This window comes from Chloroflexota bacterium (genome assembly GCA_038040195.1).
Lineage (GTDB): Bacteria > Chloroflexota > Limnocylindria > QHBO01 > QHBO01 > DASTEQ01.
Genome location: JBBPIR010000009.1, coordinates 1 through 46,007, shown reverse-complemented (window position 1 = coordinate 46,007; position 46,007 = coordinate 1). Strand labels below are relative to the sequence as shown.

Below are 46,007 nucleotides of genomic sequence, written 5' to 3'. Positions count from 1 at the left end.
CCTGAGCAGCCCAAGCCGCCCGACCGACCCTGGGAGCAGCCCAAGCAGCCTGAGCCGCCCAAGCCGCCCGACGAGGAGAAGGTGAAGGAAGAGGGGGCGTGAGCATCGACCTGATCCGCTACATCTCGAAACGATCTTCCTGATCGACGGCGAAGCGGTGCTGCCGGTGACCGCGATCATCCGGGGATGGAGCGCCACAACGAATTAGAGGGGGCACTTGGCCCCCTCTCGGAGTTCTTTCGCGACTTGGCCGCCTAGCGGCAATTGCCATTGGCGTCCTTGGAGCGGCACTCGCTGTCGAACTTGCCGGAGGTCGGCTTGGTCGTGACCTCGTCGTAGGTACTCTTCGGCCAGTTAGAACAGTTCGTGCAGAAGTGCCATACCTTTGAACCGCGCTTGCGTCGCCAGCGTCGCATTCTCGCCTCCTTAGCGATAGTTGCGTTGTGGTCGACTATCGTACTCCCCAGGCTAGTCCCGTCCAGTGGGGCTGCTATCTCCTGGCAAGACCAGAGGTGATCTGCCACGCCGTCGGCTGCGACACTACGTCGGGAGGTGTCGATGGCCCGATCGCGGAAGGGCAGCAGCGCTGGCGCCGGGGACAACCACGCCCGCGACGGCCGCTCGGTCGACAAGACGGCGCGTGATCACCTACGGGCCGCGGTCGGAGGCCTGTTCGTGGGCCTGCCGCTCCTCTGGACGATGGAGATGTGGGAGCACAGCGCCACACAGCCGCCACTGAAACTGCTGTCGCTGTTCGGGCTCGCGTTCGCGATCGTCGTCGGATTCAACGCCGTCAGCGGCTTTCGTCGCGAGCGTACCTGGGTTGGGCTCCTCGTCGAAGCTGTGCAGGGCATGGGGCTCTCGATCGTGGTCGCGGCGGCGATGTTGTACGTGCTAGGTCGCCTTGAGCCCGAGCTCGGCCTGCCGACGTTCGTCGGCCGGATCGGCCTGCTGTCGATCCCGGTCGCGTTCGGGACGGCCCTCGCCGCTACAGTGCTCAGCGAGCCGGAGGAGGGCGGCGGTCGAGAGCCTGTCGGGCCGATAGGCCGGTTGTTCGTGGCGGCGGGCGGCGCACTCTACTTCGCGCTCACCGTGGCCCCCACCGACGAGGTCCGGGTCCTGGGCTCGGAGGCCGACGTCCTACTGCTTCTCCTGGCCATCGTCGCGAGCCTCGTCATCAGCCTCGTCATCGTGTTCGTCGTGGAACTGCCGGGAGGGCGCGGCGGATCGAGATCGGGTTCTCGCGGCCGCGGGCCGATCGACGGACCGGTGGGTGAGACCGTTGCTTCCTATGTGATCGCCCTGCTCGTGTCGCTCGTGCTCATCTTTTCGTTCGGGCTGACTGACGGTCTGGGGCTGCGCGCCATCGCCGGGCACGTGGTGATGCTCGGGACGATGGCATCCTTCGGCTCGGCCGCTGGTCGACTGCTGGTTGGCGGCGAGTCTGCGGAGAGGGAGGAGTCCTCGGCATGAAGCGCAACTGGCTCGAGTGGGCGATCCTCGTCATCAGCGTCGCCGTGGTGGTCGCGCTCGTGGGCTATCTGCTCGTCTCGGGGCTCACGAAAAGCGGGCCGGCCGTGATCCGCGCCGAGGTCACCGCTGCGGAGGGGGCAGACGGACCGGACGGCGGCTGGCTCGTCCCGCTGATCGTGCGCAACGAGGGCGGCAGGGCGGCGGTCTCTATCGTCGTCGAGGGGACCGCGACCGTCGCCGGCAAGGAGGAATCGAGCGAACTCACTGTCGACGTCCTCGCGGCCGACAGCCAGGTCGAATTGGTCCTCGGGTTCAGCGGCCGGCCGGAGGGCGAGGTCCAGGTCCGAATAGTGGGCTTCGAGACGCCCTGAAGCCGTAGGCCACGGCCGGCGCTACATGACGGCCCGGTGCCTGCCGGGTAAACCGGCCGGGCTCATCTCGACGTGCCCCACGACGCCCTCGAGCTCCAGGACGGCCTGCTGTTAGGGGCCGCTCCTGGATGACCTGGATGGTGTTGGGCCGGAATTGAGCACGTAATGAGTTGGTGCCGGAGGAGGGGGTCGAACCCACACGGGATTGCTCCCATCGGTGTTTGAGACCGACGCGTCTGCCTATTCCGCCACTCCGGCCCGCGGGGGATGTGATTATAGGTAGCCGATGTCGGATCCCGACCCGAGTCGCCCGGCCACGCGGACCGGCCCGTTGGCCGAGGAGGCCGCGGTGGTGGCTGCCGCCGCGCGGGGTGATCGGTCCGCCTTCACGCAGCTGATGGAGCACTACCAGGGCGCCTGTTACGGCCTTGCCTGGCGCCTCCTCGGCGACCCGGACCTCGCCGCGGATGCAACCCAGGACGCGTTCATCCACGCCTACGACCACATCCGTGCCTACCGGGGAGGGGTCTTCCGGTCATGGCTGCTGCGGATCACGGCCAATGCCTCGTACGACATCCTGCGCCGGTCGCAGCGGCGCCCGACGACCGCGCTCCCGGAGCCGGCGGAGGGCGAGGCGGATATCGCCGATCCGCGGGCCGTGAACCCGGTCGCGGAATCGGCCCGCGCAGAGCTCTACCGCGCCCTCGACGGGGCGCTCCGCCAGCTGCCCGAGGACCAGCGGGTTGCGGTCGTGCTGTGCGACGTCTACGGGATGGACTATCACGAGGTGGCCGAGTCCATCCAGGCACCCATCGGAACGGTGAAGTCGCGGATCCACCGCGGGCGCCTGCGTCTGCGCGTGCTGCTGGCCGACCAGCGGGAACTGTTCGAGGGTTGAGGGCGTCTGACCGATGTCCATGACTACGCGTGCGCACCCCGATCCCGAGCGCCTGGCCGCCCTGGCGGGCGCTGACCCCGATGCCCTCTCCGACCGCGAGCTGATCGCTCACCTGGCCGATTGCGCGGCCTGCGATGGGCAGGTTCGGGACCTGAGGGTGCTGCGCATTGCCCTGGCCGAGCTCCCGGATCTCGTTCCGTCGCGTCCGCTCCGGCTGCTGCCGCCCGTCGCGGAGCCGCAGGCGGCCGCCGGCTGGCGGATCGCATTCCGACGCGCCTTCGCCCCGCTGGCGGTGGCCGGCATGGTCCTGCTGCTGGTCGGTGGCGTGGGCGCCACCGGGGCGCTCGGGCCGGCCGATGCGGGTGCCTTCCTCCAGCGTCTTCAGTTCGCGGTGCCCGCGGCCCCCGCGGCCCTGGAGGCCGCCACGGGTCAACCCGAAGAGACCGCCGCAGACGCGGGCGTGGCTCCGGACGAGCTGGCGTCGCCGGAGGGCTCGCGGGGCCAGACCGGTGCCATGGCAACCGATACCCCTCGCGCCGCCGACGCGACCGCGGCTCCCACTGAGAGCGTGCTCGAGGTGACCGGGGAGTCGGATACGAGCCGGGACGGCGAGCTGGCGATGGTCGAGGACCGCGTGGGCTGGATCCTGGCCGCGGTGGCCGGGATTGGTCTGCTGGCCCTGGCCCTGGTCCTTCGCCGATCAGCCGCCCCCGTCGACCGCGGATACCCGGGCCGCTAGGCCCGGGTCAGGCGCCGGTCAGGCGCCGATCAGCCGCCCCGCCACGATCGCGGCGGTCAGAATCGCCAGCCCGACGCCGCCGGCGATCACGGCTGCCCACGGCGTCTCCAGGAATCCTTTGGGTGGAGCTTCCTCTCGAGGAGGCCGGGGCCGGACGTGGAGCGTTCCCCGGCGGGCGCTGCGCGGATCGCCGGAGGCCGTGCGCCAGCGCGTCGACACCTGGGCCCGGACCGAGGCGCTGGCCGTGACCGGCTGGCGCCCCCCGCTCCAGTGGCTGCCTCCTGCCGGCGTCCCACTCCAGGGGTGCTCCAGGTCCCAGGCCGCGCGGCGTGCGGGCGAGGAGAGCACCTCCCACGCCTCGTTGATCTCGCGCATCCGTGCCACGGCATCGGCTCCACCGGCGTGGAGGTCAGGATGGTGCGACTTGGCCAGCCGCCGATGCGCCGATGCCACCTGCGACGACGTCGCCTCACGTGGCAGGCCGAGGACCGCATACGGGTCCCGGAGGGCGGGCGGGGGCATCACCGGATTCTAGCGGCCGCCCGCCCCGAAGCAGCGGTCTAGACTCAACTCATGCCGGATCGTCGCCCGATCCTGATGCTGATCGACGGGCCCAGCCTGGTCTACCGGGGCTATTTCGCCCTGCCGCCGCTGACGACCTCGGATGGGACGCTGGTCAATGCCGTGTTCGGCTTCCTCCAGATCGTGCTGCGCGGGATGGCCGATCTGAAGCCGGACTACGCCATGGTCGCTTTCGACCTCGGCAAGCCTGCCTTCCGGTTCGTGGCCTACCCCGACTACAAGGCCGGCCGGCCGTCGATGCCCGACGACCTGCGCAGCCAGTTTCCGATCGTGCGGGAGGTCGTGACTCGGCTCGGGATGCCCATCCTGGAGGTGGAGGGCTACGAGGCCGATGACGTGATCGGTACCCTGACCAAGCACGCCACCGCGGCTGACGTGGACACCGTGATGGTCTCCGGCGATCTCGACGGCCTCCAGCTGGTCGACGACCATGTCCGACTGCTCACCACCCGGATGGGGGTGGCCGCCACCGTGGTCTACGACCCCGCCCAGGTGATGGAGCGCTACGGCCTGCGACCCGACCAGATGCTCGATTACAAGGCCCTCAAGGGCGATACCTCGGACAACCTGCCCGGCGTGCCGGGGGTGGGGGAGAAGACCGCCATCAGCCTGCTCCAGGAGTTCGGCACGCTCGACAGCCTGTACGAGCGCCTGGACGAGGTGAAGGGCAAGCTGCGCGAGCGGCTGGCCGAGCACCGCGACGATGCGTTCACCAGCCGCGAGGTCGGCCGCATCGTGACCGACCTGCCCATCGGCCTCGACCTGGAGGCGGCACACACCGGACGCTACGACCGCCGTGCCATGGCGCAGCGCTTCCGCGAGCTCGAGTTCCGGTCGCTGATCGACCGCCTGCCACCGACGATCGGCGGGCCGGCGGGTCCGGATGACGATGACGGATCGGGTGGGGGCCTCCAGCTGTCGCTCGACCTGCTGGGCGGCAGCCGCCCTGTGCGAGCCGGCGGCCCGGACCCCACGGCCAAGCAGGCGGCGCGCGCGCCGACCGAGGGGCGGGTGGCGCCTGACGCACAGGCCGATCCCAGGGGCGCCGTCGAGCACGCTGACCCGCGGATGGTGGGTGACGAGGCCGATCGCCTGGAGCTCGAGGCATGGCTCGCGGCGCACGGCGACAGGGTTGGGCTGGGCTGGGCGGCGGGCAGCGGCCGGCCGTTCGGGCGCTCGCTGTTGGGCATCGCCATGGCGGGCGCAGATGGGTCGAGCTGGTACCTGCGCTGGGACGGCGACCAGTCGACTCTCCCGCGCTGGTTCACCCGCACCGACCGTCCCCTCATCGGGCACGACCTGAAGCCCCTGGTGACCACGCTCCTGCAACGGGGGATCGAGCTCGCCGGCCCGGCCGTCGACACCTCGGTGGCCGGCTACATGCTGAATCCCGCCCTGCGCGCCCAGTCGGTCGACGACCTGGCGGCCCAACGCTTCGGCGCCGAGCTGCCGGCGCGGGCCGTATCCGGCGAAAGTGGTGCCGAGGAGGTGACCCTTGGCCGGCGAGCCGCGGCCGAGGCCCTCACCGCCCTGCTGGTCGCCCCGACCCTCCTGTCAGAGCTCGACGAGGTGGGTCTGAGCGACCTGTTCCGCGAGGTGGAGATGCCGCTTCTGCCGGTCCTGGCCCGGATGGAGGTCGCCGGCGTCCTCATCGATCGCGAGGCGCTGACGGCCATGGCGGAGGAGTTCGCGGAACACCTGGCCGATCTGGAGGCACGCATCATCGAGGCGGTCGGGCATCCATTCAACATCGGCTCACCGCGCCAGCTGGAGCAGGTGCTGTTCGACGAGCTGGGGCTGCCGTCCACCAAACGGACCAAGACGGCCCGTTCGACTGATGCCTCTGTCCTCGAGGAGCTGCGCAGCCAGCACCCGGTGGTGGGGCAGATCCTGGAGCACCGCCAGCTGGCCAAGCTGAAGTCGACCTACGCCGACACGCTGCCAATCCTGGTGGACGCCGACGGGCGGCTCCACACGACGTATTCCCAGGCCGTGGCGGCGACCGGGCGTCTGTCGAGCACCGACCCCAACCTCCAGAACATCCCGATCCGGACCGCCCTCGGCCGTCGCATCCGGCGCGTGTTCGTGGCGCCTCCCGGGAAGCTCCTCCTCGCCGCCGACTACTCCCAGGTCGAGCTCCGGATCCTGGCCCACGTTTCGGGAGACCCGGGGCTCAAGGCTGCCTTCGCGGCCGGCGAGGACATCCATCGCTCGACCGCGGCCCGCGTGCTGGGCATTCCCCCGGAGGAGGTCACCGCCGCGCAACGATCGATCGCCAAGATGGTGAATTACGGGGTCGCCTACGGGATGAGCGACTTCGGCCTGGCCGATCGGCTCCACATCGACCGCGAGACGGCGCGCGCGTTCATCACCGACTACTTCGCCGCCTACGAGGGCATCCGGCGCTACACGGTCGAGATTCGGATCCTGGCCCGCGACCAGGGGTACGTCTCGACGCTGCTGGGGCGCCGCCGCTACCTGCCCGAGCTGAGCGCCCGCAACAGCGCGCTGCGCGCGGCGGGGGAGCGGATGGCAATCAACATGCCCATCCAGGGCACCGCGGCCGACGGCATCAAGATCGCCATGGTGCGGCTGGACGCCGCCATGCGCGAGCGCGGCATGCGATCCCGGATGCTGCTCCAGGTCCACGACGAGCTCGTGTTCGAGACCGATGCCGACGAGATGGAGTCGCTGGCCAACCTGGCCGCGACCACCATGGAGGCGGCGCTGCCGCTCGACGTGCCGCTCACGGTGGACCTCAAGGTCGGGACCGATTGGGACCGCATGGATCGCCTGCTGCGGACCGATGAGGGTGGGTATCGGCGGGTGGAGATCGCGCCCGCCGATGCGGAGATCGAGGACCCGGTGGTCGCCCTGGTGGATGCCTGAGCTGCCCGAGGTCGAGACCGTGGCTCGCGGCCTCCAGGCCCGGCTTCCGGGGGCGACCATCCGGAGCGCCGCGATCCTGTGGGACCGGACGATCAGCCATCCGCTGCCGGCCGAGCGATTCGCGAACGAGATCGCAGGGGGCGTGGTGCGGCGAGTGGGACGGCGGGCGAAGTCGGTGGTGCTGCACCTGGACGACGGGCGGGTGATGACCGTCGCGTTGCGCATGACCGGCGCCCTGATCGTGGCCGCGCCCGGCGCCGCTCCCGACCCGAACGCCCGCGTCGTCTTCGAGCTGGACGACGGCCGGCAGCTCCGCTTCCGCGACGTCCGCAAGTTCGGCCGCATCGGCCTGTACCCGGGCCGCGGCCGGCGACGCGTGGCCGACGTGTTCGCCCGGCATGGCCCTGAGCCGCTCCCGGCCTCGTTCAGCGCCGCCCGCCTGGCTGTGCGCCTGCGCCGCCGCCGCGCGCGCCTGAAGACCCTGCTCCTGGACCAGTCATTCATCGCCGGGGTGGGCAACATCTACGCCGATGAGGCCCTGTGGCGCGCGCGACTGCACCCGCTGCGCCGTGCCGACACCCTCACCCACGCCGAGGTCCGGCGCCTGCATCGGGCCATCCGCGCCGCCCTGCGTGAGGGGCTGGCGGGCGGGGGCGCGTCGTACCGCGACTACGTGGATCCCGACGGCGAGCCCGGCCTGGCCGCCGAGCGGATGCGGGTCTACCGCCGCACCGGGCAGCCTTGCCCGCGATGCGGACGTCCGATCCAGCGCATGGTGGTCGGCCAGCGAGCGACCCATTTCTGCCCGCGCTGCCAGCCCGCGCCGGATGCGGCGGATGAACCGGTCGCATGAAGGTCATCGGCCTGACGGGCAACATCGGCTGTGGGAAGAGCACCGTGGCCGCCCTCCTGCGCGAGCGAGAGGTGGCCACCATTGACGCCGACGAGGTGGCGCGCGAGGTGCGCCGCCCGGGGAGCCCCGAATCGGCCCGGATCCTGGACCGCTTCGGGACGCTCGACCCCCGGCAGCTCGCCCGCCTGGTGTTCGAGGACGCCGCCGCCCTGGCCGACCTCGAGGCGATCGTTCACCCGCGCGTCCGCGACCTCGTCGCCGCGCACCTGGCGGAGCTGGACCAGGAAGGCGTCATGGTGGCAGCGGTGGAGGCCATCAAGCTCCTGGAGTCGCCTCTCCGCGAGCGTTGCGACCAGGTATGGGTGGTGGTGTGCCGACCGGAGGATGCGCTGCGCCGGCTCAGCGAGCGTGGCCTGTCGGAGTCCGACGTTCGAGATCGGCTCGCGAACCAGATGGGCGCGGCCGAGCTCATCCAGGCTGCCGACGTCGTGATCGATGGATCAGCGGACATCGGCGAAACCGCCCGCCAGGTGGAAGTGGCCCTCGCCGGCCTGGCCGGCGGCGGCGCGTGAGAGAGGCGCGCTGAGAACGAACCGGGCCCCGGCGCCGCCAATGGCGACACCGGGGCCCTCACCGCCTCGTCGCGGCTGGTCAGTTCCCCCCGGACGTCTGCCCTCCCAGGGACGGCGGCTCGGGGATGGGGAAGTCGTACTCGTCGAGCAGCATGTCCAGGGTCGACCCGGTCGTCTCCGCCACTCGATTGTCCTCGTCCGGCCGGAGCACGAGCGTGAACTGGCCTCCGGCGGCGGCCAGCTCGGCGATCTTCTCGGCGGTGGCCAGGTCCGTGCGGAGGATGTAGATCGATCCGTTGCGAGCCAGCACGGTCAGCATCTGGAGCGTGACCTTGGTGGACGGGCCGGCGATGAACGCCGTCTCGGCCGCCGATGGGGCGCCGCTGGCCGGCTCCTCGACCACGACGCCGATCTCGGGGTTGATGGCCAGGGTGACCAGGAGGTCGACCCACTGCCCGGCGACCAGCGTGCCGGCCACGGCCCGATCATCCGGGACGCTGACCGAGACCGCCCGCAGATCGGGCCCGGTCGGGTCGTAGACCTCGCCCGCCTCGAGGATGGAATACCCCTGCCCGCTGGTCGCCGCGGCGAGCATGTTTCGGGTGACGAGCTGCCCGGCCGCGATCGGGACGCCGCTGACGCGGCCCAGGACGTCCTCGATCAGGGTGAAGGCGGCCTCATTGGTCGGGTCGGCGGCCACCGTCCGAGTGGTGAGGTCACCTTCCTCGATCGGCTTGCGGCTCGCGATGTCTCGGGCGGCGACTACCACCGTCCGCTGCTCCACCGGCTCGCTGAGCAGCGCGCTGCCCTGGAGCGCGACGAAGACCACGATGCCGACCAGGGCGGCAATGATGAGTCCGGCGACGATATAGACCATGGACCGACGGCGATGCTTGTCGGTGTACTCGAACTCCACGACGAGGCTCCTTGATGCGGGTTACCAGGGAACGAGGCGGGCGCGCTGCGCGCGACGCAGCGCCGGATCGTTGGCGTCAGCCGCGATCGGGCTCACGGCCCGGGCGGTGATGGCGTTGGCGTCGAGGTTGGTGACCTCGAAGACGGCGAAGCCGATGATGTCGACGTACCGGCCGCCGCTGGCCGAGGTTGCCACGGTGAACGTGATCGGCAGCAGGTGGGTGACCGGCTGGCCGGCGCCGTTGGTGCCCACGCCACGCACGACGAACGTGTAGCAGCCCGGGTTGAGGCCGAAGCTGTTGATGCTCAGCGTGGTGAGGGCCCCGTTTCCGCCGGATGACGGCGTGACACTGGACGGCGAGATCGTCAGCTGGCCGGGGTTGATGGTGGCCGGGCCATAGCTGCAGTCCGAGAGGGAGGTGGCGTCGACGGTCAATGAGACCGCAGTGCCGGTCGCGCCCCAGCGCGTGGCGGCGGCACTGGTGGTCGACACGTAGAGGGGCAGGCTGGCCGTGCCGCCCATGTTCGCGATCGAGGCACTGACGGTCGAGTTGGTGAGGCTGAAGTCCCGAACCGCGCCGCCGATCCGAACCGCGGCCGGGAAGCGCCGGGTCTGGAAGTACGGGCCGCCGGCATGGCCCTCCAGCCACACGGTGTAGATGCCGGCCGGCACCGCGTTCGAGGAGAACGACTGCATGGCAACCGTCGTCCCGTTCTTGTCCGGGATGAAGTTGTCGGTCGACCACGCCGGCTGGTTGATATGGCCGGCGGTGGGCGGGTTGTTGGTCGGCGGCTCGTCCGGGATCAGGTCATCCGCCGGGCTGGAGGACAGGTGGTCACCGTGGAGGTGCAGGCTGACGGTGCTGTTGAACGCGTCGTGGCGGGACACGGTGAATTTCGGGCCGTTGGTCGGCGCGCCGGTCGTGGACGGCAGCACGATGGCAGTCGGCGGGGTGACCGAGAAGTCGGGGATCTCCATCACCGTCCCGTTGTAGACCGCCAGCAGGATCCGGCCGCCGACGGTGAACACCTGCGAGAAGTTGCCGACCACCATCGAGGTGTCATTGCCGGACATGACCGCGATCTGGTCGTTCGGATCGGCCGGGGTGATGACGGCCGGGAAGGCGGGGCCCGGGTAGCCGGTGAGCAGGTACTCACCCTGCATGTCCTTGAGGGTGTTGGTGTTGATCCCGGCGGTCACGCCGTTGTAATAGATGCGTGAGGTGACCGACTGGAAGTTGCGGACGTCGAGTGCGATGAACCCGCGGAACGAGCTGTCGTTGTTGGCCTTGCTGTCCGGACCGTACAGCTCGAACGCAGGGCCGGGCTCGGCCTCGCTGGCCGGCGTTCGACCGTCGTAGCCGAACACGCTGATCGGGTCGACCCCGCCCGAGGTGGACGTGGCCTCCGTCGCCACGGCGTCCATGAAACCGCCCCCCGGGCCGGGCGGCCCCTCGTACCGGCGCGCGACGATGGGGATGGCCGGACCCCCCAGGAGGCGGCATTGGGCGCGACCCGTCGCCTGGAGTGTGTCGACACCCACCAGGCGGGCAAGAACGGCCTGGACCTGGGACGTGATGGCCACGCGGATCGTGGTTCCGCTGACGATGATCCCGCTCTGGAGATATGCCGGGTCGCCGGCGTGCCCGCTCTCATACTCGCGGGCCGCATCCGAGGCGATGGCAGAGTTGGCGGCCGCCGGCGATTGCTCGAGGTTGACCTCGGCGATGATCCGGGCCTGGGCCGCCGCCGACGCGTCGGAGTCGCCGGCAATGAGTGCCCGGCAGGCGGCGAGGGCCCCGGCATCGGCGGCGGTCTGCACGTGTCGCTGCTCCGCGACCTGGCGCCCGACGTCGATCGCCAGCCCCGCGAACACGAGGAGCAGGGTCATGGTGAGCGCGACCATGACCAGGACCTGACCATGGGCCGATCCGGTTCGGGGCACGGTCAGTTCACCACCATGGTGGTTGTGGCGCGCTGGAAGAACCGCCCGCCCCCGTCGGTGGACAGCAGTGCGCTGATGAGCGGAACGACGACGTCGCTGTGATAGCTGATCTCGACCCTGATCAGGCAGCCCTCCCGGGTATCGGTCACGCAGTTGGTCAGGCTGTCGCCCGGATCGGGGCAGGGGTCGCTGGTCGTCGCCGACGCGCAGTAGGAGACCGTCACGTCACCGTTGACCAGTGTCGTGCTGCTCGGAGTTGGGCACGCACCGCCACTCAGGGTGGCGCTGAAGTGGGGACTGGCGTCATCCAGGAGGCCAAAGGATTCGGTGGCCGCGGTGAGGACCGCGGCGCAACGATGGGCATCGTTCCAGAACGCGCTCTCGGTGTAGTCGTAGACGTAGATCGTGCCGGCCCGGGCACCCTCACGGGCAGCATTGGTCAGGGTGACGTGGGCCCCGTACAGCAGCCCGAACTGGATGATGCCGACCACGATGAGCATCAGGGGCATCAGGACGGCCGCGAACTCGACCAGTGCCTGTCCCCGGCCGGCGCGCAGGTCGGCCCAGCGGACGGCATGACTCATCCGCTGCGCAGGCTGGCAACGAGGCGCACCGCGACGCATTAGACCCGTGAGCCTAGGAGGGGCGGAGCGGACGGGATATGACCCGTTAGATCGCCTTGCGATAGGTACCGATGGTGTCGGCTAGAATCGGTCACCCCCAGGAGGTCGGCCGCTCCTTTTCATGCCCGAGTTCACCCTGAACGCACCGTTCGAGCCCACTGGAGACCAGCCCCAGGCCATCGCCGGGCTGGTCGACGGGCTCCAGGCCGGCATGCGCCACCAGGTCCTGCTGGGAGCCACCGGGACGGGGAAGACCTTCACCGCGGCCAAAGTCATCGAGGCCGTCCAGCGCCCGACGCTGGTGATGGCCCACAACAAGACCCTGGCCGCCCAGCTGTACCAGGAGTTCCGCGAGTTCTTCCCGCAGAACGCGGTCGAGTACTTCGTCAGCTACTACGACTACTTCCAGCCCGAGGCCTACCTGCCCCGTTCCGACACGTACATCGAGAAGGACTCGTCCCGCAACGACGAGATCGACCGGCTGCGGCACAACGCGACCCGGGCCCTGTTCGAGCGGCGGGACGTGATCATCGTGGCCTCGGTGTCGTGCATCTACGGGCTCGGCGCCCCCATCGACTACGGGGCCACCGTCATCAACCTCAAGGTCGGTGGCCATTACCGCCGCGACGGTGTCCTGCGCCACCTGGTCGACCTCCAGTACCAGCGCAACGATGCCGCCCTCTCCCGTTCGCGATTCCGCGTCCGGGGCGATGTGGTGGAGGTCCAGCCTCCGCACGGCGAGGAGGTGGTCCGGATCGACTTCCTGGGCGACGAGGTGGAGCGCATCGTGGAGGTCGATGGACTGACCGGCGAGGTCCTGGCGGAGCGGTCCGAAGTGAACTTCTACCCGGCCACGCATTACGTGACGCCGCGCGACAAGCTGCTGGTCGCCATCGACGACATCGAGGCCGAGATGGAGCTCCGGGTCCGGGAGCTGGAGGCCCGCGGCCAGGCGCTGGAGGCCGCCCGCCTCCGCCAGCGCACGACCTTCGACCTCGAGATGCTGCGCGAGGTGGGCTTCTGCCCGGGGATCGAGAACTACTCGCGCCACCTGTCACGCCGGGAAGCGGGCAGCCGGCCGTGGACCTTGATCGACTACTTCCCGACCGACTTCCTGCTGGTCATCGACGAGAGCCACATGACGATCCCGCAGGTGCATGGCATGTACAAGAACGACCGCACGCGGAAGGAGATCCTGGTCGAGTTCGGTTTCCGGCTGGCGTCCGCGCTCGACAACCGGCCGCTGACCTTCGACGAGTGGGAGGCGCACCTGAACCAGGTCGTCTCCATGAGCGCGACGCCGGGACCGTACGAGTCGGAACGCGCCGAGCGGGTGGTCGAGCAGTTCATCCGGCCGACCGGGGTGGTGGACCCGGCCATCACGGTGCGCCCGACCGCTCACCAGGTGGACGACCTGCTGGCGGAGATCCGCGACACGGTGTCCCGCGGGGAGCGCGTCCTCGTCACCACGCTCACCAAGAAGATGGCCGAGGACCTGGCCGACTACCTGGCCGAGCTCGGTATCAAGGTCCAGTGGCTGCACAGCGAGGTGGACACCCTGGAGCGGGTGGAGATCCTGCGCGACCTGCGGCTGGGGGTGTACGACGTCCTGGTCGGAATCAACCTGCTCCGGGAGGGGCTGGATCTGCCGGAAGTGACCCTGGTTGCGATCCTGGACGCCGACAAGGAGGGCTTCCTGCGCAGCGGCGGCTCGCTCATCCAGGTGATCGGCCGGGCGGCGCGCAACGTGGGTGGCCGGGTGATCATGTATGCCGATCGCGAGACGGCCGCCATGCGGCAGGCGATCGGGGAGACCGATCGGCGGCGCGCGAAGCAGGTCGCGTACAACGCCGAGCATGGGATCGTCCCGGAGACGATCACGAAGGCTATCCGGGACATCCACGAGGGCTTGCGGCGGGTGGCCGAGGAACGGAAGGCCCTCGACCTGGAGGGTCGGGGAAGCGAGGAGGTGGCCGAGCTGGCCAGCCGGCTGGAGTCCCAGATGCGGGAAGCGGCGCGCAACCTCGAGTTCGAGCGCGCGGCGGCGCTGCGCGACGAGCTGGTCGCCCTGCGACGCCTCCGCGAGGAGCTGGCCGCGGCGCCGGGGGAGATCCCGGCCGACGTGTACGCCGCGGCCGCGGACGCCGGCCGCGATGGATGGGGTTCGGGATCCGGCCCGCGCCGCGAGATGTTCAGCCTGGCCGCGCGACCCCGCGTCATCCCGGCCGGGACGCGGCGACGCCCGCCGCGGCGACGCTAGTCGGTTCGGGGTCATGGCCGGGACCCTGCCCCACGCCGTGTTCGTCGAGACCGGCATTGACGAGACAGGGCGGGCGATGGCCTTCGCCGGCGAGCTTCCGGGCTGCGCGGCGGTTGGCGATGACCCGGCGTCCGCCGTCGCCGAGGTACCGGGGCGAGTGACCGAGTTCGTCGGATGGCTCCGGGCGCATGGGGAGCCTCTCGCCGAGCCGGTTGGCAACTGGTACGAGGTCGAGCGCGCGGCAGGAGGCGACGGTGCCGATGGCGGGCCGCGACGCGCGTCGTTCTCGCTCGACGAGCTGCCGCCGTCCGCGGACGAGTTCGCGACCTGGCTCGGCTGGGCGGAGCTCGCGCGCGAAGAGCTGGCCGCGGCGCTCGACGTTCAGCCGGCTGCCGCCGAGCAGCTGGCCTGGCTGGCGGCCCAGGACGGGGCGCTGGCCGCTGAGCTGGGGACACCGGGCCCGAACGACGAGGCGGTAGCGGGGCTCGATGGGATCTACGCTGCCCGCGACGCCCTGACCGCCGCCCTTTTCATGGCCGGGCCGGGTGGGGCTGGCGTGCGCCGCGCCCTGCGGCTGGCCATCGCCGACGACCTCCGGGCGGTGGAGCTCATCAGCGTCCGGTGACCGCGGCGGCACCCGGGGCCGAGCGGCTGGCCTGGCTGGCGGTCCCGCTCGTCCTGATCGGGATGGTCGTCCTGTTCCTGACCATCGGGAGCCTGGGAGAGCGACGAGCCGAGCTGGAACGGATCGACGTGTCCGAGGTCCTGGCTGCGGCGGATCCCGTGGCGGCCTACGGCTCAAGCGAGCTTCAGTTGGTGGGCTGGTACGCCAACCTGGCCGATGACTGCCATCCCGATCCAGACCAGCGTCCAGATGCATCCTGGCTGGAGCGCACCTGTCCGCTCCGCCTCCTCTTGGCCGAGCAGCCCGCGGCCGGTGCCACGCAGGCAGCCCTGGAAGCCATTGGCCTCCGCCTGGCAGCGCCCACCGGGGAGCCGTTTCCGCCCCGAGCCCAGCCGGATGGCTGGCATCTGCTGCTCGAACAGGTGGTCGTGACCGGCCATTTCGAGGGCAGCGCGTTCGTGGTGAGCGACACCGACGGCCTGGTGCACTGAAGGTATCGTGCCCGGGTGGAGGCACCGGCCGTGGTCATCGGAATCGCCGCCATCGCGCTCGGCGCCGGCTGGATGCTGCTGGGTTATCGGCTGGCTCTGATCCTGCTGCCGATCTGGGGCTTCTTCGCCGGCTTCATCTTCGGCGCCCACGTCCTGGAGGAGCTGCTGGGCCAGGGGTTCCTGGCCACAACCATCAGCTGGGTGGGCGGCGCCATCGCGGGCCTGGTCTTCGCCGTCCTGGCGTACCTGTTCTGGTATCTCGCCGTGGTGATCGCGTTCGCCTCGGTCGGATACTGGCTCGGATGGGGCGTCATGACCCTCATCGGCTTCTCGGGGACCGGACTGGCGGTGTTCGGAATCGGCCTCGTGGTCGGAGCCGTTCTGGCCGTCCTGGCCGTGATAACCGGCGTGCCGCTGGTCGCCCTGGTGGTGATCAGCGCGCTGGGTGGGGCGCACGCGTTCATCGCTGGTGTGCTGGTTCTGCTGGGCGCTATCGAGGTCACGGACCTGGGGACCGGCGTCGTGACCGCCATCATCTCGGCCAACGTCGGGTGGTGGCTCGCCGCCCTGGGGCTGGCGCTGGTGTCGACCATCGTCCAGCTGCGGACGATCGGCGAGTACCGGCTTGAGCCACCCGCGGCCCGCATCTAGCTTCATTCCGAGCGACGAAAAGGCCCGGTCCTGACGACCGGGCTTTCAGGTTGCCAAAGAGGGGGATCGGCCGCACCTCTTCGATCCCGTGACCGAGGAGCGCCTGGCCGCCTGACGGTTCCTGGTCGCGCCGGTCCCTGGCCGGTGTAGGGCTACTTCCCGTGGGAGCGCTCTCTTGACAATGCCATTACACTGCCCGATGGGAATGTGAGAGCGCTCTCACAGGAGTTCCGGAGATTGCGAACGCACATGGCAGACAGGGGCGGCAATCCGGCCACGCTCGAGGCCGTCGCGCGGGTGGCCAACGTTTCCCGCGCCACGGTCTCACGGGTCGTGAACGGGGACCAGCGGGTGAGCGACACGACGCGAACCGTCGTGGAGGCCGCCGTTCGAGATCTCGGTTACGTCCCGAATCGAGCGGCACGCAGTCTTGTCACCAAGCGGAGCGGTTCGGTCGGGGTCGTCATCCCGGAACCGACTGCACAGCTCTTCGGCGACCCCTACTTTCCGCGCATTCTGCGAGGGATCAGCGACGGGTTGGCCGCCGAGGACATGCAGCTGGTGCTTCTGATGCCGCAGGTCCGCGCTGACGAGGTCCGGGCCGAGGGCTACCTCGCAGCCGGCCACGTGGACGGCGTCCTGCTCATCTCGCTGCACGGCTCCGACCCGCTGCCTGAGGACCTGGCGGCGCGGGGCATTCCGGTCGTCGTCGCTGGCCGTCCGCCGAGCGCTGGGATCACCTACGTAGACGTGGACAATCAGCGCGGCGCCGGAACGGCCGTCCAGCATCTGTTGGCCAACGGCCGGCGTCGGGTAGCGACCATTGCCGGACCGCAGGACATGCCGGCAGGCGCGGATCGCCTCGCGGGGTACCACGAGGCCCTCGGAACGGCAGGGCTGCCAGTGGACAGGCGGCTCATCGAGATCGCGGACTTCTCCATGGAAGGCGGCCGCTCGGCGATGGAGCGACTGCTTGGTCGGGAGCCGAATGTCGACGCGGTGTTTGTCGCATCCGACCTGATGGCTATGGGCGCACTCACCGCCCTCCAGGCAGCGGACCGTCGTGTCCCGGACGACGTCGCCGTGGTCGGGTTCGACGACTCCCCGTTCGCATCACAGGCCCAGCCGCCTCTCTCCAGTGTCCGACAGCCAATCGAAGAAATGGGCCGCGAGATGGCCCGTCTGCTGACCCGCATGGTCGCCTCTCATGACCGGGCCTCCCGGCGCGTGATCCTGGCGACCGATCTCGTTGTGAGGGCCTCGAGTGGGAGGTGACGGCCCTCGACCGCGCGTTCACCGTCATCGGAGTAGTGGAGGAGTTCCCATGGATCGGATTGGGCGCACGCCCATGCAGTTCACGGCCGTATTGGCCGCAATTCTCTTGCTCCTGGCCGCGTGCCAGAGCTCGGCATCGCCGACCGGTTCGCCCGGCGCAAGCGCCTCCGGCGAAGTCGTCGAGATCGAGTGGTACGTCGGCCTGGGCACCGGCGAGAACCCAGAGCAGATCCCAACCGAGGAGGCGGTCGTCGCCGCCTTCAACGAGTCGCATGACAACATCCAGATCGAGTTGACGGTCGTCGACAACACCGATGCTCAGAACACCCTGAACACCCGAATGCCGACCGATCCGCCGGACATCATCGGGCCGATCGGGATCCGGGCGCTGCAGTCGTTCGGCGACCAGCTCCTCGACCTGGCGCCCTACATCGAGTCCTCCGGCGTCGACCTGTCGGCGATCGACCAGGCGCTGATCGACGCCTACAACGTGGACGGCAAGCAGATCGGCATCCCGATGGCGGTCTACCCGCAGTTCATCTACTACAACAAGTCACTCTTCGACGAGGCGGGCCTGGCATATCCGCCACACGAGGTGGGGGAGCAGTACGAGGGTCAGGACTGGACCTGGGACACGGTCCGAGATCTGGCCATGCTGCTGACCGTTGATGCCAACGGCAACGATGCGACCAGCGCCGCCTTCGACCCGAACAGCATTGCGCAGTGGGGCCTCGATGCCCAGTTCACCGAGATCGACACTCGGGCCCTGTCCACGATCTTCGGCGGGTCGGGCTCGGTCGTGGCCGATGACGGCACGACGGCCCAGTGGCCGGACAACTGGCGCGAGGGGCTGCAGTTCTACTACGACGCAGTCTGGACCGACCACTTCGCGCCAACCAAGGCCGAGGCCGAGGCCATCGGCGGCGGCGAGGACCGGAACACGTTCCAGAGCGGTCTGATCGCGATGGACGCCGTCCACCAGTGGTACGTCTGCTGCATCTACCCCGCCGAGGGTGACCCTGCGGTGACCGATTGGGACATCGCGGTGCTGCCGGAAGGTCCGGACGGCACGGTCACCTCGAAGCTTCATGCCGATACGATCGGCATCCTCGACACGACCGAGCATCCCGAGGAAGCGTTTGAAGTGCTGGCCTACCTGAGCCAGCAGGCCGACCTGGTCCAGGTCTGGGGCGCCATGCCCGCGATCGCGAGCCAGCGGGATGCCTTCTTCGCCGGTCTGGACGAGCGGTTCGCCCCGCTCGTGATCGACTGGAACGTGTCGTCGCAGATGCTCGGTTTCCCGGACAACCCGAGCCACGAGGCATTCATGCCGAACTTCGAGGAGGCCGACTCGGCCAACAAGGACTTCGGCGCGCTGCTGTGGACGACCCCGGGGCTCGACCTGCAGGCCGAGATCGACGCCCACGTCGAGACGTTGCAGGCGCTGTTCGACGAGGGCAGCTAGCCCACACGACGAGGGGCGGCCGGTTTCGGCCGCCCCTCGTATCCTTCCCATCCCAAGTCAGCTGAGGTGAGGGCGGATGACGGCGATCTCCGAGTCGGGCACCCCCCGCGCCGTCGCGGCACGGCCGCCATCGGGTCGCTTCTCGTCACTCGAAACGCGTGAGGCCCTGACCGGGCTCGTCTTCATCTCCCCGTGGATCGTCGGATTCGTCCTGTTCTCGGCCCTGCCGATGCTCGCCTCGCTCGTCCTGTCGTTCACCGACTTCGATCCGCGGGCGGTCGATGAGATCCATTTCATCGGTCTCGACAACTACGTCCAGATGCTGCACGACCCGATCCTGATCCAGTCGCTGGGCGTGACCGTTCGCTTCGCCCTGCTCGTCGTCCCGACCACGCTGGCCTTCGCCCTCGGCGTGGCGTTGCTCGTGAACAGCACGCTCCTGGCCGGGCGCAACGTGTTCCGGACGCTGTTCTACATGCCGATGCAGATCCCGATCGTGGCCAGCACCGTCATCTGGATCGGTGTCCTGAACGCCGGCAACGGTTGGCTCAACCAGGGCCTCGCCGTGTTCGGCATCCAGGGGCCGGACTGGCTGAACAGCACGACCTGGGTCCACCCCGCCCTGGTGCTCATGGGCCTGTGGGGGATCGGCAACATGATGCTGATCTTCCTGGCCGGCCTCCAAAGCGTGCCCACTGAGCTGTACGACGCGGCTCGGGTTGATGGTGCCGGCCGGTGGGGAACGTTTCGCAACGTGACGCTCCCGCTCATCTCGCCGGTCCTCTTCTACAACCTGATCATTGCCCTGATCGCCACCTTCCAGTACTTCACCCAGGCGTACGTCATCAGCAACGGTCGCGGCGATCCCGCGCGCGAAACGCTGTTCTTCAACCTGAATCTGTTCCGCGAGGGCTTCGCGTTCTTCCACATGGGCTACGCCTCCGCGCTGGCTTGGCTCCTGTTCGTGATCGTCCTGGCGCTGACCTTCGTACTGTTCCGGACGGCGGGATCGTGGGTCTACTCGGGCGCGGACCGATGACGGCGCCGACGTCGGCGCTCACGCGACCGCGGGCAACCGGGTCCGCCCTCCGCCGCCAGACGCGGCGGTTCGCGGCGGTGTCCGGCGTCACGCTGTTCGCCATCGTGCTCGTCTCGGCGTTCCTCATGCCGCTGGCCTACATGACCGCGACTGCCTTCAAGGAACACGAGCAGCTCGCCGACCAGAACGCGCCGCTCTTTCCGGCCCGCCCGGCCACGTTCGAGTACGAAGGCGAGGCGTATCCCATCTACGCGGTGCCCACCGAGGCGGGCATCCGCGAGTGGGCGCTCATCGAGCCGCACCGCGAGGACGCGATCTTCATCGACCCGGCGAACCCGGAGGCGGGACCGATCGAATGGGTCGGCCGCTGGCGAACGCTCGAGCAGGTGCGCCACGTCGAGCTGACCTTCGAGAACTTCGCGAGCGCCTGGGAGCGGATCGAGTTCCCGCGCCTGTTCCTGAACACGATCATCATCGCCGGCCTCTCGACCTTCGGCGCGGTGGTGTCCGCGATCTGCGTGGCCTACGGGTTCAGCCGCTTCCGATTCCCCGGCCGCAACGGGCTGTTCCTCGTGATGCTCGCAACCATCGTCCTGCCGTTCCAGGTCACGCTCATCCCGAGCTATGCGGTCTACCTCCAGCTCGGCTGGGTCGGGACCTGGCTGCCGCTGATCGTTCCACACTTCTTCTCGAACGCCTACAACGTGTTCCTCCTCCGCCAGTACTTCCTCACGATCCCGCGTGAGTTGGACGAAGCTGCGATGATCGATGGCGCCGGGCCGCTGCGCATCCTCCGCTCGATCATCATCCCGCAGGCCATCCCGGCCATCGTCGCGGTCGCGCTTTTCCACTTCTTCTGGGCGTGGAACGACTACTTCCTGCCACTGGTCTATCTCCAGAGCGAGCCCGACCTCCAGCCCCTGTCGGTCGGGCTCGGGCGCTTCACGGCACTGTACGCCGGGGACCCGCCCACGCTCCAGGCGGCGGCGATCCTGGCCATGGCCTTACCCGTGATCGTGTTCTTTCTCGCCCAACGGGCATTCATGCGAGGCGTGGTCTTCGTCGGGGTGGAGAAGTGACCGGCACACCGGTCCACGATGTCGCGGCGCTGGCCGACAGATTCCCTCCGGGCTTCACGTTCGGTGTCGCGTCATCGGCCTATCAGATCGAGGGCGCGGTTGCGGCGGAAGGCCGCGGCCCGTCCATCTGGGACACCTTCAGTCACGAGCCGGGTCGTATTCAGAACGGCGACACCGGCGACCTGACCTGCGACCACTACCACCGTTGGGCGGAGGATCTCGACCTGCTGGCCGCGCTCGGGGTGGGCGCCTACCGCTTCAGCGTGAGCTGGCCGCGGGTGCTCCCCGCGGGCACGGGGGCGACGAACGAACGCGGCATCGACTTCTACGACCGCCTCATCGACGGCCTGCTGGAGCGCGGCATTGAGCCGTTCCTCACCGCGTATCACTGGGATTTGCCACAGGCGCTGCAGGACCGGGGCGGATGGGTGCACCAGTCGATCGTCGAGGCCTTCGCGGACTACGTCGGACTGCTGGCCGATCGGTTCGGCGATCGGGTCCGAACGTGGATCACGATCAACGAGCCACAGGTCTTCGCCTTTTTCGGTCACGCGATAGGAAGGCATGCGCCGGGTGAGCGAGACTGGGGCCTGGCGCTCCGGGTGGCCGGGGCGGCGCTGGCCGCCCATGCGGTGGCCGCGGCCCGGATCCGGGCAAGAGCCCCGGACGCGCGGGTCGGCGTCGCGCTGGACCTCAATCTTGTCGAGCCTGCGACAACGAGCGAGGAGGACGTTCAGGCCGCGCTCCTCCACCGGGCGATCCGCCAGGACTGGTTCCTCGACCCTCTCTTCGGCCTTGGTTATCCCGAGCGCGCGCTGGCGGCCCACCGCGAGGCCGGACACCTGCCGGACCTCGATCCTCCGGAGCTGCCCGGTTCCGGACTCGACTTCCTGGGGGTGAACTACTACACCCGCGAGATCGTCGAAGCCGACCCGGGATCGCCGTTCGGCATCCGTGTCACGACCGGGTCGGCGGGGCGGCAGACGACGATGGGCTGGGAGGTCCATCCCGACGGGTTGCGACAGGTCCTCATCCGGCTCCATCGCGACTACGGACCTCCGTCCATGGTGGTGACCGAGAACGGCGCAGCGTTCGCCGATCCCGAGCCCGGCGAAGGCGTGGCGGTGCCGGACTTCGAGCGCCGCGAGTATCTCGCCGCCCATCTCGAAGCGGCCGCGCGAGCGCTGGCCGAGGGCGTCCCGCTGAGCGGGTATTTCGCTTGGTCCCTGTTCGACAACTTCGAATGGGAGAAGGGGTTCGGGCAGCGATTCGGCCTCGTCCGGGTTGACTACGCGACCCAGCAGCGAAGCCTCAAGGAAAGCGGAGAGTGGTACCGGTCGCTCGTTCAGCAGCACCGCGCCGGGGAGTAAACCGAACAGGTGTTCATATCGGTCTGATATCATCAGGCCCGATGCCCTCGGATCGGATCGTCGTGCGCGGCGCGCGCGAGCACAACCTGCGCAACATCGACGTGGAGATGCCGAGGGACCGGCTGATCGTGATCACCGGCCTGTCGGGATCGGGAAAGTCGAGCCTGGCGTTCGACACCATCTACGCAGAGGGCCAGCGGCGCTACGTCGAGTCATTGTCGGCCTACGCGCGGCAGTTCCTGGGGCAGATGGAGAAGCCCGACGTCGACCAGATCGACGGGCTGTCGCCGGCGATCAGCATCGACCAGAAGGGCGCCAGCCGGAACCCCCGCTCGACGGTCGGCACCGTCACCGAGATCTACGACTACCTGCGCCTGCTGTTTGCCCGGATCGGTCGGATGCATTGCCCGGTGTGCGGCCGGGAGATCGAGCGACAGACGGTCGAGCAGATCGTGGACCAGCTGTACGGGCTGCCCGAAGCGACGCGGGTCCTGGTCCTGGCGCCGGTCGTCCGGGACCGGAAGGGCGAGCACGAGAAGGTCCTGGCCGGGGCCCGCCAGGCGGGCTTTGCCCGGGTCCGGGTCGACGGCGAGGTCCGCGACCTCGACGAGGAGATCTCGCTGGCCAAGACCTTCCGCCACACCATCGAGGTCGTCGTCGACCGCCTGGTGATCCGCCACGGGCGTCGTGACGACCCGGACGGCGAGCGTCCGGACGCCGCGCGGCTGGCCGACTCGATCGAGACGGCCCTTCGCCTGGCAGAGGGAACCGTGCTCGTGAACGTGCCCGAGAAGGACGCGGCGGGGACGGACCGCTTGTACTCGGAGCGCTACGCCTGCCCCGAGCACGGCGGATCGTTCGAGGAGCCCGCTCCCCGCAACTTCTCGTTCAACTCGCCGCACGGCGCCTGCCCCGAGTGCACCGGCCTCGGCAGCCGGCTCGAGATCGATCCGGACCTGGTCCTGCCGGATCTGACCCGCTCCATCCGGGAGGGGGCCATCGTCCCGTGGCGGCGGATGGCGGTCACCGACTCGTGGTTCAGCAAGATCCTCGACGCGGTCGCCGTGGCTTACGACTTCTCGCCCGAGCAGCCCGTGGGCGAGCTGAGCGAGGAGGCGCGCGAGATCCTGCTGCGTGGCAATCGCGGGGAGCGGGTGGTCGTCACCTACCGGTCCCGGTCGGGCGCCAGCCACGAGTTCACCACCACCTTCGAAGGCGTCCTTCCCAACCTCGCACGCCGATACCGAGAGACGGGCTCGGAGGCCACCCGGACCGAGATCGAGCGCTACATGGCCAGCCGCCCCTGTCCCACCTGTGGCGGGATGCGGCTTCGACCGGAGTCGGTGGCGGTCACGGTGGGCGGTCGCAACATCATCGAGACGACCCGACTGTCGATCACCGAGGCGCTCGAATGGCACCGATCCCTCCCCGGGCGCCTGACCAATCGCGAGAACACGATCGCCCGCCAGGTGCTCAAGGAGGTCCGATCCCGCCTGGGGTTCCTGGTCGACGTCGGGCTCGACTACCTGACCCTGGACCGGGCGTCGGGCACCCTGAGTGGGGGGGAGGCCCAGCGCATCCGGCTGGCGACCCAGATCGGCTCCAGCCTGATGGGCGTGCTGTACATCCTCGACGAGCCGTCGATCGGCCTCCACCAGCGCGACAACGCGCGGCTCATCGCCACCCTGAGCCGGCTGCGCGACCTGGGCAACACCCTGATCGTGGTCGAGCATGACGAGGAGACGATCCGGGCCGCGGACTGGGTGGTGGACATCGGGCCCCGGGCGGGAGAGCACGGGGGGCGTCTCATCCACTCCGGGCCGCTGGACGAGCTACTCCGCAACGAGCGCTCGATCACTGCCGACTACCTGCGCGGTGACCGCTCGATCCCGGTGCCGCGCCGCCGCCGGACGGGGAGCGGAGAGTGGCTGACCGTGCGGGGAGCGGCCGAGAACAACCTGCGGTCGATCGACGTCGGCTTTCCCCTGGGCCGGATGGTGGCGGTGACCGGGGTCAGCGGGTCGGGCAAGTCGAGCCTGGTGACCCAGATCCTGTACCCGGCCCTGGCCCAGCGGCTGCACGGCGCCCGGGAACGTGCAGGCCGGCATGCGGGGCTCGACGGCGTGGACCGGGTCGACAAAGTGATCGAGATCGACCAGAGCCCCATCGGGCGCACCCCGCGCTCGAACCCCGCCACGTACACCGGCCTCTGGGCGCCCCTGCGTGAGCTCCTGGCCGCCGTCCCCGAATCACGCCTGCGCGGCTACAAGCCGGGCCGGTTCAGCTTCAACGTCAAGGGCGGCCGCTGCGAGGCATGCGAGGGAGCGGGGATCGTGCAGATCGAGATGCACTTCCTGCCGGACGTGTACGTGGCCTGTGAAGTGTGCAAGGGCCAGCGCTACAACCGCGAGACGCTCGAGATCCACTACAAGGGCCGCAACGTGGCCGAGATCCTCGAGATGACGGTCGACGAGGCGCTCGACTTCTTCGGGCCCATCCCTGCCATCCGCAACCGGCTGCAGACCCTCCAGGACGTGGGCATGGGCTACGTCCACCTCGGCCAGCCGGCAACCACCCTGTCCGGCGGCGAGGCGCAACGGGTCAAGCTGGCTACCGAGCTGTCGCGCCGCGCAACCGGGCGCACGGTCTACATCCTCGACGAGCCCACCACCGGCCTCCACTTCGACGACGTCGCCCGTCTCCTGAAGGTGCTCAGCCGGCTGGCCGACGCGGGGAACACGGTCATCGTGATCGAGCACAACCTGGACGTCATCAAGTCCGCCGACTGGGTGGTTGACCTCGGCCCGGAAGGGGGCGATGCGGGCGGAGCATTGATCGCGTCCGGAACCCCCGAGGCGGTCGCCGAGGACCCCGCGTCCTACACCGGTCTGTACCTGCGCCGGGTCCTGGGGCTACCGGAGCGGCTGCGCCCCGCTCGCCGGACCCGACCCACCCGGCGGGCAGCAGCCGTCTCGGCTTGACGCCCGTGCCATCCCGCGACGAGGCACTGGCGCTGCTCCACGAGTGGAACGCCAACCCGTCGCTGCGCAAGCACGGGCTGCTGGTGGAGGCCGGCGTGCGCGGCTACGCCACCGATGAGGGTGGGGACCCGGCAACCGTGGAGTGGTGGGGGATCGCCGGGCTGCTCCACGACCTGGACTACGAGCGCTTCCCCGATCCCGCCACCCACGGGGCGATCGGGGCGGACGAGCTCGCGCGGCTCGGATATCCGGAGGACGTCGTCCACGCGGTGCGGTCGCACAACGATGCCCTCGGGATCCCTCGCGAGAGCCGCCTGGACCACTTCGTGTACGCCTGCGATGAGCTGGCCGGTTTCCTGGTGGCGGTCGCACTCATGCGGCCGTCGAAGCAGCTGGCCGATGTCGAGCCGGTCAATGTCCGCAAGCGGATGAAGGACAAGGCCTTCGCGCGCGCCGTACCGCGCGAGATGCTCTTGGCTGGAGCCGATGAGATCGGCCTCGACTTCGACGACCACGTCGCGAACATGGTCCGCTACCTCGTGACCGTGGCGCCGGAGGTTGGTCTGTAGGTGGCGGCCCGAGCCCGCTCCGGCAGGCCCATCATCTCGGCCACGAAGGGTGACACTCGGTCGGGATCGCACGCCAGGACCAGGTTCCGGCGGCAGCGCGTGACGGCAACGTAGGCCAGGCGGCGCTCCTCCTCCAACGCCCGCACAGGGTCGGACGCCCCCGCCACGGCCCGCCGATTCGGGAACCGCTCGATCTCCATCCCGAGCACGACGACGGTGGGCCATTCGCGTCCCTTGGCGCCGTGGACGGTGGCCAGCTCAATCGCGGCACCCGGATCGCGGAGTGCCGCGAGCCGGGCGCGGGCCTCGGCGAAAGCCGCCAGGAAGGCGTCGCTGCGGCGGTGCCCCACCGCCCACCCGATGAGCGCATCCAGCGCGGCGTGGTCCTCCTCGCCCAGCCGGTCCGCCATGTCCGCGCGGCGCCAGCTGCGCACGGCTCGCGCCCGGAGCAGGGCGGGGAGGGGTGGTGCGGACGGATCGCCCGACGCCAGGTCACCGAGCAGCGCGTCCAGCGGCTCGGCCTGGAGCGGCGACGGCACGTTCGTGGCGTGCGGGATCCCGCTCCGCAGGAGGGCCAGGATGAGCGGCCCCAGCTCGGCCCGGGTCCGGGCCAACACCGCCAGGCGCCCGGCGTCGGCCGCCCAAGCGGGGAGAATACGTGCCAGGTCATCGATGCCGTCCGGGCCGCGCAGGGCCCAGGTGGTGATCGGGACTGCGGCTGGCGTCCGGCGGCCGCTGACCGCCGCGCGGAGGCGTTTCGGGACCCGCTCGCGGTTGTTGGCGATCAGCCGGTCCGCGGCCGCGACCACCGCCGGCGGGCATCGGTAGTTCACCTCCAGGATCACCCGCCGCGCGTCCGGATACCGGTTTGGGAACTCGAGGATGCGCCGGACATCGGCCAGGCGCCAGGTGTATATCGTCTGATCATCATCGCCAACGACAAAGAGGTTGTCCTCGGGTGCCGCGAGGAGCCGGACGAGGCGCAGCTGTGCCGCGTCGACGTCCTGGAACTCGTCGACGAGCAGGTGGCTGAAGCGCGCCTGCCAGCGGCCGCGGAGCTGCGGGTCTGCCTCGAGCGCCGCCACCGCCCCCACCACCAGGTCGTCGAAGTCGATCTGGCCTCGGATCGACATCAGCGCCGCGAAGGCGTCGACCGCGGCTGCCGCCTCGGGCCCCGGCGTTCGGCCCTCGACCTTCCAGGCCGAGACGACGGTGTCGAGCACAGCTGGATCGGGAGGCTCGGGCGGCGGATCGTCGCCGGGGCCGACGCGCACCCCGGCGAGCGCCCGCCGACGCGCGGCGCGCAGCAGTGGGAGACGGTCGGGGATCAGCCGGACCGGGCGCCCGGCATCGAGCAGTACCTGCCGCGCCATGGCGTGCAGGGTCCGGACCTCGATCGCCGCGGCGCCGGGCACGTGCGGCGTGAGTCGGCTGGCGATGCGGGCCGAGAGCTCGGCGGCGGCGTCGCGGTTGAAGGTGACCACGCCGATCCGATCGGGTGCCACGCCGCGCGCCAGGAGCACGCCGAGGCGGGCGATGAGGGTCGTCGTCTTGCCGCTGCCGGCCGGGGCGATGACCTGGGCCGGCCCATCCGGCAGCTCGGCCGCCGCCCGCTGCTCGGGATCGAGCGACGCGAGCAGGCCGTCAGCCGCCGGTGCTGCGGTTGATGGCGCCATCGTCTCGGCCGAGGATGGCGGAACCCGCTTACCGGGCGATCAACGACGGCTCACGGGTTGGCGCCCATCAGACGGCCACCGCCAGCTCCTCGCGGCTGGTCGATGTCGATCTGCTCGAACAGGTCGTGCCTCTAGGCGACCCGGGTGCGCAGAGCGACGTGGTCAAGGGCCTGCTCAGCGCCGTGCTGCTCCGCCAGGTCGGAGCGACTTCGGCTTGCCCGCCGGCGCATACTCGCGGGTGAGGTGCCGCCCCTCGTTCGGCCTGCGTGAAGAGCGAAGGAGGTGTGACCATGAGTTGGACGCCGCAGGCGGTGAACGTGGGCTTGCTGGTGGTGTCGGCCTCACTGCTGGCCGCATGTACGCCGGCGAGTACCCCGCCGACTGTCTCTCCCTCCGCACTAGTTCGCCCGCTTCGCGATCTCGGTTCGACGGCGATCCTCGACCCGGGCACCTATGTGCTCGACCAGTTCCCGGTAGACCTCGCATTCGACATTCCCGACGGAGATCCACCGGGATGGCACGTCGGGTACTCGAGGGCCGACGTCGCCACCGTCCTGTGGTACACGCCCCCGGAAATCACCTACGCGTTCGCCTTCTGGACAGCCGACAACCTCTACGTCGACCCCTGCGATCCCGCCGCCGGCGGGCTCGAGCCAGCGATCGGACCGTCGGTCGATGATCTTGTCGGCGCGCTTTCGAGCCAGCCCGGATTCCGGGCGACCGATCCAGTAGACGTCACCGTCGGCGCATTCCGAGGAAAGGAGATCGAGCTAACCGCGCTCGACCTCGCGGAGGACTGTCCCGAAGTCATCCCCTGGAGCGGAGCCGATGACACGGCCGGTCTCGCGACCGGCGAGACGCTTCGCGTGCAGATCCTGGATGTGGATGGCGTCCGGATCGTGACCCACGCACGCGAGCCCGCGCAGCCTGATGCTGCCGTTGAGGCCGAGCTCCAGCAGATCCTCGACTCCATCCGAATCGCACCGCCCCCCTAACCCCTTCCTCCAACCAACTCCCGGGTTGGCGGCGTTTGCGGTTGGCCGGCGTGCTCCCTGGCAACGTACCGGCGGAGGTGGTCATTCCCATGGGCGAAGGGTGACGTCGACGGCTTACCGCCAATGTAGAGGCGTAGCATCGGGCGCCGGATGATGCACAGCCTCACCGTCGCCGTGTCTGCGCTGCGACGGGCCTTTGCGAACCCGGATATCCGCCGCGCCGAACTCGGCTGGATGACCGGCTGGGCGGCCGAGTGGGCCTGGCTGGTGGCGCTCTTCGTCTTCGCGTTCGAGGCGGGCGGGATCGCGGCGGTGGGCCTTGTAGGCCTGGCGCGAACCCTGCCCGCGGCATTGCTGGCGCCGGCAATCAGCTCCCTCACCGATCGGCTGCCTCGGCATCGGGTGCTGCTCGGGGTGCACAGCGGACGGGCGGTCCTCATCGGGCTGGCGGCTCTCAGCGTGGCAGCCGATTTGTCACCGCTCGTGGTGTACGTGATCGCCCCACTCGATGCCCTGCTGGCGGTCCTGCATCGGCCCACGCACATGGCGCTCATGCCGTCGTTGGCGCGCTCGCCGGAAGAGCTGGTCGCCGCCAACGTCGCGTCGAGCACCCTGGAGGCGATCGGCATTCTGGCTGGTCCCGTGATTGGCGGCCTGCTGGTGGCGACCGACCAGGCGGCGCTCACCTTTGCTGCCCCGGCGGTCGCGTTCGCGGTGGCTGCAGGCATCGTGATCGGGATACGACCGGGGCAGCAGATCCGGCGGGTGGCGGAGCGGGTGGGGACGCTGAGCATGCTGCTGGGCGGGGTGAGAGCCCTGGCCGCCTATCCACACGCTGCGCTGCTGCTGAGCCTGTTCGGAGCGCAGACCCTGGTACGCGGAATCCTGAGCGTCCTTCTGGTGGTCGCGTCGGTCGAGCTGCTGGGGCTTGGCACGGAGGGCGTCGGCTATCTGAACGCGGCAATCGGTGCGGGTGGACTGATGGGTGCCCTCACCGCGGTGGTGCTGGTTGGTCGAGCCCGGCTCGCGCCGCCGTTCTTCCTGGGGCTGGTCTTGTGGGGTGGACCGATCCTGCTCGTGGGCCTTGTGCCGTTGGCCGGTGTCGCATTGCTCAGCCTTGCGTTGGTGGGCGCCGGCAACGCGGTGCTCGATATCGCGGGCTTCAGCCTGATCCAGCGCAGCGTGCCAAACGCCGTGCGCGGGCGCGTCTTCGGCATGCTGGAGGCAATCGTGATGCTGACCGTGGGGGTGGGTGCTGCGCTGGCGCCGCCCCTCGTCGCGCTCCTGGGCGTGCAGGGCGCCCTCATCGCAACCGGACTGATGCTGCCCGTTTTGGCGCTCGTCTCCTGGCCTCGCGTCTCGGCGACCGACGCCCACGCCATCATCCCGGCGCGCGAACTGGCGTTGCTGAGTGGCGTTCCCATGCTGCGAATGCTGCCGCTGACGGTGCTCGAGCAGGTGGCGAGCGACCTGACAGCGATGCGATTCCGCGATGGCGCGGAGGTGATTCGCCAGGGTGAGGTTGGAGATCGGTTCTATATCGTGGCGGAGGGCGCCGCCGAGGTGTCCGTTGATGGCCGCCTGGTGCGACGCATGCTGGCCGGTGACTCATACGGGGAGATCGCGCTGCTCCGCGACGTGCCGCGCACGGCCAGCGTAACCGCCTCGGGCGACCTGGTCGCATACACGCTCGAGCGCGATGCCTTCCTTGCGGCGGTGACCGGCGACCGGCAGAGCCTGCACGCCGCCGAGGCGGTAATCGGCGAGCGTTGGGGGAGCGACGCGGCGGGCATCTAGCGGCGGATGCCGAGCCGCTATCCTTCCGGCGCTCGATTGCAGGAGATCCCGCCGGACTTGACCCGCCGCTGATGTTCCGCCGCGCAGGGCGCGACCACGCCCGCCCATCGGCCCGCACCCGACGCCTGCATGCGGCCGTGGCCCGCGAGGAACGCCTGCGGAAGCGCGGTGTCGACACGGGCCAGTGGCGCGAGGAGCTGGCCGTGGCTCGCGACGCGTCCGTGCGGGCGGACGCCCGTCGGGCGGCCGAACCGGCGGCCGGCGCGGTGCCGGTCCGACGGGTCCTCCTGTCGGGCCTCCTGCTGGTGATCGGTGGCGTGGTCCTGGGCGCCGTGCTGCTCTGGCAGCGCGTCGACGCGTTCAACCGGGCGGTGAGCAGCGCCCCAAGTCTCTCCTCGTCCCTGCTGGGCCCGCTGAGCGGGAGCCAGGCGGTGAATGTCGCGTTCCTCGGCTACGCCGGCCGCGAAGGGTATGGGGGTCAGTACCTGGCGGACTCGATCAACATCCTGTCCGTCGACCCGGCCACCGGCGCGACCACGCTGATCGCCATTCCCCGCGACCTGTGGGTGGAGGGCCACCCGCTCTTCCCGGAGAACGGCAAGATCAACGAATCGTTCTCGGCTGGCTGGGATATCGATGGCGTGCACGAGGCGGGGCGCGCGGCCAGCGACGTCCTGGAGCACGTGACCGGGCTCACGATCGACCATTGGATCGCCCTCGACTTTGACGGGCTGGCCGCGGTCGTGGACGCGGTCGGCGGCGTGACGATCGACAACCCACGCGCCTTCGCCTACACGCTCAACGAGCAGAACTACGACAACGGCTTCTTCGAGGCCGGCACCTTCGAGGCCGGACCGCTCGAGCTGGACGGCACCTCGGCCCTGGCCTACGCGCGGGCGCGATACACGTCGGTCCCCGAGGAGGCGGGCGACTTCGCACGCTCGGAACGCCAGCAGCGCGTCCTGGCCGCGCTGCGCGCCCGGCTGGGTGACGGGTTGCCGGGGTCGATCGGGCCCGGGTTGGCGCTCATGGATGCGTTGGCCACCCACCTGGCCACCGACCTGTCGGCCATCGACCTGGCGCTCCTGAGCGGTCATCTGTCGGCCGACCGGCGCGTCGCGCTGACCGAGGGTGTCATCCTCGAGGCCACCACGACCTCCGATGGCCGCTACACCCTGGTCGTGATCGGTCGAGCCAACGGGGCGGACTACACGCCGCTCCACGCCTATCTGGCGGCCGCGCTCGCCGAGCCGATGCCGACGCCGATCTCGACCGGCAGCCCGAGCTCGACTGGCAGCCCCTGAACCCGGTCTACGCGTCGCCCGCCTAGAATCGGGCGGTGGCCACTCTCCGGCCGCAGTCGGCCCACCTGCGTGCCATCCTCCGACAGCTCCCCAGCGCCCCGGGCGTGTACCTGTTCCGGGCGGCGGACCGGCGCGTCCTGTACGTGGGCAAGGCGAACTCCCTCCGGAGCCGGGTCCGGAATCACTTCGGCGCCAGCGGCCAGGAGGAGGCGCGGCACGCGCGCCTGGTGGCCGACACGGCCGACATCGAGTACATCGTCACCGACACCATCGGCGAGGCGTACCTCCTCGAGGGCAACCTCATCAAGGAGCACCGGCCGCGGTGGAACATCCGGCTGCGCGACGACAAGAGCTACCCGTTCGTCCGCATCACGCTGGGCGATGACTACCCACGCATCGTCCGCACCCGCAAGCTCGTACGCGACGGAAGCCGTTATTTCGGGCCCTACGCCTCCGCGTCCTCCGTCGACGAGACGCTCCGCCTGCTGAGCAAGATCTTCCCGTTCCGCACCTGTGACCTGGACATCCCGGCCGGGAAGCGGGTGCTCGAGCGGCCGTGCCTGCTGTACCACATCAAGCGCTGCCAGGGCCCGTGCATCGGAGCCGTGGAGCCGGCGCCCTACCGGGCCACCATCGATCGCGTGGTGGACTTCCTCGAGGGCCGCCAGGAGGGCATCGCGGACGACCTGCGGCGCGAGATGGACGGCCATGCCGAGGCGCTCCGATACGAGGCGGCCGCCGTGGCGCGCGACAAGCTCAAGGCGGTGGAGTGGACCATCGAGCAGCAGAAGGTCGCCGCCTTCAGCCGCGCGGAGCACGACGTCATCGGCCTGGCGCGGGATGGCACCGAGGCCTGCCTCCAGGTCTTCGTCATCCGCAACGGGAAGATGATCGGCCGCGAGCATTTCATCGTGGAGGGCGCCGGCGACGTCGGTAGCGACGAGGTGCTGGCTTCGTTCGTGCAGCAGTACTACGCGGCCACGGAGCGGCCGCCGCGCTCCATCCTGCTGCCGATGGCGCCGGCCGACATGCCGGGCCTGGCGGTGTTTCTGCGCGAGCGGCGGGGCAGCGGGGTCCGGCTCCACGTCCCGGAACGCGGGCCCAAGCGCCGCCTGGTTGCCCTCGCTTCGGAAAACGCATCCGAAGCCCTGGCCAAGGACCGAGCGGAATGGCTGGCGGATCAGGGGGCCCGGGCCGAGGCCCTGGCCGGCCTCACGGCCGCGCTCGGCCTGTCCAAGCCGCCGCGGCGCATCGAGTGCTACGACATGAGCAACATCCAGGGCACCAGCGCGGTGGGAAGCATGGTGGTCTTCACCGATGGGGCACCCGATCCCAAGCAGTACCGCCGGTTCCGGATCCGGAGCGGCGAGACGCCTGACGACTTCCGGATGATGGCCGAGGTCCTCGAGCGGCGGTTCGGGCGCGCCGCTCGCCTGCGCCGTGAGACCGGCGCCCTGGAGCTGTCCGCGGTCGGCGCCGAGGACGACACCGCGGAGCCCGGTGAGTGGGCCCTCCCGGATCTGGTCATCGTCGATGGCGGGAAGGGGCAGCTCTCGGCCGCCACCCGGGTCGTGCGTGGCCTGGGCCTCAATGAGATCCCGCTGGCGGGCCTCGCGAAGCGCTTCGAGGAGCTGTACGTTCCCGGGCGGTCCGCGCCGATCGTGCTGCCCGCCACGGCCCCGGCCCTGTACCTGGTCCAGCGCATCCGCGACGAGGCGCATCGGTTCGCCATCACCTACCACCGCCAGGTCCGCGGCCGTCGCGCGCTGGGCAGTGTCTTCGACGACGTTCCGGGCATCGGTCCAGCCCGGCGGGCGTCCCTGATCCGGCGCTTCGGCAGCGTGCGGGCGTTGCGCGACGCGTCGGTGGACGAAATCGCGGACGCCCCGCTCATGAGCCGCGTTCTGGCCGAGCGCCTGAAGAGTGCGCTGGCCCGCGAGGGTCGCCTGGCCTGACCGTTTCTTGCCCGGTCCGAGGGGCGCACCTATACTCTGGCCCGGCCGCCGCATGGCGGCGCGTTTGTTGTCCGAGGGCTGGAGGGACTCCCCGCCGAGCATGACCTGGCGCCGCATGGCCCCATGGGTGATCCTGGCGATCACGCTGCTGGCCCTCTACATCGACATCCCGCGCAAGACGACCGGGATGACCTTCCTGCCGCTGCCGGACAGCATCCGGACCGTGCTGGGCCTCGACCTGCAGGGCGGGATCGGCGTCACCCTCGAAGTCCAGGCCCTGGAGGGCGACGAGCCACCGACCCCTGAGCGGGTCGAGTTCGCGCGCGCCATCATCGAGCGTCGCGTGGCCGGGCTGGGGGTGACCGAACCCCAGGTTCGGACCGAAGTCGGCGCCAACGGGCAGCAGCGGATCGTGGTCGAGGTCCCGGGCGTGAGCGACCGCAACCAGGTCCTCGAACTGGTCGGTTCCACCGGCCAGCTCCAGTTCATCGACCCTGCCGGGACGCCCCTGGAGGCGGGTCAGAACGTCGTCGAGCTGGTCAACGCCGGGACGGTCAACGTGCTCTTCGACGGTGGTGAGATCCAGCAGGGGAGCGTGGTGCCGGACACCAGCCAGGGCGGTCAGCTGGGCGTCAGCTTCGAGCTCAGCACGGAGCCCAAGGACGGCCGACCCTCGGCGCAGGACATCTGGTGCGAGTACACCCGCACCCACCAGCAGCTGCCGGGACCCATCGCCCTCGACGGCGAGGTGATCACGGTCCCAACCATCCAAGCCGCCATCTGCGGTGGGCGCACGATCATCACCGTCGGCACCGGCGCACAGGCCGCGGTCGAGCAGACCACCCTGTACAACCAGCTTCGCTTCGGCGCCCTGCCCGTCTCCCTGCGCGTCCAGGAGGTGACCGCCATCCAGCCCACCCTGGGCCGTGACTTCCTCGACCAGGCGCTGGTGGCGGGGGCGGTGGGCCTGGCCCTGGTCCTGTTCTTCATGATCGCCAACTACCGCCTGCCCGGCCTCCTGGCGTCGCTGGCTCTTCTGTTCTACACGTTGGTGGTGTACGCCGTCTTCCGCCTCGTCCCGGTCACCCTGACCCTGGCCGGCGTGGCCGCGTTCATCCTGAGCATCGGCATGGCGGTCGACGCCAACATCCTCATCTTCGAACGGATGAAGGAGGAGATCCGGGCCGGCAAGACCCTCGGCCCGGCCATCGAGGCCGGCTTCAACCGTGCCTGGTCGAGCATCCTGGATTCCAACGTCAGCTCGCTCCTGATCGCGACGTGGCTGTTCTGGCAGGGGACCAGCGTGATCCGCGGCTTCGCGCTGGTTCTGGGCATCGGCGTGCTGGTCTCAATGTTCAGCGCCGTGGTGGTGACCCGCACGCTCCTTCGGTTGATGATCCACACCGAGCGCGGGCGGCGGATCGAGTACTACCACGTGGAGCGCTGACCGATGTACGACATCGTGGGCAAGCGCCGCTGGTACTTCCTCTTCAGCGCGCTGATCACGATCCCCGGTCTCATATTCATCGCCCTGGGTGGCCTGAAGCCATCCATCGATTTCACGGGCGGCACGGTCTGGCAGGTCCGATTCGCGGACGATCCCACTCCGGAGACTGTGCAGGCGGCGCTGATCGAGCTCGGGCACACCGAGGCCACGGTCAAGGCGGTCGACAGCGGCTACCTGGAGATCCGGCTGAGCCCGGTCGAGTTCCCGGTCGTGGGTGGGGTCCCGACTCCACTGCCGTCCGCGTCTGCCAGCCCGGCAGCATCGGCCTCGGCGAGCGCGGCTCCATCGGCAAGTGCGGCTCCTTCGGCCACCACCGAGCCGGCAGCGAGCGGCAGCCCGGGAGGGTCGCCGACACCCAGTCCGACTCCCACTCCGGCCCCGACGCCATCGCCGACACCCAGTCCGACCCCCACTCCGGCCCCGACCCCCGCCCCACCGCCGACCGTCGAGGGCACGCCCATCGAGGAGCTCGCGGCGGCGCTCGAGGACCGGTTCGGGGCATCGGAGACCCGGTCCCTGGACACCGTGGGGCCGATCATCGGGACCGAGCTCATCCGGAGCTCGATCATCATCATCGCCGTCGGTGAGCTGTTCATCCTCCTCTACCTGTGGTACCGCTTCGGCTTCCGGTTCGGGACCGCGGCCATCGTCGCGCTCCTGCACGACGTCGTAGTCGTGGTCGGTGCCTTCGCGGTCCTGGGCTATTTCTTCGGTGTGGAGTTCGACGCCCTGTTCGTGACCGCGATCCTGACCGTGGTCGGCTTCTCGGTTCACGACACGATCGTCGTGTTCGACCGGATCCGTGAGAACCGGCTGCGCCACGCCGGCGAGCCGTTCGGGGCGATCGTGAACCACTCGATCCTGCAGACCATCGGCCGCTCGATCAACACCTCGCTGACGGTGGTCGTGACCCTCAGCGCCCTGCTCCTCCTGGGGCCGGTCACGATCCAGACCTTCACATTGGCGCTCCTGATCGGGATCATCAGCGGGACGTACTCGTCGATCTTCAACGCCAGCCAGATCCTGGTGGCGTGGGACGAGTGGGCCGCTCGCCGGAAGGCACGCCGCGCGCCGACCCGGTAAGTCGCCCGCCACCGCCCGCCTCTACCATGGCGGCACATGATCCAACCCCGGTTCACGTGGCTGCTCCCGACACCGCTCGAGCATCCGCCGCTGCTCGCCGGGTTCGGTGCACCGGTGGCAACCCTGCTGGCTCGACGCGGGTTCTGGACCGATGCTGACCTGGCCCGCTTCCTGAACGCCGGACCAGCCGACCTGGCACCCCTGGAGCTGATGACCGATGCCCAGGCGGCGCTGGATCGGATCGACGCGGCCGTTCAGCATGGCGAGCCGATCGCGATCTGGGGGGACTACGACGCCGACGGGATGACGGCGGTCGCGATCTGGGTCCTGGCCCTCCGCCGGCTGGGGGTTGAGCCGGTCCGATACGTCCCGTCGCGCCTGGCGGAAGGCTACGGGCTGTCGATCGACGGCCTCCGCTCCCTGGCCGAGCGGGGCGTGCGCCTGGTCGTCACCTGCGACTGCGGGGTCGGCAACCGGGTCGAGGTCCAGGCTGCCCGGGAGCTGGGAATGGACGTCGTGGTCACCGACCATCACATCCCGCCGGCGGTGCTGCCGGCCGCGGTAGCGGTGGTCGATCCGCATCGGTCTGATTGCGCCTACCCGAACCCTGACCTGACCGGTGCGGGGCTGGCGTACCGGTTGGCCACCGCCCTCCTGGCTCGGCAGGGCCTGGCGGCCCCCGACCTGGCAGCCCTGGCCGCGATCGGGACGATTGCCGACCTGGCGCCCATGACCGGGGAGTGCCGCGCCATCGTCCGTCTGGGCCTGGCCGAGCTGGCGACCACCCGGCACCCCGGCCTCAGCGGGCTGGTGGCGCGGGCCCGCGAGGACCCCGGGCCGCCGACGGCCCGGGACGTGGGGTTCGGTATCGTCCCGCGCCTGAACGCGGCCGGGCGGATCGCGGATGCCGAGCTGGCGCTGGACCTGCTGGTCGAGGAAGACCCGAACGCCGCCCAGGCGCGGCTCGCCGAGCTGGAGGAGGTCCATCTGCGCCGCCGCGAGCTGACCACCGTCGCCATCGACACCGCCCGCCAGCTGGCCGCCGCGGCCCCGGGCGTGGGCCCCCTCGCCCTCCGCCACGACGATTGGGCCCCGGGCCTGCTGGGCCTGGTCGCGGGCCGCCTGGCCGATGAGCTGGCGCGACCGGTGGCCGCCGCCGCGCTGCTGGAGTCGGAGATCCGGGGGTCGGTTCGGGCCACGCCGGACTTCCACGTGACCCTCGGGCTGGAGGCCTGTGGAGCGTACCTGACCAAGCGGGGCGGGCACGCGGCGGCTGGGGGGTTCAGCGCCCTCCCCGAGGCGTGGGACGCCTTCGCCGACGCGTTTGGCGCCCTGCCCCGGCCCTTCCCGCCCGACGCCACCGAGGTCGTCGCCCGCGCCGGGCAGCTCAGCGTGGACCTGGTCCTGACCGCGCGCCACGTCGGGTGGCCGCTCTTGCGCGAGCTGGCGCAGTTGGCGCCCTACGGACCGGGCCACGAGCAGCCGATGTTGGCGGTGACGGGCCTGACGGTGGGCGACGCCCGACGAGTTGGGGCGGGCGCCGACCACCTGTCAATCCGCCTCCGGCGCGGGGCCGAGACGATCGACGGCATCGCCTTCAGCGTCGGCGCGGAGCGGGAGACCCCGCCGGCCGGGGCGGCCATCGACGTCGTGGCAACCCTCGAGGAGCGCACGTTCCAGGGGGAGCCGCGACTCCAGCTGCGCGTGCTCGACTACGCCACCGCCGACGCGTCGCCGTTGGCGGGCCGGCGGACGCTCGGACGTGGAGCGGAGCGGATGGTGACCGTCGGGTGAGCGATTCCCGGCCGCCGCTGGAGCGTCTGCGCGAGCGCGTCGCGGCGCTCGGGGCGCCGCTGTGCCTGGGCATCGATCCGCGCCCCGAGGCCCTGCCGGAGAGCTTGCCCCCAGACGTCCGCGGCATCGAGGCCTTCGCCCGCGGTCTGGTCGAGGCGGCGGCGGAGTCGGCGGCGGCGGTGAAGCTCAACACGGCCTACTTCGAGGCATTCGGATCGGCGGGGTGGGCGGCCCTGGAGCGGGTCCGCGCCGCGGTGCCACCTGGGCCGCTGGTCATCATCGACGCCAAGCGCGGCGACATCGGTCCATCCGCCGAGCGCTACGCGGAGGCGCTGCTGGGTCGCCTGGCCGCCGACGGGGTGACCGTGCAGCCCTACCTCGGCGAGGACGCCATCGAGCCGTTCCTGGCATTCCCTGGGCGGCTCGTGTACCTGCTCGTCCGCACGTCCAACCCGAGCGCAGGGCGGCTCCAGGATCTCGCGGTCGAAGGCCGTCCGCTGGCGACGGTCGTGGCGCGCTGGGCGGCCGAGCGATGGCCGGACGGCCGGGTCGGGCTGGTGGTCGGTGCCACCGCGCCGGGCGAGCTGCGCCGCCTCCGCGAGGAGGTCCCGGGGCCCGCGTTCCTGGTGCCGGGCGTGGGCGCACAGGGCGGCGAACTGGTGACCGCCCTCGCCTGCTGCCACGGGACCCGGGCGCCGGGCCTGATCAACCTGTCGCGGGCCATTGCCGAACGCGCGCGAGGGCCCGACTGGCAGCGCGCGGCCGGCGAGGCAGCCCTGGGCTGGCTGGACGAAATGCGCGGGGCCGGTGCTACACTCGGCGCCACCAGCTGAGGAGAGTCGGCCGCAAGATGCCAACTATCGGAGCCCCCGAGCTCATCATCGTCCTGGTGATCGTGCTCATCCTGTTCGGGCCCGGTCGGCTGCCAGACATCGGCAACGCCATCGGACGTGGCATTCGCGAGTTTCGCAAGGCCTCGACCGAGATCGAGGAATCGATTCGCGGCGAGCCGAAGTCGTCCGACACCACGCCGAAGACCTGACCGCCCGCCCGCGAGCTTCCCGGTGAGCGGGTGAGCCGCGAAGGCCCGACCATGACCATGGTCGAGCACCTGGAGGAGTTGCGCCGCCGGTTGATGGTGGTCATCGCCGCCATCGCGATCGCGGCCGTGGTGGGCTTCGTGCTCTCGGGCCCCGCGCTGCAAATCCTGCGCGGACCGTTGCCTGACGAGTTCGACACGATCTACTTCACGAGCCCCGCCGGCGCGTTCGTGGCTCGGCTGAAGGTCGCCGGCTTCATCGGGGTTGGGCTGGCCATGCCCGTCATCCTGTACGAGATCTGGCGCTTCGTGACCCCCGGCCTGCTGCTCGGCGAGCGTCGCATGCTGTGGCCGTTCCTCGTGACTGGCCTGCTCCTGTTCGGGCTGGGCGTGGCGATCGGCTTCGCGGTCATCCCGTACGCGCTGGTATTCCTTCTCAGCTTCGCCGGGGACGGAATTGAGCCCCTGCTCACGATCGACGAATACATCGGGTTCGTCACCACGTTGATGCTCGTCTTCGGGCTCATGCTCCAGTTCCCAATCGTTCTGATCGTCCTCTCCCGGCTGGGGATCGTGACCCCGGCCTGGCTCGCCTCTCGACGACGCTGGGTGATCCTCCTGATTGCCATCGTGTCGGCCGTGGCCACCCCCGGTGGCGACCCGTTCTCGATGGTCATCCTTGCGCTGTTCATGTACGGCCTGTTCGAGGTGACCCTGCTCGTGGTGCGCGCCCTCCAGCGCAACTCCGGCCCTTCTGGCACCCCGGGCGCTTCCGGCACCCCGGGCGCTTCCGGCACCGATGTCGACCGATGAGCCGGTTGTCCTGATCCTGACCGATCCGGGCATGGCGGACCACGCCTGGCCGGGCCACCCCGAGCGGCCGGAGCGCGTCGAGGCCGTCGTGGCGGGGGTGGCAGACGGGACGCAGGCGGCGAGTGCGCGGCTGGTTCAGCGGTCCGCGGCGCCAGCCACCCTTGACACGCTGATGCGTGTTCACGACGCGGGGTACCTGGAGTGGCTCGTGGCGCGCGCGGCCACGGGTGGGGGCTGGCCCGACCCCGACACGTACCTGGTGGAGGCGACTCCCACCGCCGCCTGGCTCGCCGCCGGACTGGCCATTGCCGCGGCCGAGGCCGTCGTGGCCGGCGATGCGGATGTGGCGTTTGCCGCCGTCAGACCGCCGGGCCACCACGCCCATCGCGACCGGGGCAAGGGGTTCTGCGTGCTCAACAACGTTGCGGTCGCGGCTGCCGCGGTGGGGGCCTCGGGCGCGGCCCGCCGGGTCGCCATCCTCGACTGGGACGTTCACCACGGCGACGGAACGCAGGCCATCGTCGAGGCCGATCCGAACGTCTTCTATGCGTCCACCCACCAGTTCCCGTGGTACCCGGGCACCGGATCGGCGTCGGAACGGACCGAGACGCTGCTGAACGTGCCGCTCCCCGCGGGGAGCGGCGACGAGGTCTTCGTGGCAAGTTGGAGCGAGACGATCCTGCCGGCGGTAGAGGCCTTCGCGCCGGCGGCCATCCTCGTGTCGGCCGGGTTCGACGCTCATCTCGACGACCCCCTGGCCGGCCTGATGGTGACCAGCAAAGGATTCCGGGCCGTGGGCCTCGAAGTTGGCAAGCTCGCTCGTCGGATGGGCCTGCGGGGCGTGGCCCTGACCCTTGAGGGCGGCTACGACCAGGACGCGCTGCGGGCCTCCGCCGCGGCCACGATCGAGGGACTGCTGGCCGGCCTGAGGCCCGCGCCACGGCGGGATTCGCGCGAGTGACGGCTATACTCGGAACGGTGTCGTCCAGGCGGACCCCGGTGGCTCCCGCAGATCGCCCGACGCGGCGCTCTCGGCCGCGGCGCTCGACGAGCGCGCCCGCGGCCCCGGCCCAGGCCGACCGCCCGGCTCCCACGCCCGCCGAACAGCTCGCCGTTGAGATCGTGACCTTCGGCTTCAAGTTCGGGCTTCCGCACAAGGCGGACCTCGTGTTCGACGTTCGATTCCTGACCAACCCGTTCTGGGTGCCCGACCTGCAGCCACTGTCCGGGCTGTCGGCGCCGGTCCGGCGATTCGTCCTCGAGCAGCCGCAGGCTGAACGCTTCCTCGACCTCGTCGTTCAGTTGCTTGAGCTGACCGTGCCCGCCTATCGGGCGGCCGGCCGTGAGCGGCTGACCGTGGCGCTGGGCTGCACCGGGGGCTATCACCGCTCCATCGCGCTGGCCGAGGAGCTGGCCGGCCGGCTGGGCGAGCTGGAGGGCGCATCGGTATCGGTCATGCATCGGGAGCTGCGTCGATGAGGACGCCCCGCCTGCCCCGCTGGCTGTATCCCGGCATGCACATCAAGCGCTGGATGGGAGCCACTCTGCTGGGCCTGACCATCCTGGCCCTTGGCGCGGCCATCCTGCTGATCGAGGCCTATCGCCGCTTCATCATCGATTTCCCCGGGCTCGCAATTCTGGCGGGGGCCGAGCTCGAACGGCCGATCCGGGCAGCCATCGTGCTGGCCATCGGGGTGGCGCTGACCGGGTTCGGCATGTGGAAGCTCATGCACAGTGTCATCTCGCCGTTCGTGACCCGAGGCGACTCGGTGATGGAGGTGCTGTACACGAAGCGCTACCTGGCCCGCGGCCCTCGGATCGTGGCGCTCGGCGGGGGAACCGGCCTGTCGACCCTGCTCCGCGGGCTCAAGGCCTACTCGGCCAACATCACCGCCGTGGTGGGAGTCGCGGACGACGGTGGCAGCAGCGGCCGGCTGCGGCAGCAGCTGGGAATCGTACCGCCCGGCGACATCCGGAACTGCATTGCCGCCCTGGCCGATGCCGAGCCGCTCATGACCCAGCTCATGCAGTACCGGTTTCCCCCCGGGTCGGGCCTCGACGACCACGCCTTCGGGAACCTGTTCATCGCCGCCATGACCGCCGTGACCGGCGATTTCGACGAGGCCGTCCGCGAGTCGAACCGGGTGCTCGCCGTGCGCGGCCAGGTCCTGCCCGCCACCAGCGTCCCGCTCAACCTGACCGCGCGCCTGGCGTCGGGCCGGTTCATCAGCGGGCAGGCTGCGGTCAGCCGCGCAACCGAGCCCATCGCCCGGGTCCAGATCGACCCGCCGGACGTCCGGGCCACCCCGGAAGCGCTGGAGCGCATCCTGGAGGCCGACCTGATCGTCATCGGGCCCGGCAGCCTGTACTCGAGCGTGATGCCCAACCTGCTGATCAGTGACATCCACGACGCGCTGTCCGCCGCCGAGGGGCTCCGGGTGTACGTGTGCAACGTCGCCACCCAGCCCGGCGAGACGAGCGGCTTCACCGCCTCGCAGCACTTGACGACGCTGTTCGACCACGTCGGCGACCAGCTCGTGGACATCGTGCTCTTGAACCGGAACCGATCCGCCCGCCGCCCGGCGGGCTGGCTGGGAGAACCGGTCCAGCTCGACATCCGCCAGCTGGAGGAGCTCCCGGTGGTCGTCGTCGAGGACGACCTCATCGACGACCAGAACGCGCACCACCACGACCCCGACAAGCTCGCGGCGATCCTCCTCCGCCTGCTCCAGGAGGACCGCCCCGCCCGCCAGCGACAGCGCTTCCGGCGACCGATAGCCAACGCCAGCTGACGTCCGATGCGGCTCGCACGAGACGTGAAGGGCGAGCTGGCCCGGATTGAGCCCGCCCGGGCCTGCTGCCGCCGGGCCGAGCTGGAGGGGCTCCGCTTTCAGGACGGCGACGCCATCCGGACCCTGGATCCGTCCACCGCCCGGGCGGCAATGCGCCTGACCGCGGGCCGCGCCATCCCGAGCCGGATTGATCGAGGGTCGGGGACGCGCCACCACCTGGCGGTTGCGGCGCCGCGGCGCGGCGGGGAGTGGCGCTGGGCAGCGGCGGCAGCCTGCGACCGGCGCGCGTTCCTGCGGGGCGTCGTCCTGGGCAGCGCGTCGCTGTCGTTCTCCGCGACCGGTCCGCACGTCGAGTTCGTGTTCCGGGACCGCACTCGGTCTCGCCGCCTGCGCCGACGGCTGACGACCAGCGGGATCCGCGTCGCGGAGTACGAGCGGCGCGGCCGAGCGGTGGTGTACCTGAAGGGACGGGACGAGATCGCGACGCTGCTCCAGCTGACCGGCGCCCACGGCGCCCTGCTCGACTTCGAGGTGGAGCAGGTGGGCCGTGACGTCCAGAACCGGCTCAACCGGCTGCTGAACGCGGAGGCGGCCAACGTCAACCGGACGGTGCACGCCGCCGAACGCCAGGTCCGCGCCATCGAGCGGCTGGAGGCGGCGGGGCGGCTGGACCAGCTGACGCCCGGCCTGCGCGCCGTCGCCGACGCGCGACGCACGCATCCCGAGGCCGATCTCGAGGCGCTGGCCGGGGGCCTGCAGCTCGGGCGCTCGGCGGTCCACCATCGTCTCCGCCGCCTGGAGCAGCTGGCGGCGGAGGCAGGAGGCGAGGCGCGACGCCGGCCGGGCCGGCGGAACCGGTGACGGCCCAGGGGCGGCGGCCCCTGGTGGCCGGCAACTGGAAGATGCACCCGTCAGACCGCCAGGCAGCGGTTGCCCTGGCGGAGGCCGTGGCGAAGGCAACGTCCGGGGCCCGGGCCGAGGTCGTGGTCTGCCCGCCGGCCATCTGGCTGCTCGAGGTGGCGGCCGCGTTGCGCGGGACATCGGTCGGGGTCGGCGCCCAGACCATGCATGCCGAGGAGTCCGGCGCGTTCACCGGTGAGATCTCTCCGCTCATGCTGGCCGGCGTGGCCGGCTACGTCATCATCGGCCACTCCGAGCGCCGCCGCTATGCCGGCGAGACGGACGAGGCCGTGGCAGCCAAGGTGGCCAGCGCGGTGGAGCACCGGCTGGTCCCGATCGCGGCCATCGGCGAAAGCCTGGAGGAGCGAAGTCAGGGCGCGACCGAGCAGGTGATCGAGCGCCAACTCCGCGCCGCCATCTCCCGACTCGACCGGCTGGCGGGGAGTGGCCTCGTCGTCGCCTACGAGCCGGTGTGGGCCATCGGCACCGGCGATGCGGCCTCCGCAGCCGATGCGCAAGCCGCCGCCGCGCTGATCCGGGGGCTCCTTCGCGCGGCGGATCCGGAGGCAGCCGATACCGTCCGCATCCTGTACGGAGGCAGCGTCGCGCCGGGGATGGCCGAGGCGTATTTCTCGCAGCCCGACGTGGACGGGGCCCTGGTTGGCGGCGCATCGCTGGACCCGGCCGGCTTCGCCTCCATCGTCCGGGCGGCGGGCTGAGGACCACGCTCGAGTCGTGGAGGCGGCGGTCCGTCCGGTCGTCCTGTGCGTCCTCGACGGGTTCGGCATCGGTGACGACCCTTCCGTCGACGCGGTGGCGGCGGCGCCGATGCCGAGCTGGCGGCGGCTCCTGGCCGAGTGGCCCCATTGCCAGCTGGCGGCGGCCGGCGAGGCCGTTGGCCTCCCGGCCGGGCAGATGGGGAACAGTGAGGTCGGCCACATCAACCTGGGGGCCGGCTTCCCCGTCCTCCAGGACCTGCCGCGCATCAACCGGGCCATCGCCGACGGTTCGTTCGACGAGAACCCGGCCCTGGTTGCCGCCTGCCGGCACGCGGCCGAGCATGGAGCCCGACTCCACCTGCTTGGGCTCATCGGTCCTGGCGGCATCCATGCGTTGGACGATCACCTGGTCGCCATGGCCGAGCTCGCGCATCGGTCCGGGCTGGGTTCTCACCAGGTGCTGCTGCATGCCTTCACCGATGGGCGCGACACGCCACCGCGCTCGGCGGCTGCCCTGCTCCCGGCGCTTCTCCAGCGGCTGGCGGGACGGGCGACGCTGGCCACCGTCTCCGGTCGGTTCTGGGCCATGGACCGCGACGCGCGGTGGGATCGAACGAAACGCGCCTACGACGCCATCGTCGACGGCAGTGGACCGACGGCCAGCGACGGGCCGACGGCTGTCGCCTCGGCCCATGCGGCGGACGTCGGGGATGAGTTCATCGAACCGACCATCGTCCTGCCCGGCGCACGCTTGGGCAACGGAGATGCGGTCGTCCACCTGAACTTCCGTGCCGATCGGGCTCGCCAGCTCACCCAGGCGCTGGCGCTTCCCGACTTCTCCGCTTTCGACCGCGGGCCGATGCCCAAGGAGGTGTCGATCACGACCCTGACCCAGTACCAGGCCCCCGATGAGCTCCCGGTGCAGGTGGCGTTCCCGCCGCATGTGGTCGACACCCTGAGCGCCCATCTGTCGCGGCTCGGGCTCCGGCAGCTGCACCTGGCCGAGACGGAGAAGTACGCGCACGTCACCTACTTCTTCAACGGCGGGGTCGAGGATCCGTTCCCGGGTGAGGACCGCAGCCTTGTTCCCTCCCGGCGCGACGTGCCGACCTACGACCTCGCGCCGGAAATGAGCGCGGAGGAGATCACCGAGCGCCTCGAGGCCGCAGTGGCGAGCGGCGACTATGCGTTCATCGTCATGAACTACGCCAATCCCGACATGGTCGGGCACACCGGCCGCTGGGATGCCGCACTCGCGGCTCTGGCGGTTATCGATGCCTGCCTGGCCCGCGTCACGGCCGCCGTGCTTGCCGCCGGCGGGGCGCTGGTCATCACCGCCGACCACGGCAACGTGGAACGGATGCGTGACGCGGACGGCCAGCCCCACACGGCGCACACCACGGCCGACGTGCCGTTGGTCCTGGTGGGGGAGCCGTGGCGACACGCCCGCCTTCGCGACGGCACCCTGGCCGATGTGGCGCCCACGATCTGCGTGATGCTCGGCATCCCCGCTCCGCCGACCATGACCGGGCGCAGCCTGCTGGCCGAGGCTGGAGCCGGATGAGCTGCTCTATACTTCGCGGCCCGTGACCGCTCTGGCCCTCGTCCAATCCATCCTGGCCGTGGCCCTCACCGTCGCCATCCTGCTCCAGCAGCGCGGCGCCGGCGTGGGTGGCGCCTTCGGCGGCGAGGTCACCGCGTACCGGAGCCGACGCGGGATCGAGCGGACCCTGTTCCGCCTGACCATTGTCCTGGCCGGCCTGTGGGTCGTGTTCTCCGTCCTCAGCCTCTACCTCCAGACGCTCTGACCCGGGTCCGGGCCCGCCCGAGGCCCGGTGCTAGAATCGCGCGGCATCGCCGGGGTCGCCGGCGCCGCGGTGCCGAGGTGGCGGAATTGGTAGACGCGCTAGGTTCAGGACCTAGTGACCATTACGGTCGTGTGGGTTCAAGTCCCTCCCTCGGTACCAG

General features: G+C 70.3%; 41 protein-coding genes and 2 tRNA genes. 37 read left to right on the top strand and 6 right to left on the bottom strand.

Features of this window, described 5'->3' with window-relative positions:
* Positions 1-558 precede the first annotated feature (558 nt).
* Both AABM41_08955 and AABM41_08950 read left to right on the top strand, forming a co-directional pair.
* On the top strand, positions 559-1,473 hold the full coding sequence (locus tag AABM41_08955; protein MEK6192435.1) for a DUF2391 family protein: 915 nt from the start codon (positions 559-561) through the stop codon (positions 1,471-1,473).
* Positions 1,470-1,844: a hypothetical protein gene (locus AABM41_08950; protein ID MEK6192434.1), complete on the top strand. Its 375-nt coding sequence runs from the start codon at positions 1,470-1,472 to the stop codon at positions 1,842-1,844. The genes AABM41_08955 and AABM41_08950 overlap by 4 nt, the downstream gene beginning before the upstream one ends.
* 171 nt (positions 1,845-2,015) lie before the next feature.
* On the opposite strand, the gene AABM41_08945 is transcribed toward AABM41_08950, so the two are convergent.
* Positions 2,016-2,102 (bottom strand) — tRNA-Leu (locus tag AABM41_08945).
* Between the two features lie 28 nt (positions 2,103-2,130).
* Here AABM41_08945 and AABM41_08940 point away from each other — a divergent pair.
* Together AABM41_08940 and AABM41_08935 are read left to right on the top strand one after the other, a co-directional pair.
* Positions 2,131-2,742 (top strand): sigma-70 family RNA polymerase sigma factor, encoded by a 612-nt coding sequence (locus AABM41_08940; GenBank protein ID MEK6192433.1) that lies wholly within the window; start codon positions 2,131-2,133, stop codon positions 2,740-2,742.
* Positions 2,743-2,761: 19 nt separating this feature from the next.
* The gene (locus AABM41_08935) at positions 2,762-3,481 is read left to right on the top strand and encodes a hypothetical protein (protein MEK6192432.1); all 720 of its coding nucleotides are present in this window, start codon (positions 2,762-2,764) and stop codon (positions 3,479-3,481) included.
* 18 nt (positions 3,482-3,499) lie between these two features.
* Here AABM41_08935 and AABM41_08930 read toward each other — a convergent pair whose 3' ends face one another.
* Positions 3,500-4,003: a J domain-containing protein gene (locus tag AABM41_08930; GenBank protein MEK6192431.1), complete on the bottom strand. Its 504-nt coding sequence runs from the start codon at positions 4,001-4,003 to the stop codon at positions 3,500-3,502.
* A gap of 51 nt (positions 4,004-4,054) precedes the next feature.
* On the opposite strand from AABM41_08930, the gene polA reads away from it, so the two are divergent.
* Genes polA through coaE form a run of 3 tightly spaced genes read left to right on the top strand, consistent with a single transcriptional unit; the run spans position 4,055 to position 8,377 of the window.
* Positions 4,055-6,952, top strand: a complete 2,898-nt coding sequence (gene polA, locus AABM41_08925; GenBank protein ID MEK6192430.1) for a DNA polymerase I — start codon at positions 4,055-4,057, stop codon at positions 6,950-6,952.
* On the top strand, positions 6,945-7,805 hold the full coding sequence (mutM, locus tag AABM41_08920; GenBank protein ID MEK6192429.1) for a bifunctional DNA-formamidopyrimidine glycosylase/DNA-(apurinic or apyrimidinic site) lyase: 861 nt from the start codon (positions 6,945-6,947) through the stop codon (positions 7,803-7,805). Before polA ends, mutM begins: the two co-directional genes overlap by 8 nt.
* Positions 7,802-8,377 carry a dephospho-CoA kinase gene (gene coaE, locus AABM41_08915; GenBank protein ID MEK6192428.1) on the top strand — a complete coding sequence of 192 codons (576 nt, stop codon included), beginning with the start codon at positions 7,802-7,804 and terminating at the stop codon, positions 8,375-8,377. The genes mutM and coaE overlap by 4 nt, the downstream gene beginning before the upstream one ends.
* A 79-nt stretch (positions 8,378-8,456) precedes the next feature.
* On the opposite strand, the gene AABM41_08910 is transcribed toward coaE, so the two are convergent.
* The 3 genes from AABM41_08910 to AABM41_08900 are packed head-to-tail and all read right to left on the bottom strand — an operon-like array spanning position 8,457 to position 11,821.
* Complete coding sequence (locus AABM41_08910) at positions 8,457-9,293, bottom strand: SAF domain-containing protein (GenBank protein MEK6192427.1); 837 nt, start codon at positions 9,291-9,293, stop codon at positions 8,457-8,459.
* A gap of 21 nt (positions 9,294-9,314) precedes the next feature.
* Positions 9,315-11,237: a pilus assembly protein TadG-related protein gene (locus AABM41_08905; protein MEK6192426.1), complete on the bottom strand. Its 1,923-nt coding sequence runs from the start codon at positions 11,235-11,237 to the stop codon at positions 9,315-9,317.
* A gap of 2 nt (positions 11,238-11,239) precedes the next feature.
* Positions 11,240-11,821: a TadE/TadG family type IV pilus assembly protein gene (locus AABM41_08900; protein ID MEK6192425.1), complete on the bottom strand. Its 582-nt coding sequence runs from the start codon at positions 11,819-11,821 to the stop codon at positions 11,240-11,242.
* A 160-nt stretch (positions 11,822-11,981) separates the two neighbouring features.
* Here AABM41_08900 and uvrB point away from each other — a divergent pair, with 160 nt between their 5' ends.
* The 11 genes from uvrB (at position 11,982) to AABM41_08845 (ending at position 25,665) form a co-directional block, all read left to right on the top strand.
* Complete coding sequence (gene uvrB / locus AABM41_08895; GenBank protein MEK6192424.1) at positions 11,982-14,120, top strand: excinuclease ABC subunit UvrB; 2,139 nt, start codon at positions 11,982-11,984, stop codon at positions 14,118-14,120.
* A gap of 13 nt (positions 14,121-14,133) precedes the next feature.
* Positions 14,134-14,745 carry a hypothetical protein gene (locus tag AABM41_08890; GenBank protein MEK6192423.1) on the top strand — a complete coding sequence of 204 codons (612 nt, stop codon included), beginning with the start codon at positions 14,134-14,136 and terminating at the stop codon, positions 14,743-14,745.
* Complete coding sequence (locus AABM41_08885; GenBank protein ID MEK6192422.1) at positions 14,742-15,236, top strand: hypothetical protein; 495 nt, start codon at positions 14,742-14,744, stop codon at positions 15,234-15,236. Before AABM41_08890 ends, AABM41_08885 begins: the two co-directional genes overlap by 4 nt.
* Positions 15,237-15,251: 15 nt before the next feature.
* On the top strand, positions 15,252-15,887 hold the full coding sequence (locus AABM41_08880) for a DUF4203 domain-containing protein (protein MEK6192421.1): 636 nt from the start codon (positions 15,252-15,254) through the stop codon (positions 15,885-15,887).
* 249 nt (positions 15,888-16,136) lie between these two features.
* Entirely contained in the window at positions 16,137-17,162 is a 1,026-nt protein-coding gene (locus tag AABM41_08875; protein ID MEK6192420.1) for a LacI family DNA-binding transcriptional regulator, read from the top strand.
* A 49-nt stretch (positions 17,163-17,211) separates the two neighbouring features.
* Complete coding sequence (locus AABM41_08870) at positions 17,212-18,627, top strand: extracellular solute-binding protein (GenBank protein MEK6192419.1); 1,416 nt, start codon at positions 17,212-17,214, stop codon at positions 18,625-18,627.
* A gap of 76 nt (positions 18,628-18,703) precedes the next feature.
* Complete coding sequence (locus tag AABM41_08865; GenBank protein MEK6192418.1) at positions 18,704-19,666, top strand: sugar ABC transporter permease; 963 nt, start codon at positions 18,704-18,706, stop codon at positions 19,664-19,666.
* Positions 19,663-20,745, top strand: coding sequence for a carbohydrate ABC transporter permease (locus AABM41_08860; GenBank protein MEK6192417.1), 1,083 nt, complete (start codon positions 19,663-19,665; stop codon positions 20,743-20,745). The genes AABM41_08865 and AABM41_08860 overlap by 4 nt, the downstream gene beginning before the upstream one ends.
* Positions 20,742-22,115 carry a GH1 family beta-glucosidase gene (locus tag AABM41_08855; protein MEK6192416.1) on the top strand — a complete coding sequence of 458 codons (1,374 nt, stop codon included), beginning with the start codon at positions 20,742-20,744 and terminating at the stop codon, positions 22,113-22,115. The genes AABM41_08860 and AABM41_08855 overlap by 4 nt, the downstream gene beginning before the upstream one ends.
* 41 nt (positions 22,116-22,156) lie before the next feature.
* On the top strand, positions 22,157-25,096 hold the full coding sequence (uvrA, locus tag AABM41_08850; GenBank protein MEK6192415.1) for an excinuclease ABC subunit UvrA: 2,940 nt from the start codon (positions 22,157-22,159) through the stop codon (positions 25,094-25,096).
* A gap of 5 nt (positions 25,097-25,101) precedes the next feature.
* On the top strand, positions 25,102-25,665 hold the full coding sequence (locus AABM41_08845; protein MEK6192414.1) for an HD domain-containing protein: 564 nt from the start codon (positions 25,102-25,104) through the stop codon (positions 25,663-25,665).
* Here the strand turns inward: AABM41_08845 and AABM41_08840 are convergent.
* Positions 25,629-27,341, bottom strand: coding sequence for an ATP-dependent helicase (locus AABM41_08840; protein ID MEK6192413.1), 1,713 nt, complete (start codon positions 27,339-27,341; stop codon positions 25,629-25,631). The genes AABM41_08845 and AABM41_08840 overlap by 37 nt on opposite strands.
* 14 nt (positions 27,342-27,355) lie before the next feature.
* On the opposite strand from AABM41_08840, the gene AABM41_08835 reads away from it, so the two are divergent.
* The 19 genes from AABM41_08835 (at position 27,356) to AABM41_08745 (ending at position 46,006) form a co-directional block, all read left to right on the top strand.
* Entirely contained in the window at positions 27,356-27,583 is a 228-nt protein-coding gene (locus AABM41_08835) for a hypothetical protein (protein ID MEK6192412.1), read from the top strand.
* A gap of 48 nt (positions 27,584-27,631) precedes the next feature.
* On the top strand, positions 27,632-28,336 hold the full coding sequence (locus AABM41_08830) for a hypothetical protein (protein ID MEK6192411.1): 705 nt from the start codon (positions 27,632-27,634) through the stop codon (positions 28,334-28,336).
* A gap of 150 nt (positions 28,337-28,486) precedes the next feature.
* A complete protein-coding gene (locus tag AABM41_08825; GenBank protein ID MEK6192410.1) occupies positions 28,487-30,133 on the top strand; it encodes an MFS transporter in 1,647 nt (548 codons plus the stop codon).
* 71 nt (positions 30,134-30,204) lie between these two features.
* Positions 30,205-31,437: an LCP family protein gene (locus tag AABM41_08820; protein ID MEK6192409.1), complete on the top strand. Its 1,233-nt coding sequence runs from the start codon at positions 30,205-30,207 to the stop codon at positions 31,435-31,437.
* A 35-nt stretch (positions 31,438-31,472) separates the two neighbouring features.
* Positions 31,473-33,392: an excinuclease ABC subunit UvrC gene (uvrC, locus tag AABM41_08815; protein ID MEK6192408.1), complete on the top strand. Its 1,920-nt coding sequence runs from the start codon at positions 31,473-31,475 to the stop codon at positions 33,390-33,392.
* A 100-nt stretch (positions 33,393-33,492) separates the two neighbouring features.
* Positions 33,493-34,839, top strand: coding sequence for a protein translocase subunit SecD (gene secD, locus AABM41_08810; protein MEK6192407.1), 1,347 nt, complete (start codon positions 33,493-33,495; stop codon positions 34,837-34,839).
* A gap of 3 nt (positions 34,840-34,842) precedes the next feature.
* Complete coding sequence (secF, locus tag AABM41_08805) at positions 34,843-35,982, top strand: protein translocase subunit SecF (GenBank protein ID MEK6192406.1); 1,140 nt, start codon at positions 34,843-34,845, stop codon at positions 35,980-35,982.
* A 36-nt stretch (positions 35,983-36,018) separates the two neighbouring features.
* Positions 36,019-37,776: a single-stranded-DNA-specific exonuclease RecJ gene (recJ, locus tag AABM41_08800; protein ID MEK6192405.1), complete on the top strand. Its 1,758-nt coding sequence runs from the start codon at positions 36,019-36,021 to the stop codon at positions 37,774-37,776.
* Complete coding sequence (gene pyrF, locus AABM41_08795; GenBank protein MEK6192404.1) at positions 37,773-38,609, top strand: orotidine-5'-phosphate decarboxylase; 837 nt, start codon at positions 37,773-37,775, stop codon at positions 38,607-38,609. The genes recJ and pyrF overlap by 4 nt, the downstream gene beginning before the upstream one ends.
* Positions 38,610-38,626: 17 nt before the next feature.
* A complete protein-coding gene (tatA, locus tag AABM41_08790; GenBank protein ID MEK6192403.1) occupies positions 38,627-38,818 on the top strand; it encodes a twin-arginine translocase TatA/TatE family subunit in 192 nt (63 codons plus the stop codon).
* A gap of 30 nt (positions 38,819-38,848) precedes the next feature.
* Positions 38,849-39,628, top strand: a complete 780-nt coding sequence (gene tatC, locus AABM41_08785; GenBank protein ID MEK6192402.1) for a twin-arginine translocase subunit TatC — start codon at positions 38,849-38,851, stop codon at positions 39,626-39,628.
* The gene (locus tag AABM41_08780; GenBank protein MEK6192401.1) at positions 39,615-40,589 is read left to right on the top strand and encodes a histone deacetylase; all 975 of its coding nucleotides are present in this window, start codon (positions 39,615-39,617) and stop codon (positions 40,587-40,589) included. The genes tatC and AABM41_08780 overlap by 14 nt, the downstream gene beginning before the upstream one ends.
* 17 nt (positions 40,590-40,606) lie before the next feature.
* Positions 40,607-41,107 carry an RNase adapter RapZ gene (locus tag AABM41_08775; protein MEK6192400.1) on the top strand — a complete coding sequence of 167 codons (501 nt, stop codon included), beginning with the start codon at positions 40,607-40,609 and terminating at the stop codon, positions 41,105-41,107.
* Positions 41,104-42,420 carry a gluconeogenesis factor YvcK family protein gene (locus AABM41_08770; protein ID MEK6192399.1) on the top strand — a complete coding sequence of 439 codons (1,317 nt, stop codon included), beginning with the start codon at positions 41,104-41,106 and terminating at the stop codon, positions 42,418-42,420. The genes AABM41_08775 and AABM41_08770 overlap by 4 nt, the downstream gene beginning before the upstream one ends.
* Before the next feature lie 6 nt (positions 42,421-42,426).
* On the top strand, positions 42,427-43,281 hold the full coding sequence (gene whiA, locus AABM41_08765; protein MEK6192398.1) for a DNA-binding protein WhiA: 855 nt from the start codon (positions 42,427-42,429) through the stop codon (positions 43,279-43,281).
* Positions 43,278-44,039, top strand: a complete 762-nt coding sequence (gene tpiA / locus AABM41_08760; protein ID MEK6192397.1) for a triose-phosphate isomerase — start codon at positions 43,278-43,280, stop codon at positions 44,037-44,039. The genes whiA and tpiA overlap by 4 nt, the downstream gene beginning before the upstream one ends.
* A 16-nt stretch (positions 44,040-44,055) precedes the next feature.
* Positions 44,056-45,603 (top strand): 2,3-bisphosphoglycerate-independent phosphoglycerate mutase, encoded by a 1,548-nt coding sequence (gpmI, locus tag AABM41_08755; protein MEK6192396.1) that lies wholly within the window; start codon positions 44,056-44,058, stop codon positions 45,601-45,603.
* Positions 45,604-45,625: 22 nt separating this feature from the next.
* On the top strand, positions 45,626-45,847 hold the full coding sequence (gene secG, locus AABM41_08750; GenBank protein ID MEK6192395.1) for a preprotein translocase subunit SecG: 222 nt from the start codon (positions 45,626-45,628) through the stop codon (positions 45,845-45,847).
* Positions 45,848-45,918: 71 nt separating this feature from the next.
* Positions 45,919-46,006 (top strand) — tRNA-Leu (locus AABM41_08745).
* Position 46,007 lies beyond the last annotated feature (1 nt).

What these genes read in the sequence shown, in the direction of transcription:
- AABM41_08955 (MEK6192435.1), top strand. Translation starts at nt 559, where the DNA reads ATGGCCCGATCGCGGAAGGGCAGCAGCGCTGGCGCCGGGGACAACCAC.
- AABM41_08950 (MEK6192434.1), top strand. Translation starts at nt 1,470, where the DNA reads ATGAAGCGCAACTGGCTCGAGTGGGCGATCCTCGTCATCAGCGTCGCC.
- AABM41_08940 (MEK6192433.1), top strand. Translation starts at nt 2,131, where the DNA reads ATGTCGGATCCCGACCCGAGTCGCCCGGCCACGCGGACCGGCCCGTTG.
- AABM41_08935 (MEK6192432.1), top strand. Translation starts at nt 2,762, where the DNA reads ATGACTACGCGTGCGCACCCCGATCCCGAGCGCCTGGCCGCCCTGGCG.
- AABM41_08930 (MEK6192431.1), bottom strand. Translation starts at nt 4,003, where the DNA reads ATGCCCCCGCCCGCCCTCCGGGACCCGTATGCGGTCCTCGGCCTGCCA.
- polA (MEK6192430.1), top strand. Translation starts at nt 4,055, where the DNA reads ATGCCGGATCGTCGCCCGATCCTGATGCTGATCGACGGGCCCAGCCTG.
- mutM (MEK6192429.1), top strand. Translation starts at nt 6,945, where the DNA reads ATGCCTGAGCTGCCCGAGGTCGAGACCGTGGCTCGCGGCCTCCAGGCC.
- coaE (MEK6192428.1), top strand. Translation starts at nt 7,802, where the DNA reads ATGAAGGTCATCGGCCTGACGGGCAACATCGGCTGTGGGAAGAGCACC.
- AABM41_08900 (MEK6192425.1), bottom strand. Translation starts at nt 11,821, where the DNA reads ATGAGTCATGCCGTCCGCTGGGCCGACCTGCGCGCCGGCCGGGGACAG.
- uvrB (MEK6192424.1), top strand. Translation starts at nt 11,982, where the DNA reads ATGCCCGAGTTCACCCTGAACGCACCGTTCGAGCCCACTGGAGACCAG.
- AABM41_08890 (MEK6192423.1), top strand. Translation starts at nt 14,134, where the DNA reads ATGGCCGGGACCCTGCCCCACGCCGTGTTCGTCGAGACCGGCATTGAC.
- AABM41_08875 (MEK6192420.1), top strand. Translation starts at nt 16,137, where the DNA reads ATGGCAGACAGGGGCGGCAATCCGGCCACGCTCGAGGCCGTCGCGCGG.
- AABM41_08870 (MEK6192419.1), top strand. Translation starts at nt 17,212, where the DNA reads ATGGATCGGATTGGGCGCACGCCCATGCAGTTCACGGCCGTATTGGCC.
- AABM41_08865 (MEK6192418.1), top strand. Translation starts at nt 18,704, where the DNA reads ATGACGGCGATCTCCGAGTCGGGCACCCCCCGCGCCGTCGCGGCACGG.
- AABM41_08860 (MEK6192417.1), top strand. Translation starts at nt 19,663, where the DNA reads ATGACGGCGCCGACGTCGGCGCTCACGCGACCGCGGGCAACCGGGTCC.
- uvrA (MEK6192415.1), top strand. Translation starts at nt 22,157, where the DNA reads ATGCCCTCGGATCGGATCGTCGTGCGCGGCGCGCGCGAGCACAACCTG.
- AABM41_08840 (MEK6192413.1), bottom strand. Translation starts at nt 27,341, where the DNA reads ATGGCGCCATCAACCGCAGCACCGGCGGCTGACGGCCTGCTCGCGTCG.
- AABM41_08835 (MEK6192412.1), top strand. Translation starts at nt 27,356, where the DNA reads ATGGCGGAACCCGCTTACCGGGCGATCAACGACGGCTCACGGGTTGGC.
- AABM41_08830 (MEK6192411.1), top strand. Translation starts at nt 27,632, where the DNA reads ATGAGTTGGACGCCGCAGGCGGTGAACGTGGGCTTGCTGGTGGTGTCG.
- AABM41_08825 (MEK6192410.1), top strand. Translation starts at nt 28,487, where the DNA reads ATGATGCACAGCCTCACCGTCGCCGTGTCTGCGCTGCGACGGGCCTTT.
- AABM41_08820 (MEK6192409.1), top strand. Translation starts at nt 30,205, where the DNA reads ATGTTCCGCCGCGCAGGGCGCGACCACGCCCGCCCATCGGCCCGCACC.
- secD (MEK6192407.1), top strand. Translation starts at nt 33,493, where the DNA reads ATGACCTGGCGCCGCATGGCCCCATGGGTGATCCTGGCGATCACGCTG.
- secF (MEK6192406.1), top strand. Translation starts at nt 34,843, where the DNA reads ATGTACGACATCGTGGGCAAGCGCCGCTGGTACTTCCTCTTCAGCGCG.
- recJ (MEK6192405.1), top strand. Translation starts at nt 36,019, where the DNA reads ATGATCCAACCCCGGTTCACGTGGCTGCTCCCGACACCGCTCGAGCAT.
- tatA (MEK6192403.1), top strand. Translation starts at nt 38,627, where the DNA reads ATGCCAACTATCGGAGCCCCCGAGCTCATCATCGTCCTGGTGATCGTG.
- AABM41_08780 (MEK6192401.1), top strand. Translation starts at nt 39,615, where the DNA reads ATGTCGACCGATGAGCCGGTTGTCCTGATCCTGACCGATCCGGGCATG.
- AABM41_08770 (MEK6192399.1), top strand. Translation starts at nt 41,104, where the DNA reads ATGAGGACGCCCCGCCTGCCCCGCTGGCTGTATCCCGGCATGCACATC.
- whiA (MEK6192398.1), top strand. Translation starts at nt 42,427, where the DNA reads ATGCGGCTCGCACGAGACGTGAAGGGCGAGCTGGCCCGGATTGAGCCC.